At 60.4% G+C, this 57671-nt stretch carries 46 protein-coding genes, 1 other RNA gene and 1 riboswitch (2 of these 48 running past the window's edge); of the genes, 30 read left to right on the forward strand and 17 right to left on the reverse strand.

What is annotated here, in order from left to right; genetic code table 11:
- The 6 genes from CI601_RS01155 to glnA form a co-directional block, all read left to right on the forward strand.
- Positions 1–783, forward strand: partial view of a histidinol-phosphate transaminase gene (locus CI601_RS01155; protein ID WP_121914004.1) — the 3' portion only. It extends 366 nt beyond the left edge of the window; only the last 783 of its 1149 coding nucleotides appear in the window; its start codon lies beyond the left edge, outside the window; the stop codon is at positions 781–783.
- A 99-nt stretch (positions 784–882) separates the two neighbouring features.
- On the forward strand, positions 883–1485 hold the full coding sequence (hisB, locus tag CI601_RS01160; RefSeq protein ID WP_121914005.1) for an imidazoleglycerol-phosphate dehydratase HisB: 603 nt from the start codon (positions 883–885) through the stop codon (positions 1483–1485).
- Positions 1482–2234 carry a hypothetical protein gene (locus CI601_RS01165; RefSeq protein ID WP_121914006.1) on the forward strand — a complete coding sequence of 251 codons (753 nt, stop codon included), beginning with the start codon at positions 1482–1484 and terminating at the stop codon, positions 2232–2234. The genes hisB and CI601_RS01165 overlap by 4 nt, the downstream gene beginning before the upstream one ends.
- Before the next feature lie 31 nt (positions 2235–2265).
- The gene (gene hisH, locus CI601_RS01170) at positions 2266–3015 is read left to right on the forward strand and encodes an imidazole glycerol phosphate synthase subunit HisH (protein WP_121914007.1); all 750 of its coding nucleotides are present in this window, start codon (positions 2266–2268) and stop codon (positions 3013–3015) included.
- Between the two features lies 1 nt (position 3016).
- Positions 3017–3748 (forward strand): bifunctional 1-(5-phosphoribosyl)-5-((5-phosphoribosylamino)methylideneamino)imidazole-4-carboxamide isomerase/phosphoribosylanthranilate isomerase PriA, encoded by a 732-nt coding sequence (gene priA, locus CI601_RS01175; protein WP_121914008.1) that lies wholly within the window; start codon positions 3017–3019, stop codon positions 3746–3748.
- A 46-nt stretch (positions 3749–3794) separates the two neighbouring features.
- Positions 3795–5132 carry a type I glutamate--ammonia ligase gene (glnA, locus tag CI601_RS01180; protein WP_121914009.1) on the forward strand — a complete coding sequence of 446 codons (1338 nt, stop codon included), beginning with the start codon at positions 3795–3797 and terminating at the stop codon, positions 5130–5132.
- 9 nt (positions 5133–5141) lie between these two features.
- Here glnA and CI601_RS01185 read toward each other — a convergent pair whose 3' ends face one another.
- From CI601_RS01185 to CI601_RS01195, 3 genes are read right to left on the reverse strand one after another with little or no spacing between them, the layout of a single operon-like run.
- Positions 5142–6029, reverse strand: coding sequence for a hemagglutinin (locus CI601_RS01185; protein WP_183129701.1), 888 nt, complete (start codon positions 6027–6029; stop codon positions 5142–5144).
- Positions 6026–10096 (reverse strand): ATP-dependent RNA helicase HrpA, encoded by a 4071-nt coding sequence (hrpA, locus tag CI601_RS01190; RefSeq protein ID WP_121914010.1) that lies wholly within the window; start codon positions 10094–10096, stop codon positions 6026–6028. The genes CI601_RS01185 and hrpA overlap by 4 nt, the downstream gene beginning before the upstream one ends.
- Positions 10093–10755 (reverse strand): class I SAM-dependent methyltransferase, encoded by a 663-nt coding sequence (locus tag CI601_RS01195; protein WP_121914052.1) that lies wholly within the window; start codon positions 10753–10755, stop codon positions 10093–10095. Before CI601_RS01195 ends, hrpA begins: the two co-directional genes overlap by 4 nt.
- Before the next feature lie 222 nt (positions 10756–10977).
- Here CI601_RS01195 and hflX point away from each other — a divergent pair, with 222 nt between their 5' ends.
- The 3 genes from hflX to CI601_RS01210 all read left to right on the forward strand — a co-directional run bounded on the left by hflX (position 10978) and on the right by CI601_RS01210 (position 14510).
- Complete coding sequence (gene hflX / locus CI601_RS01200; protein ID WP_121914011.1) at positions 10978–12444, forward strand: GTPase HflX; 1467 nt, start codon at positions 10978–10980, stop codon at positions 12442–12444.
- 99 nt (positions 12445–12543) lie between these two features.
- Positions 12544–13506, forward strand: coding sequence for an L-lactate dehydrogenase (locus CI601_RS01205; RefSeq protein WP_024627229.1), 963 nt, complete (start codon positions 12544–12546; stop codon positions 13504–13506).
- 71 nt (positions 13507–13577) lie between these two features.
- Positions 13578–14510 (forward strand): cation diffusion facilitator family transporter, encoded by a 933-nt coding sequence (locus CI601_RS01210; protein ID WP_121914012.1) that lies wholly within the window; start codon positions 13578–13580, stop codon positions 14508–14510.
- A 3-nt stretch (positions 14511–14513) separates the two neighbouring features.
- On the opposite strand, the gene lexA is transcribed toward CI601_RS01210, so the two are convergent.
- Positions 14514–15329, reverse strand: coding sequence for a transcriptional repressor LexA (gene lexA, locus CI601_RS01215; protein WP_229133102.1), 816 nt, complete (start codon positions 15327–15329; stop codon positions 14514–14516).
- Between the two features lie 151 nt (positions 15330–15480).
- Between lexA and CI601_RS01220 the strand changes: the two genes are divergently transcribed.
- Together CI601_RS01220 and nrdR are read left to right on the forward strand one after the other, a co-directional pair.
- Positions 15481–15909, forward strand: a complete 429-nt coding sequence (locus tag CI601_RS01220; protein WP_121914013.1) for a LysM peptidoglycan-binding domain-containing protein — start codon at positions 15481–15483, stop codon at positions 15907–15909.
- Between the two features lie 158 nt (positions 15910–16067).
- Positions 16068–16550 (forward strand): transcriptional regulator NrdR, encoded by a 483-nt coding sequence (gene nrdR / locus CI601_RS01225; protein WP_024627226.1) that lies wholly within the window; start codon positions 16068–16070, stop codon positions 16548–16550.
- 146 nt (positions 16551–16696) lie between these two features.
- On the opposite strand, the gene CI601_RS01230 is transcribed toward nrdR, so the two are convergent.
- The gene (locus tag CI601_RS01230; protein WP_121914014.1) at positions 16697–18931 is read right to left on the reverse strand and encodes a UvrD-helicase domain-containing protein; all 2235 of its coding nucleotides are present in this window, start codon (positions 18929–18931) and stop codon (positions 16697–16699) included.
- Positions 18932–19208: 277 nt separating this feature from the next.
- Between CI601_RS01230 and mraZ the strand changes: the two genes are divergently transcribed.
- From mraZ to CI601_RS01290, 12 genes are all read left to right on the forward strand, one after another.
- Entirely contained in the window at positions 19209–19691 is a 483-nt protein-coding gene (gene mraZ, locus CI601_RS01235) for a division/cell wall cluster transcriptional repressor MraZ (RefSeq protein WP_121914015.1), read from the forward strand.
- 11 nt (positions 19692–19702) lie between these two features.
- A complete protein-coding gene (gene rsmH / locus CI601_RS01240; protein ID WP_183129703.1) occupies positions 19703–20794 on the forward strand; it encodes a 16S rRNA (cytosine(1402)-N(4))-methyltransferase RsmH in 1092 nt (363 codons plus the stop codon).
- Positions 20791–21282, forward strand: a complete 492-nt coding sequence (locus CI601_RS01245; RefSeq protein WP_259465271.1) for a hypothetical protein — start codon at positions 20791–20793, stop codon at positions 21280–21282. The genes rsmH and CI601_RS01245 overlap by 4 nt, the downstream gene beginning before the upstream one ends.
- Positions 21279–23060, forward strand: coding sequence for a penicillin-binding protein 2 (locus tag CI601_RS01250; protein ID WP_121914016.1), 1782 nt, complete (start codon positions 21279–21281; stop codon positions 23058–23060). Before CI601_RS01245 ends, CI601_RS01250 begins: the two co-directional genes overlap by 4 nt.
- 46 nt (positions 23061–23106) lie before the next feature.
- The gene (locus tag CI601_RS01255; protein ID WP_121914017.1) at positions 23107–23988 is read left to right on the forward strand and encodes a UDP-N-acetylmuramyl peptide synthase; all 882 of its coding nucleotides are present in this window, start codon (positions 23107–23109) and stop codon (positions 23986–23988) included.
- A 9-nt stretch (positions 23989–23997) separates the two neighbouring features.
- On the forward strand, positions 23998–25524 hold the full coding sequence (murF, locus tag CI601_RS01260) for a UDP-N-acetylmuramoyl-tripeptide--D-alanyl-D-alanine ligase (protein ID WP_121914056.1): 1527 nt from the start codon (positions 23998–24000) through the stop codon (positions 25522–25524).
- 74 nt (positions 25525–25598) lie between these two features.
- A complete protein-coding gene (mraY, locus tag CI601_RS01265; protein WP_121914018.1) occupies positions 25599–26702 on the forward strand; it encodes a phospho-N-acetylmuramoyl-pentapeptide-transferase in 1104 nt (367 codons plus the stop codon).
- 79 nt (positions 26703–26781) lie between these two features.
- Complete coding sequence (gene murD, locus CI601_RS01270) at positions 26782–28221, forward strand: UDP-N-acetylmuramoyl-L-alanine--D-glutamate ligase (RefSeq protein WP_121914019.1); 1440 nt, start codon at positions 26782–26784, stop codon at positions 28219–28221.
- Positions 28205–29428: a putative peptidoglycan glycosyltransferase FtsW gene (locus CI601_RS01275; protein ID WP_121914020.1), complete on the forward strand. Its 1224-nt coding sequence runs from the start codon at positions 28205–28207 to the stop codon at positions 29426–29428. The genes murD and CI601_RS01275 overlap by 17 nt, the downstream gene beginning before the upstream one ends.
- A gap of 70 nt (positions 29429–29498) precedes the next feature.
- Positions 29499–30731, forward strand: coding sequence for a glycosyltransferase (locus CI601_RS01280; protein ID WP_183129704.1), 1233 nt, complete (start codon positions 29499–29501; stop codon positions 30729–30731).
- Positions 30732–30860: 129 nt separating this feature from the next.
- On the forward strand, positions 30861–32429 hold the full coding sequence (gene murC, locus CI601_RS01285) for a UDP-N-acetylmuramate--L-alanine ligase (RefSeq protein ID WP_259465276.1): 1569 nt from the start codon (positions 30861–30863) through the stop codon (positions 32427–32429).
- Positions 32426–33688 (forward strand): cell division protein FtsQ/DivIB, encoded by a 1263-nt coding sequence (locus CI601_RS01290; protein ID WP_259465272.1) that lies wholly within the window; start codon positions 32426–32428, stop codon positions 33686–33688. The genes murC and CI601_RS01290 overlap by 4 nt, the downstream gene beginning before the upstream one ends.
- Here CI601_RS01290 and dtd read toward each other — a convergent pair.
- The 3 genes from dtd to CI601_RS01305 form a co-directional block, all read right to left on the reverse strand.
- A complete protein-coding gene (gene dtd / locus CI601_RS01295; RefSeq protein WP_121914023.1) occupies positions 33681–34181 on the reverse strand; it encodes a D-aminoacyl-tRNA deacylase in 501 nt (166 codons plus the stop codon). The two genes, CI601_RS01290 and dtd, sit on opposite strands and share 8 nt — an antisense overlap.
- A 394-nt stretch (positions 34182–34575) precedes the next feature.
- A complete protein-coding gene (locus CI601_RS01300) occupies positions 34576–35094 on the reverse strand; it encodes a GNAT family N-acetyltransferase (RefSeq protein WP_121914024.1) in 519 nt (172 codons plus the stop codon).
- A gap of 64 nt (positions 35095–35158) precedes the next feature.
- Positions 35159–35476: a multidrug efflux SMR transporter gene (locus tag CI601_RS01305; RefSeq protein WP_121914058.1), complete on the reverse strand. Its 318-nt coding sequence runs from the start codon at positions 35474–35476 to the stop codon at positions 35159–35161.
- Positions 35477–35484: 8 nt separating this feature from the next.
- A riboswitch (guanidine-III (ykkC-III) riboswitch) is annotated at positions 35485–35548 on the reverse strand.
- Between the two features lie 199 nt (positions 35549–35747).
- On the opposite strand from CI601_RS01305, the gene CI601_RS01310 reads away from it, so the two are divergent.
- A complete protein-coding gene (locus tag CI601_RS01310; protein ID WP_121914025.1) occupies positions 35748–37187 on the forward strand; it encodes an FtsX-like permease family protein in 1440 nt (479 codons plus the stop codon).
- 208 nt (positions 37188–37395) lie between these two features.
- On the opposite strand, the gene CI601_RS01315 is transcribed toward CI601_RS01310, so the two are convergent.
- The 5 genes from CI601_RS01315 to CI601_RS01335 all read right to left on the reverse strand — a co-directional run bounded on the left by CI601_RS01315 (position 37396) and on the right by CI601_RS01335 (position 42634).
- A complete protein-coding gene (locus tag CI601_RS01315) occupies positions 37396–38136 on the reverse strand; it encodes a triose-phosphate isomerase family protein (RefSeq protein WP_121914026.1) in 741 nt (246 codons plus the stop codon).
- Between the two features lie 179 nt (positions 38137–38315).
- A complete protein-coding gene (locus tag CI601_RS01320) occupies positions 38316–38765 on the reverse strand; it encodes an RpiB/LacA/LacB family sugar-phosphate isomerase (RefSeq protein ID WP_121914027.1) in 450 nt (149 codons plus the stop codon).
- Between the two features lie 2 nt (positions 38766–38767).
- Positions 38768–39820, reverse strand: coding sequence for a 4-hydroxythreonine-4-phosphate dehydrogenase PdxA (gene pdxA, locus CI601_RS01325; protein WP_121914028.1), 1053 nt, complete (start codon positions 39818–39820; stop codon positions 38768–38770).
- A gap of 1 nt (position 39821) precedes the next feature.
- Positions 39822–41222 (reverse strand): four-carbon acid sugar kinase family protein, encoded by a 1401-nt coding sequence (locus tag CI601_RS01330; RefSeq protein WP_121914029.1) that lies wholly within the window; start codon positions 41220–41222, stop codon positions 39822–39824.
- Between the two features lie 44 nt (positions 41223–41266).
- On the reverse strand, positions 41267–42634 hold the full coding sequence (locus tag CI601_RS01335; RefSeq protein ID WP_121914030.1) for an MFS transporter: 1368 nt from the start codon (positions 42632–42634) through the stop codon (positions 41267–41269).
- 117 nt (positions 42635–42751) lie between these two features.
- Between CI601_RS01335 and CI601_RS01340 the strand changes: the two genes are divergently transcribed.
- Positions 42752–43726, forward strand: coding sequence for a sugar-binding transcriptional regulator (locus tag CI601_RS01340; RefSeq protein WP_259465277.1), 975 nt, complete (start codon positions 42752–42754; stop codon positions 43724–43726).
- A 599-nt stretch (positions 43727–44325) separates the two neighbouring features.
- On the opposite strand, the gene CI601_RS01345 is transcribed toward CI601_RS01340, so the two are convergent.
- The 4 genes from CI601_RS01345 to CI601_RS01360 form a co-directional block, all read right to left on the reverse strand.
- Positions 44326–44829, reverse strand: coding sequence for a hypothetical protein (locus CI601_RS01345; RefSeq protein ID WP_121914032.1), 504 nt, complete (start codon positions 44827–44829; stop codon positions 44326–44328).
- Between the two features lie 657 nt (positions 44830–45486).
- Positions 45487–45885, reverse strand: a transfer-messenger RNA (tmRNA) gene (gene ssrA, locus CI601_RS01350).
- Positions 45886–46130: 245 nt separating this feature from the next.
- A complete protein-coding gene (locus tag CI601_RS01355) occupies positions 46131–47030 on the reverse strand; it encodes a carbohydrate kinase (protein WP_121914033.1) in 900 nt (299 codons plus the stop codon).
- Positions 47020–48297 carry an ROK family transcriptional regulator gene (locus CI601_RS01360; protein WP_121914034.1) on the reverse strand — a complete coding sequence of 426 codons (1278 nt, stop codon included), beginning with the start codon at positions 48295–48297 and terminating at the stop codon, positions 47020–47022. Before CI601_RS01360 ends, CI601_RS01355 begins: the two co-directional genes overlap by 11 nt.
- 277 nt (positions 48298–48574) lie before the next feature.
- Here CI601_RS01360 and CI601_RS01365 point away from each other — a divergent pair, with 277 nt between their 5' ends.
- The 5 genes from CI601_RS01365 to CI601_RS01385 form a co-directional block, all read left to right on the forward strand.
- Positions 48575–51037 carry a glycoside hydrolase family 2 TIM barrel-domain containing protein gene (locus CI601_RS01365; RefSeq protein ID WP_121914035.1) on the forward strand — a complete coding sequence of 821 codons (2463 nt, stop codon included), beginning with the start codon at positions 48575–48577 and terminating at the stop codon, positions 51035–51037.
- A 133-nt stretch (positions 51038–51170) separates the two neighbouring features.
- Complete coding sequence (xylA, locus tag CI601_RS01370; protein WP_121914036.1) at positions 51171–52514, forward strand: xylose isomerase; 1344 nt, start codon at positions 51171–51173, stop codon at positions 52512–52514.
- Between the two features lie 198 nt (positions 52515–52712).
- Positions 52713–55862 carry a glycoside hydrolase family 38 C-terminal domain-containing protein gene (locus CI601_RS01375; protein ID WP_121914037.1) on the forward strand — a complete coding sequence of 1050 codons (3150 nt, stop codon included), beginning with the start codon at positions 52713–52715 and terminating at the stop codon, positions 55860–55862.
- Positions 55863–55964: 102 nt separating this feature from the next.
- Complete coding sequence (locus tag CI601_RS01380) at positions 55965–57266, forward strand: ABC transporter substrate-binding protein (RefSeq protein ID WP_024627197.1); 1302 nt, start codon at positions 55965–55967, stop codon at positions 57264–57266.
- 2 nt (positions 57267–57268) lie between these two features.
- On the forward strand, positions 57269–57671 hold the start of the coding sequence (locus CI601_RS01385; protein ID WP_024627196.1) for a carbohydrate ABC transporter permease. It continues 569 nt past the right edge of the window; 403 of the gene's 972 nt are visible here — the first part of the coding sequence; its start codon is at positions 57269–57271; the stop codon falls past the right edge of the window.

The following is a 57671-nucleotide window of genomic DNA, read 5'->3' on the forward strand; positions in this document are numbered from 1 at the left end:
TCCATGTATCCCGAGTACGCCAGGGACACCTTCACCGACTGGGAACTGGCCCACCGGTTGCCTGATTTCAGCCTGGACATGGATACGACCATCGAACGCATCAAGGCTTTGAGGCCAGCCATGGTTCTGGTGACCAGCCCCAACAATCCCACGGGGACGCCCCTGCCCATGGATCAGCTGACCAGGCTTCTTGAGGCCTGCTCCAAGGTTCCTGTAGCAGGCGCTGATCCGTCCGCGCGGCCCATCGTGGTCGTGGATGAGGCCTACATCGAGTTCCGGGATCCGGGCACGCCCTCGGCGGTCAGTCTGATCGGGCAGTACGACCATCTGGCAGTCAGCCGGACCATGTCCAAGGCCTTCGCCTTCGCTGGCGCCAGGGTGGGCTATTTGGCCGCATCACAGGGAATAGTCGACGCGGTCCGCATCGTCCGAATGCCCTACCACCTGAGTGCCCTGACCCAGGCTGCGGCCCTGGCTGCCCTGGAGCACACGGACCTCCAGCTGGCCCGGGTGGATCAGCTTCGCCGGACCCGTCGGCGGACCGCCCAGTGGCTGGCCGGACAGAAGTTCCATGGTCAGCCCTTGACGGTGGTGCCCTCGGCGTCCAACTTCATCCTCTTCGGCATCTTCCCCGACCGGGATGCCGTCTTCGAAGCCATGAAGGATGAAGGCGTGCTGATCCGGGCCGTGGGCCCCCAGGGCTACCTGAGGGTCTGCATGGGCACGGACGCGGAGATGGAGCGATTCCGTCAAACCCTGGTCCATGTTCTCAAGCGGTTCTAGGAGGATGCAGACCAGCCGAACGGCTATGCTGGTGGTCTAGACGCCGTGCAGAAGACACAGTGCGAACTGGAGAGCGCGGCAGAAAGCGGAGGAGCAGCAATGGCAGGCAGAACAGCCACCATCACCCGCCAGACCAGTGAATCCAAGGTGAGCCTGAGTCTGGACCTGGATGGCACCGGAGTGACCGATATCGACACCTCGGTTCCTTTTTATGACCATATGATGACGGCCCTGGGCAGGCATTCCCTGATCGACCTGACCGTCAAGGCCAGCGGGGACACCCAGATCGACGTCCATCACACCGTCGAGGACGTGGCCATCGTCTTTGGCGAGGCCCTGGCCCAGGCCCTGGGTGACAAACGGGGCATCAAGCGCTTCGCCGATGCCACCGTTCCCCTGGACGAGGCCCTGGCACGAGCCGTGGTCGACATTTCCGGCAGGCCCTATGCGGTCTGCACCGGCGAGCCTGAGGGGTTCGAGTATGCCATGATCGGCGGGCACTTCACCGGCTCCCTGGTCAGGCACGTCATGGAGTCCATCGCCCTGCATGCCGGCATCTGCCTGCATCTGACCCTCTTGTCGGGCAGGGATCCGCACCACATCGCCGAGGCTGAGTTCAAGGCTCTGGCCAGGGCCCTGCGCTTCGCCGTGGAGCCGGATCCCAGGGTGAAGGGGATCCCCAGCACCAAGGGGTCGCTATGAGTGCTGATGAACACGACAAGAATGACAGCGAGGATCAGGGCTTGCCGGATTCCGGCCATCATCTGAGCGAGGAAGAGGTCGAGCGGGCCCTGGCCAGCTTTGAGGCCGAGTTCAATGAAGGCCAGAATCAGGCGGATCAGCCCGTTGAACACTCCGGATCGGGCGTGGCTGACGAGGCCGGTTTGGATTCCGGGCCCGCTGACGAATCGTCGGTGGAACCGGACGGGGCTGATGGCGTTGCGGCCGATTTCGACCAAGAATTGGAAGGTCTGATCGGCAACCGGGCCAAGGCCGCTGTCATGGTGACCCGCCTGGCTTCGGCAGAGTTGCTGGCGGCCTTCTGCCAGATATCCGATATCTCGGCCTGGTGCATCCAGGCTCGTGAGGGTGCCGTGGCCGTCCTGAGAAACCTGGACGGGGACGGACCCGAGGCAGCCATCCGCGATCTGACCACCGTCGTATCCGGGCTCAGCGCCATCCTGGCGGTCAACCGGGCCGACAAGCTCGAAGTGACCCTCTGGATCAGCGGGCAGTCGGGGCAGACGCTTGCGCCGCCCATCCTCTTTGCCGCCACCGCCGACTTCGTGGAGGACCTGATGATCGGGACCACCACGGTGGACAGGCTGCGCCAGGATGGGGCCGCCATCTTCGACTCGGGGGAGTACAACCGCGAGAAGGCCATGGGCATCATCGCCTCGCACACCAGGTTCGGGGCCGGCGGATCGACTCGCCAGGGCCGCGTCGAGTAAACGTTCAGGCAAAAGACCTGCTAGGAGGAACATGACCAGGATACAGGTGCTTGACTATGGGTTCGGCAATGTCAGATCCATGGTGCATGCCCTCTCCCAGCTGGGGGTCGATGCGCAGATCAGCGCCGACCCGCACCTGGCTATGAAGGCCGACGGCCTGGTCATTCCCGGCGTGGGAGCATACGGAGCCTGCATGGCAGGGTTGCGCGCTGTCGGCGGCGACCGGATCATCCTGGACCGTCTGGCCCAGGGCCTGCCGGTTCTGGGGGTCTGCATAGGCCTTCAGATCATGTTCCAGTTCGGGGACGAGGACGGCCGCAGCGAGCCCGGACTGGGCCTGATCCCCGGTCGGGTGACCAGGCTGGACGCTGACGTGGTGCCCCATATGGGTTGGGACCATGTCCAGGCGCCACAGGGAACACGACTGTTGGCAGGGGTCCAGGACCAGCGCTTCTACTTCGTCCACTCCTATGCCGCCATGGCGGTGCAGGGGGATGAACGGGCCGGCGTGGCGCACCCCGATCTGTCCCTACGAGTATCGGCGTTGAATGAACACAGCGACAGGCAGCCAGGGTCAACAGAGGGCGCATTATTCGGCGAACCGCTGGTTACCTGGGCCACTTATGGGCGCAGCAGGTTCGTGGCCGCCTATGAATGCGGTCCCTTGAGCGCCACCCAGTTCCATCCTGAAAAGTCCGGTCAGGCCGGGGCGCGGCTGCTGACCAATTGGGTGCGGACCCTTCCCGGGGCTTCCGGAATCCCCTCCGAGAAAGGTGAATGAGATGCTGACGCTCCTACCCGCTGTCGATGTCCGCGACGGAAAGGCGGTCCGCCTCAGGCAAGGGGTCTCCGGCTCCGAGAAGGTCTACGGCGAGCCTGCCGATGCGGCCAAGGCCTGGGTCGACCAGGGTGCCCAGTGGCTCCACCTGGTGGATCTGGATGCAGCCTTCGGCACTGGCGACAACCGCGACAAGCTGGCCGCCCTGGTCAGCCAGCTGGGAGATCGCGTCAAGGTGGAGTTGAGCGGCGGCATCCGTGACGATGCCAGCCTGGAGGCCGCCCTGGATGCAGGTGCCACCCGGGTCAACATCGGCACGGCGGCCCTGGAGGACCCGGAGTGGACCAGCCAGGTTCTGGCTCGCTACGGGCAGAGGGTCTGCGTGGGTCTGGACGTGCGCGGACACACCCTGGCCGCACGGGGCTGGACCAGACAGGGCGGAGATCTCTTCGAGGCCATGGAGCGACTGGACCGGGACGGGTGCAGCCGGTACGTGGTCACCGACGTGACCCGCGACGGGATGATGACCGGCCCCAACCTGGATCTGCTGGGACAGGTGGCTGACCGGACCCCGGCCAGGGTGACGGCATCGGGCGGCATATCCAGCCTGGATGACCTGAGCCACATCCTGGATCTGGTGGATCGGGGCGTTGACAGCGCCATTCTGGGCAAGTCCCTCTATGAGGGGGCCTTCACCCTGGGGCAGGCACTGGATCTGGTCTCGGGGCATTGTTAACGCTATAAGCAAGTCTGCGAAATATAGGAATGGGAGCATAAGCTCTATGGATAAGCAAGAGGAGTTCGCGCTGCGCACCGTCGAGGAGCGCGATGTCCGGTTCATTCGTCTCTGGTTCACCGATGTCTTGGGAACCCTGAAGTCGGTGGCCATAGCGCCCACCGAGCTGGAGGTGGCCTTCGAGGAGGGGCTGGGCTTTGACGGCTCGGCCATCGAGGGCATGACCAGGGTCTCCGAGGATGACATGATCGTCAAGCCCGACCCGTCCACCTTCCAGATCCTTCCCTGGAGGGGAGGGCCGCAGGGCACAGCCCGGATCTTCTGCGACGTGCTCACCCCGGATGGCGAGCCCAGCAGCGGGGATCCCCGGCACGTGCTCAAGCGGGCCCTGGCCAAGGCCAAGGAGAAGGGCTTCATCTTCTATACCCACCCGGAGATTGAGTTCTACCTGTTCGAGAACCAGGAGGACTGGTCCCAGACCCCGACCCCCATCGACGAGGGCGGATACTTCGACCATGTGCCCCGCAGCCCGGGGATGGATTTCCGCCGGGCCTGCGTCAATATGCTGGAGCAGATGGGCATCTCGGTGGAGTACTCCCACCACGAGGCCGGACCGGGGCAGAACGAAATCGACCTGCGCTATGCCGACGCCCTGACCACCTCCGACAACATCATGACCTTCCGGACCGTGGTCAAGGAGATCTCCCTGGAGCGGGGGATCTACGCCAGCTTCATGCCCAAGCCCTTCACCGACCAGCCGGGATCGGGCATGCACACCCATCTGAGCCTGTTCGAGGGGGACACCAATGCCTTCTACGAGGTAGGCCAGGAGTTCAACATGTCCCAGACGGCCCGGCAGTTCGCCGCCGGCATCCTGGCCCACGCGGCCGAGATCTGCGCGGTGACCGACCAGTACGTCAACTCCTACAAGCGTCTCTGGGGCGGGGCCGAGGCGCCCAGCTACGTCTGCTGGGGGCACAACAACCGGTCCGCCCTCCTGCGCATACCCCAGTACAAGCCCGGCAAGGGCAACTCGGCCAGGATGGAGTTCCGCGGGCTGGATCCGGGGGCCAACCCCTATCTGGCCTATTCGGTGCTGCTGGCCGCCGGCCTGGACGGGATCGAGCAGAAGATGACCCTGGGCGAGCCCACCAGCGATGATGTCTGGGAGCTGACCGACGCCGAGCGGCAGGCCATGGGCATCGAGCCCCTGCCTGACAGTCTGGACGCGGCGCTCAAGGTCATGGAGAAGTCGGACTTCGTGGCCCAGGTGCTTGGCGAGCAGACCTTTGAGTATTTCCTGCGCAACAAGCACCGGGAGTGGGCCGGATACAGCCGGCAGGTCACCCCCTACGAGCTGGCCTACTACCTGCCCAGGCTTTGAAACCGGGGCTCACTGGTCCGATCGGCCGAACCAGTTGTTGTAGATGATGACGAAGTTGCGGTTGCCGTAGCTGGAGCAGCGGTCGCCTTCGCCGTCGCCTGCCTGCAACGCTGCCTCGTTGGGCTGGTAGGGCGTATAGATGTAGAGCAGGGCGGTGGCGTCGTTCTCGATGTAGACCTTGCCGCTGCCGCAGGAGGCATCGGGGCTGAAGCGCACATCGTTCAGGGCTTTGGTCTGGTAGGCATACTGGTCCCGATGGGCCTGGTAGTAGCGGAATCGGTGGGCGGCCCCGTAGACCTGATTGAAGAATCCGGCATAGCGGGTGTCGCAGTCTGCATCGTCTGGGCAGGAAAGGCCCATGGCCGACTTGAGCTGGACCTGTGTGGGGGACTGGTTGGTGGCCACCAGATGCTGCTCCTTTTGCAGCATGGTCAGGAGGACCTTCTGGCTGATTCCACAGGAGCGGGCGGCACCGTCGATGATCTGAGCCGCGCTCTGCCTCTTGCCGCCCTTGTAGGCATCACATAGACCGTCACCGGGACGGTCGGGGACATCCATCTGCAGGCTGCGCAGGCAGGTGGATCCGCTGCATGAGGCCTCATGGTTGTTTAAAAAGTCCTGGACATCGTCGGCGTTCATATCGACGGTGTCATGGAAGCGGTGATTGGTGATGATTTTGCCTGGATTGAAAACGTACTCCTGGGACAGCTCCTCCTGGTGGCGGATGACGCGGCCGACCATCAGCCGGTAGGAGACGAAGCGGACAGCCAGGATGCACAGGGCGACCACCAGGACTATGGCCATCAGGGCGGCCCCCAGGGTCTGCGCGCGGCGGAGGGTCATCCGTCTGCGTTTGGTGCTGCCCCTGCGTGATCGTCCCGATGGTTTTGTGCTCATGGCTTTCCTTCCAGCACCTTCCTGATCCGTTGCAGGCTGACAGGGATGGCCGTCCCCAGCTCCTGGGCCCAGATGGAGACAAAGTACTCCTCCATCATCCAACGTCCCCTTCGCGCACGGTCCATGGCCTGGTCTCGTCCGGGACCGGCGGGCAGGGCCTGGGCCGCCTTGGCCGCCTGGTCCACCAGATCCTGGGCGGTCTGCGCCTGCCATGCCCATCGTACGTCACGGTCCTTGTCCCTGCGGGCCTTGTTCAGGCGCATCAGGTCCGCCTTCAGATATGTGCGCAGGCGGGGAAGGGCGTAGGGCGGGTCGGCGCCGATGAAGCCCTTGGCCACCAATCCGCCGGCGTGCTGGCGGATCCACTGCAGGACCGAGAGCAGGGGGAGATCGGCGGGGCCAGACACGGCCTTGTCCACCTGGGCCGAGGTCTCCAGAATGGCGACCACATCCTTGGCAACCTGATACACAGTATCCTCGTAGACCTGGCTGACGCCGGCCACAGCCTCCTGCAGGGACCGGTCGTCGGTGATGGCCTCGGTGTGGGGGATCAGGCGCTTGACAGCGGCCATCTGCAGGTCCTCGGCAAGGGCGGAGGTGTCCGGGTAGGGGGCCGAGGCCAGCATCAAGGCCTCCCGGCTCAGCCAGCGCGAGGAGATCCTTTGGGCAGGCAGGTGGAGCTTGCCCAGGGCGGCCTGCCAGATCAGCTCCTCTCGCGGTTTGGTGGTGGCGCCGGACTGGTGAAGCAGGTCGGCGCTCTTGACCACCTGGCCCTGTCGGGCGGCCTTGCTGGCCTGGGAGTCAACCCGGGACCGGGCCGACTGCCGGGCCTGTCCGGCCAGGTCGCGCTGCAGGTCGGTCAGGGACTTGGACCGGCCCAGGATCTTGGGATGGCCGTGGCGCCGTTTCTCCTCCACCTGGAAGGTGGGCCGCAGATAGTCGGGCAGTCGTTCCAGCCTGGCCTGGGTGAAGACCTCTGGGTGTAGCTGGGCTCCGACCGTATCAATGGCCGCGGCGGTGAAGGCCTGCTCGAAGTCCGGCCAGCCCTCGGCGGGGATGACTTCTGCACCGGTTTCGTTCCCGGACGCAGACTGCTGGTCAGCCGATCCGTAGGTGGCCTGCTCTGCCGAGTCAGGATCGGCGCCGGGCAGCAGGGGATAGTGGCCGTCTATCCAGGCGCGGATGGTTCGGGCGGCATCAGGGGCGGGGACGAACTGGACCCGCAGGGCCTTGGGCAGGGACTTGATGGTGGCTGTGATCAGGTCATCCAGGAGGCCGGGCACAGTCCAGCTGAACTGTCCGGGCGTCAGCTGGTTCAGGCAGTGCAGGGGGATGTGGACCGTGATGCCGTCGTCCGGCTCTCCCGGCTGATAGCGGTAGGTCAGGGGCAGATCCATGGGCCGGCCGTCGGTGCCCAGGGTGTGCCAGTGGTCGGGGTAGTCTCCGGGTCGGTAGGAGGCGGACTGGTCGTTCAGGCGCTCCACCTTGTCAGGGTCGAAGTCCAGCAGGTGGGGGTCCGCATCGTGGTGCCGCCGCCACCAAGAGCCCAGTGCGGCCAGGGAGGTGGCCTCCTGGGGAATGCGCTCCTGGTAGAAATCGTAGAGGTCCTCCTCGGTGACGGTGCCGGTCACCTGGCGGGTTCGGCTGGTTCGCTCGCCAGCCTCGCTGAGCACCTGCCGGTTGGCCTGGATGAAGCCGTCATGCGGGAAGCGCTCGCGCACGTCGCCTTCGACCAGGCCCTGGCGTATCAGCATGTCCCTGGCCTGGCCGGGGTTGATCCGGGCCCACTGGACCATCCTGTCGCGCACGATGGGCAGGCCGTAGAGCAGGACCTTGGAAGTTGCGACCGCGGCACCACGGGAAGCCGACCAGTGGGGTTCGGCGTAGGTGGTCCTGGTCAGGGACTTGGCCAGGGGTTCGGCCCAGGCCGGATCGATGGCCGCGCAGCAGCGAGCCCAGAGCCTGGAGGTCTCCACCAGCTCGGCGGCCATGATCCAGGGCGGATTGGCCTTGGAGAGCGCAGATCCGGGGAAGATGGCGAAATGCGTGCCGCGCGCCCCCTGGTAGTCGTTCTTGGCCTGCCGGCGCGCCCGCTTCATGGCCTTGGCCCGGGCCGCGCCATGCAGGCCGGCGAAATCGGAGGCCTTGGGCTCGTGGATCACCTGCATGCCCAGGCTGGAGAGCAGGCCGGCCAGCATGGAACGATGGATGCCCTGGTCGTCCCAGGAGCAGACCAGGGCGTGTGCCGCCTGCTGCTCCATAGGCAGGGCCAGCAGAGCCTGGTCCGGACCCTTGACGGGGACGGGGGAGCCTACCTTCATGTGCAGGCCTCGGCACATCTGGGCCAGCTGCCGGTAGAGGTCATGCCACTGCCGCATGCGTAGGAAGGCCATGTACTCCTGCTTGCAGGCCTTGCGCAGGGTCCCGTTGGAGGGCTCCTTGTCCTGTGGGAAGAATCGGTTCCAGATGTTCAGGGCGGTCAGGAAGTCGCTGGAGGGGTCCTCGTAGCGGGCGTGGATCCGGTCGGCCTCCTCGCGCTTCTCCTCCGGGCGCTCACGAGGGTCCTGCAGGGAGAGGAAGGCCACGACCACCAGAACGGCGGCCAGGGTGTCCGGGGTGGCGTCCTGACCGGCCTGCAGGATCATTCTGCCCAGGCGGATGTCGATGGGGATTCTGGCCAGCCGCCGTCCCAGGCTGGTCAGGCGGATGAGGCCCTGCTGGCGGGATATGGCCTGCAGCTCGGTCAGCTCCCGTAGACCGTCGCTGACTGCTCTGGTGTCGGGCGGATCGATGAAGCCGAAGTCGGTGACATCCTCGGCCGTATGGGCCACACCCACCGAGAGCATGTGCAGGATGACCGACCCCAGGGAGGTGCGCAGGATCTCTGGGTCGGTGAACTTGGGACGGGTGTCATAGTCGTCCTTGGCATACAAGCGGATGGCGATGCCGTCGGCCACACGTCCACAGCGGCCTGCACGCTGATCGGCCGAGGCCTGGGAGATGGGCTCGATAGGCAGCCGCTGGACCTTGGCCGACTTGGAATAGCGGCTGATTCTGGCCAGTCCAGGATCCACCACGTATCGGATGCCCGGCACCGTCAGGGAGGTTTCGGCCACGTTGGTGGCGATGACGATGCGCTGATGGCCGTGGCTTTCGAAGACCCGGTGTTGTTCCTTGGCGGACAGGCGGGCGAAGAGGGGGATGATCTCCAGGGCGTCAGGACGGCGCATGTCGGAGGTCCGCGGGCCGAAGTGGCGCCGCAGGGCGGTCTCGTACTCCCGGATGTCGCGCTCGCCGGCGGCGAAGACCAGGATGTCCCTGGGGCCGTCGACATGGGTGGAGTGGATGACCAGTTCGGCGCAGGCCCGGGCCACCGCCTTGGGTATGTCCGGCTCTTCCCTGTCTTGGCCCTCCTCCTCGGAGTCGAACCCAGGGACATGCCGCATCAGGGCAGGGGCCGATCCGGCAGGCTCGTAGAGGGTCTGGACCGGATAGGTGCGGCCGGAGACCTCCAGCACGGGCACCTGGGTGTGCAGGGCCTTGGCGAAGTGATCCCGGAACTTGACCGAATCGATGGTGGCCGAGGTGATGATCAGTTTCAGATCGGGCCGTTTGGGCAGCAGGGCGGTCAGATACCCCAGCAGAAAGTCGATGTTGAGGCTGCGCTCGTGGGCCTCGTCGATGATGATGGTGTCGTAGGCCCGCAGTTGCGGATCGCCCTGGATCTGCGCCAGGAGGATGCCGTCGGTGACCACTCGCAGGCGGGTGCTTCGGCTGGACTTGTCGGTGAAACGCACCTGGTAGCCGATCTGGTCGCCCAGCCTGGTGCCCGTCTCCGAGGCGATGCGCTCGGCTACGGTTCTGGCGGCGATCCTCCTGGGCTGGGTGTGCACAATCTGGTGGCCGTGGTCGCCACGGCCCATTTCCAGGAGGATCTTGGGGATCTGGGTCGTCTTGCCCGAGCCGGTCTGGCCCGAGACGATGACCACCTGGGAGGACTGCACGGCATGGACGATGTCCTCCTTGGCCGCGCTGATGGGCAGCTCGGCTGGATACTCGAACCTCATGCCCGGCCCACCTCGATGACCCGGTAGCCCTTGGCTGAGGCGTACTTTTCCGCCGTCCAGCCGGAGCCCAGGGTGTCAGCCAGCCAGGGAATCAGGGAGTCGGCACCCAGGTTGCGCTGGACCACCAGATAGGCACGGCCCTGGGGCTTCAGCCTGGGCAGGTAGGTCATCAGCAGGTCGTGCAGGGCCGCCTTGCCCACCCGGATGGGCGGATTGGACCAGATCAGGTCGAAGTGCAGATCGTCCGGCACCTGTTCCGGGGTTAGGGTGCGCACCCTGTCAAGACCCTGGGTTTGTGCGTTGCGGGCGGTAAGGTCCAGGGCTCGCAGGTTGGTGTCCACAGCGTAGACATCAGCCTTGGGCGACTGCATGGCCATGCTCAGGGCGATGGGCCCCCAGCCGCAGCCCAGATCCAGAAATTCGCCCTCGGCCGGAGGCAGGGGGACGCGTTTGAGCAGGACCGAAGTGCCCAGGTCAAGCCTTCCTGACGAGAAAACCCCGTGGGAGACCTCCACCGGGCAGGTACGGCCGGCCAGCTCCACCTGGATGGTCCGCCGCTGGTCGGGGGAGGCCGGACGGGCTACGAAGTACTGTTCGCCTCCGTCCGTCCCGGTCCTGGAGGATTGTCCCCGGCTGCTGCCATGGTCCCTGTGCGTCATGTCCATCCTGTCCGTCTTCGAATCCTGCCCGTCCCTCGGGCACTCACTGATGTCTGCTAAGAAGATGATAATAAAGACTGTGTCATGATTCCGCCTATACCGGATTCGTTCCCTAGTTCATAAACCAGTGCAGAGGTGCCTTTGACCCAAGAACAACCCACCCAAGAGCTTGGCCCAACAGTTGTCGATGCCCACCAGGACCCGCTCGCCCACAAGTCCGAGGTGCTGACCGGCAGCGAGGGGCAGGTCGGGCAGGACCAGGATCAGGAATGGCAGGAGCGCAGCCGGCGCAACGCCTTCCGCCATGTCGAGGGGCTGGGCGAGCTCCAGGACGTGACCGAGGTGGAGTACCGGAAGGTCCGTCTGGAGCGGGTGGTCCTGGTCGGCGTCTGGTCGGGTTCGCGGACCACGGTCGGTCAGGCCGAGGAGTCCCTGCGCGAGCTGGCCGCCCTGGCACGGACTGCCGGGGCTCAGGTGCTGGATGGCTTGCTCCAGCAGCGGGTCAAGCCCGATCCGGCCACCTACCTGGGTTCAGGCAAGGCGCGGGAGCTGGCGGATATCGTGGCCCGGCTGGGTGCTGACACCATCATCACCGATGACGACCTTCATCCCTCCCAGCGACGGGCCCTGGAGGATGTCACCAAGGTCAAGGTGGTCGACAGGACAGCCCTGATCCTGGACATCTTCGCTCAGCACGCCACTAGTCGTGAGGGTAAAGCCCAGGTGGAACTGGCCCAGCTGGAGTACATGTTGCCCAGGCTGCGCGGCTGGGGCGGATCCCTCTCCCGGCAGGCCGGGGGACAGGCTGCCGGGCAGGCCGGCGGCATAGGCTCTCGAGGCCCAGGTGAGACCAAGATCGAAACCGACCGGCGGGTCATTAGACGACGGATTTCCCGGTTGAAGCGTCAGATCGCCCAGATGGCCCCCTCGCGTCAGGTCAAGCGTGGATCCCGTCGGCGCTACCAGCTGCCGGCAGTGGCCGTGGTGGGGTACACCAATGCCGGCAAGTCTTCGCTGACCAACCGGTTGACCGGGTCCGAGGAACTGGTGGAGAACGCCCTCTTCGCCACCCTGGATACGGCCGTCAGGCGCACCAAGGCGGCGGACGGTCGGCTCTACGTCTACGTGGACACGGTCGGGTTCGTCCGCCGCCTGCCCACTCAGCTGGTCGAAGCCTTCAAATCCACCCTGGAGGAGGTGGGTCAGTCCGACCTGATTCTGCACGTCGTGGACGGCTCCCACCCCGATCCTTTTGGGCAGATCAGGGCTGTGGATGCCGTGCTGGCAGACATCCCCGGCGCTGAGTCCATTCCCCGTCTGCTGGTTTTCAACAAGGTTGATCTGATCGATCAGGATGCCCGGCAACGGCTCGCCAACCTTGAGCCTGATGCCTTTTTGGTCTCGGCCAGGCAGGGTCGGGGCCTTGAGTCCCTGCGCAGACGAGTGGAGGAGCTGCTGCCCGCCCCCGCCGTGCATGTCGAGGCCATCCTGCCCTACACCAGTGGCTCCCTGCTGGAACAGGTGCGGCAGTTGGGACGGGTGAATTCGTTGGAATACCGGGCCGATGGGGTTGCGCTGAGCGCTGATGTGGACGACCGGCTGGCGGCTGCCGTGCTTGATCAGGCCATCGACGAGAAGCCCTTGCAGGCTTCAACAGGTGACACGCCAGCAGCCGGGTTGGGCTCCTAAGGGGCAGGTGCACGCCAGGTCACCTATGCTGGGTAAACTACGTATGTTGTCAGCGGCAAACCCGTTTCCCGGGTTCCGATAAGAGAGGTCCATAAAACTATGGCGGAATCATCAATCAAGCCAACCAAGCTAGCGATCGTAGGAGCCGGTGCCGTGGGGTCGACCCTGGCCTTCTCGGCGGCCCAGCGCGGTGTGGCTCGGGAGATCGTCCTTGAGGATATCAACGCCCAGCGTGTTGAGGCCGAGGTCCGCGACATGCAGCACGGATCCAGCTTCTACCCCACGGTCACCATCGACGGCTCGGACGATCCGCAGATCTGCGCCGATGCCGACATGGTGGTCATCACTGCCGGAGCCAGGCAGAAGCCGGGGCAGACTCGGCTTGACCTGGCCGGCGCCACCATCAACATGATGAAGTCCATCATTCCTCAGATGGTCGAGGTGGCCCCCAATGCCATCTTCCTGCTGATTACCAACCCCGTCGACATCGTGACCAGGGTTTCCCTGGAGCTATCCGGGCTGCCGGTCAACCAGATGTTCGGTTCGGGCACCAACCTGGACTCCGCCCGCCTGCGCTACCTGATCGGCCAGCAGACCGGGGTCAACGTCAAGAACGTCCATGCCTACATTGCCGGTGAGCACGGCGACTCCGAGGTCCCCCTCTGGAGTTCGGCCACCATCGGCGGCGTGCCCATGTGCGACTGGATGGAGCTGCCCGGCCATGAGCCCCTGGACGCGGCCAAGCGCGAGGAGATCCACCAGGAGGTGAAGAACGCCGCCTACCAGATTATCGAGGGCAAGGGGGCGACCAACTTCGCCATCGCCATGTCCGGCGTGGACATCATCGAGTCCATCCTGAACGGCACTGACCGAATCCTGCCGGTCAGCTCTCTGCTGGAGGACTTCCACGGGATCTCCGACGTGTGCATGTCGGTGCCCAGCGTGCTCAACCGTGACGGGGTCAACACCCACATCAACACCCCTCTGAGCGACGGCGAGCTGGCCGCTCTGAAGCGTTCCGCCGAGACCCTCAAGGAGACGGCAAGCAAGTTCGGTTTCTGAGTATTTCTTCGAAGACTCTTGCCTTATGACCCCTGGTGACATACTTTGGTGACTGATGAATCGGGGTATGCATGAGCGCTCATGAAGGTGGTGTCCAGGGTGGTGGCGGATCCGCCCATCGTAGACAGTTGCTGATGACCCTGGCGCTGACGGGATCGGTCTTCGTGGCTGAAGTTGTCGGCGCCGTGGTCACCCGTAGCCTGGCTCTGCTGGTCGATGCCGGGCACATGATGACCGACATGGCTGTGCTGATCGCCTCCACGGTCACTGCCGTGTTGATGGAGCGTCGCCCCACGAACCGACGTACCTGGGGCTGGTCCCGTCTGGAGGTCATCACGGCGGCTGGCGGTGCTCTGGTTCTGCTAGCTGTGGGCATCTACGCCATTGTGGAGGCCGTCTTGCGACTCTGGTCACCTGGGCGGGATCAGGTCCATCAGCAGGGGCTGCTGCTCTTCTTCGGCATTTTGGGCCTGGCTGCCAATGTAGGGTCCATCCTGGTCCTGGCCTCCGGGCATAAGGACAACTTGAACATGCGTGCCGCTTTTCTCGAAGTGGTCAACGACGCATTGGGCTCGGTGGCGGTTCTGATATCAGCTGTGGTCATGATGATCACCGGTTGGGCCGGGTTCGATGCCGTGGCGGGAGCCCTGATCGCTCTGCTGATGATTCCCCGCGCAATCAAGCTCCTGGCCAGCAGCGTCTCTGTGCTTCTTGAGGAAACCCCGCCGGAGCTCGACATGGCCAAGGTCAGGAAGCACCTGGAGGGTGTGCCTGGCGTACTTGAGGTTCATGATCTGCATGCCAACAGCGTTTCCACTGGTCTGCCGCAGCTGACGGCACATGTGGTAGTGCGTCAGGGCACGACGGCTGTCGAAAACGAACGTATTCTGACCAGCATGCAACGCTGTCTGCGCGATCATTTCCCGGTCTCGGTCGAACACACGACCTTTCAGATAGAACCACAGGGCCACCGTAACAGCAGCGGCGAGCACTTGGATATGTAACCCTCAGACCTTGCGCAGAACGGTGACCACCTTGCCCATGATGACGGCGTGGGTGCCGTCAATGGGGGAGTAGGCCGGGTTGTGCGGAATCAGCCAAACGTGGCCCTCCTCGCGGCGGAAGGTCTTAACCGTGGCACCATCGTCCAGCAGGGCTGCAACAATATCTCCGTTCTCGGCCTCCTGCTGACGGCGGACGACGACAAAGTCTCCGTCGCAGATGGCGGCATCGACCATGGAATCCCCATGGACCTCAAGCATGAAGAGCTCGCCGGATCCGGTCAAACGTTCCGGCAGACGCATGACATCGTCCACATGCTGTTCGGCCAGAATGGGCTGGCCGGCGGCAATTCTGCCGACCAGGGGTACATCGCGCGACTGCATGATGGCCTCGTCGGCCTTTGTGTCAGGGAAAGGAACGATTCTGGCGGTTCCTGCGGTCGGCTCAGGATGGTTCTGGACCAGTTCTATGGCACGGCCCTTGTTAGCAGTCAGACGAATGTAACCCAGATCCTGCAAGACCTGAAGTTGGTGCTTGACAGAAGAAGTACTGCGCAGTCCCGCGTCTCTGCCGATCTCCCTGTAGGAGGGCACGAATCCGCGCTCTGACAGGTGACGCTTGATGGCTTCCAACACCCTGGCCTGGCGATCGGTGAGCTCAGGCCTGGATCCTTGATTTTGGCTCTCGAAGCTGACAGCGTTTTCTTTCGCTTCGTTTTTGGCTGAGGTCTCGGCCTTTTCCTGAGAGGTTGCGTTGTCAGTGGTAGTGGACTGGCTGGCGGAGCTCATGGTCGCAGACCCGGCAAAGGGGATGGTGCTCACTGATGGCTCCTTTCCTTGGAAACTGAACCCAGCTTAACCTGCCTGAAGTGAAAAATCAAACAAATGTTCGAATCGGTCTTGCCAAATGACGACTACGGTGCCACAATGAGAACATCTGTTCGATAGAACAAATGTTCGAAAGAGGTGTGCCATGGTTGTTCGTTCCTGCGCCAGTCCCCGCATGTCAGCGCCTTCGAACGTGCTTTCGGACTGCCGGGTCCGTATCAGTAATGTGTTCTCGTCCATCATGGCTCGTCTGCGTAGAGCTATAACAGCATGTTTGTCCGAGCAGGGTTTTGCGAGCGTCACCATACGCAGATCTGTGGTTTTCCTAGCAGTGAGCGCCCTGGCCCTGACTGGGGTCGGATTGATGGCTCGTCCGGCCAGCTCCGCTCCAGGACCACAGGAGGTCGTCACCCGTACAGTTCGTCCGGGCGATAATGTCTGGTCCTATGCGGCCTCAATCACGCCGCAAGGCGAGGACGTCACTAAAAACGTAGACCGCATCATGGAGATCAACAATATGTCCTCACCCAATCTGCGCGTTGGGGACCGAATTCTGATTCCCAGCGACGAGTGAGGCAGCGATCTTCGGTTCAGGGAACCACCAATGGGGCTTCAATAGCTTGTTGACTGGAAAAGGGTAACTAGCTGAGTTTGAGGAGTTTGTCCAGTGTTATACGCTGATAGGCCCGGTATACGTGGGTCTTGAAGTTCTTTGGCGCTATGATATTGAACATGCACTGTCCTTTCTGCCAAAATCCCGATACCAAGGTTGTGGATACGCGAATAAGCGACGACGGCCATGCCATCAGACGCCGCCGTGAGTGTCCGCAATGCTCGCGTCGGTTCACCACGGTGGAGACCTCAATCCTCCTGGTTATGAAGCGCTCAGGAAATGCCGAGCCCTTCAATCGGGACAAGGTCATTGCTGGCGTGAGGAAGGCCTGCCAAGGTAGGCCCATTGATGAAAATGACCTGAAACTCTTGGGCCAGCAGGTAGAAGAGGATCTGCGTTCGCGTGGCCTGGCACAGGTCGATTCGGAAGAGGTCGGCAGGGCTATCCTGAAGCCTCTCCGGGAGCTGGACGAGGTGGCCTATCTGCGCTTCGCCTCGGTCTATCGCAACTTCAGCAACCTGGAGGACTTCCAGCAGGCCATCGACACCTTGCGCGCCGAAGACCAGTCAGCTGAAGAGCAGTCTGCTACTGCACAGTCCTGAATTCGGCTATTCGGGCACCGGCCATTCTGACTGCAACAGGTCCACACCGCAGCAGGCCAGCAGCTTCCGTCATTGTGTGACGGGGCTGGCCTGTGACTGGAAGTGAACGCGGTGCCAGGCCTGATACTGGCCCGGCACTAGATACTTCATCCCAGGTTCAATAGTTTCTGATCCCCGGAAGTTTGGGCAATGACCAGCTCCTGGGTGGGGCGCGTCATGGCCACATAGAGGTCAGACGCTGCGCTCAGCCTGGAAGGAGCCTCATCCTGAATGGCACCAGGCTCCACGAGAATCACGGCATCGAACTCCAGGCCCTTGGTGTGGCCGGTGGTCGTGACCATGATCTGATGCTCCTGAGCCTTATCAATATGCAGGCGCGAGCTGACTTCGGCTTCCAGGGCGCTGGGAACGATGATGGCTAGGCGTCCGGTGCCGTCCTTGCCCAGATGACGTTCCGCCAGTTCGCGCACCAGGTCAGGCAGCTGATCCAACAAACTGACCCGATCCTCTGCCCTTAGGCGGCTTACCGATCCTTCCACCTCGCGCACAGCCTTGAGGGTCGAAACCTCAAGGCCCTCGGAGGCAGCAAAGGAGGAAGCCAGGTTGGATACCTGACGGGGGTTGCGATAGTCGATGGTCAGCTGCCGCAGATCCCATCCATCGGGACCGAAAAGCGCATCCATGGTGGAGGCCCAGGACCGGGTGCCACCCAGTGCGGCCGTCTGCGCCACGTCCCCGACGATGGTGAAGGATCGGGAGGGGCAGCGCCGGACCAGCATCCTCCAGTCCATGGCTGTCAGCTCCTGGGCCTCGTCGACCACGATGTGCCCGTAGACCCATTCGCGGTCGGCGGCCGCCTGTGTGGCTGCCTGGTTCTCGTCCTGGCCGTTGATGGAATCAAGCAGCATCTGCGAGGTCACGATGCCCGTTCCGATGCCATTCTGGGCCAAGGTGTCGCTGGCAAACCGTCGTTCCTCATCGCGGCGGGCCTTTTCAGCCTGGTCGCGGTCCGCCTGACGGGGGTCAGGGCCCAACAGCTCCATGGCCTCATCCAGGATGGGGATGTCGGATACGGTCAGTTCTGCGCCGTCCTGGCGGGTCAGCAGATCAATCTGTTCAGGAGTCAGCCAGGGGGCGAACCGGCGCAGACGGTCTGGCCTGGACCAGAGGTCATTGACCAGCCAGCGGGGGTTCATGGGCAGCCAGGCTAGATTGAGGGTCCGCCGCACCTGGTCGTTCAGTCTTAGCAGGGAGGTGACCCGGGCGAGTTCCTCGGCTCCAGGCTGATAGTCCACGCCTTCGGCATAGCGGGCGGTCATGGCGTTCAGGGCCGAGCGCACGAAGGTATTCCTGGCTTTGTTGTGGGGCTGGTGGCTGCGTCGGGCATCGACCAGGGCCTGTTCCAGGTCGACCGCCAGCATAGGGACGGCCACCCCATCCACCTTGACCGTGGGCAGGGAGGCAGGCACCCGCTCCCGGGAGGCGACGGCATTGGCTACGGCCTCGGCCATGCGGATGTCCCCCTTGAGCCGGGCCACGTGCGGGTCCTCCTGGCGTTCAGTGCTGATGCCGGGGATGAGGTCGCCCATGGTGCGGCTGAGCACTCCGGTCTCACCCAGGGAGGGCAGGACCTGATCAATATAGTGCAGGAAGGCGTTGCTGGGCCCGACGATCAGCACGCCTGAACTCTCCAGTCTGCGCCTATGCGTGTAGAGCAGATAAGCGGCCCGGTGCAGGGCCACGGCCGTCTTGCCGGTGCCCGGTCCGCCCTGGACCACCAGTGGACGGGTCATGGGGGAGCGGATGATCCGGTCCTGTTCAGCCTGGATGGTGGCCACGATGTCGGTCATCTGCCCGGTGCGGCGGCTGGACAGGGATGCCATGAGCGCGCCCTCGCCGGCCAGGGTGCCGCCCTGGGCCGCCTTGTCCACTTCTGGGGCCGACAGGTCCAGAACCTCATCCTCGATGCCGGTGACCTGGCGGAAGTTGAGTGTGATGTGCCTACGCATGACGATGTCGCCGTGGTCCGCCGGAGTGGCCTCGTAGAAGGGGCGTGCGGCCTCGGCACGCCAGTCGGTCAGGATGGGCTCATGGTTGCTGTCAAGCAGGCCCAGTCGTCCGATATATCGCCGACCGCCCTGGGCAGTATCCAGTCGGCCGAAGACCAGACGGTCCTCCACGGCCCGCAGCTGGGTGAGCCGGTCCTCGTACATGTTGGCGAAGGAATCCCGCTCGGTGCGCTGGGTGGGGGAACCGTGGGAGCCGGCGGCCCGAACCGCGTCCAGTCTGGTCCTGGCCTGCGCCCGCAGCTCGTCCAGACGGCCGTAGGCCCTGTCCACCGCCGTCTGCTCTTCATGCAGCTGTGAGGAATAGCTCGACATGTGCGTCCGTTCTGTGGAATGTTCAAAATCGGATGATCCAATATACCGCCCGTCCTCTACTTTTTCGGTTCAACTGACCCTCGGCCGTGCCCTCTTTGTCGGGTGGCGAAACGCCGAGGTGGACCCTTCGGCGGGGCGAATGGTTGGGTTTGGGCCTGAAGTGGTGTCAAGGTGGTGAGCAATGGGGATAAGTGGGGTAAAGTGGGGAGCACTGCGTAGGGGACGCTACCCGATGGGGCCGTCCCATGGTTACCAAAACTGGCATTGGAGGTGGGGCATGGCCGATACATACGATGCAGATGCCGCCTCGCCTTCTCTGCCGCCCATGCTTCTGGGCACCTACACCCCCAAGATGGATGCCAAGGGCCGCCTGGCTCTGCCCGCCAAGTTCCGCGCTCAGCTGGGTCAGGGCCTGGTCATGGCCCGTGGCCAGGAACGCTGCGTCAGCCTGCTGCCCACCGAGGAATTTCGGCGGATGGCCGTGCGCATCCAGCACACCTCAATGGGTGACAAATCGGCCAGGGACTACCTGCGCGTATTTCTGTCAGGCGCCGTCGACCAGGTCCCCGACAAGCAGGGGCGCATCCTGGTCCCGCCCATGCTGCGCCCCTATGCACGGCTGACCGGCCCCGTGGTGGTCATCGGTGTGGGCACCCGTGCTGAAATCTGGGATCAGGATTCCTGGACTGCCTACCTGGAGAGCAAGGAGCAGGGCTATGCCGACATTGCCGATGATGTTCTTCCGGCGGTGGATTGCTGATGGAGGCCCTGATGTCAGAACGCAATCCTCTCGACCAGGAGGCCGTGGACAGCGGCAAGGTCCACCGTCCCGTCCTGCTGGAACGCTGCCTTGCGCTGGCTCGGCCCGCCTTGGAACACCCTGGGGCCGTGGCTGTGGATTGCACGCTGGGCCTGGCTGGTCACGCCACCGCCTTCCTCAAGTCCTGCCCTGAGGCCCGTCTTATTGGCATAGACAGGGATAGCCAGGCCCTGGATCTGGCCACTGGCCGGATGCGCGACGAGGGTCTGGCCGACCGCTTCACGCCGGTTCACGCCCCCTTTGATCAGCTGGACCAGCAGCTGGATGCCCTTGGCCTAGGCCAGGTGGACCTGGTTTTCATGGATTTGGGATTGTCTTCTCTGCAGATCGACCAGCGCGACAGGGGATTCACCTACCGTCAGGACGCCCCGCTGGACATGCGCATGGACACCAGCCAGGAGCTGACGGCTGCGCAGGTCCTGGCCGAGTACGACCAGGCCCAACTGGCTGACATTTTCTCCCGCTATGGGGAGGAGCGCTATGCAGGACGCATCGCACGAGCCATCGTTGAAGCCAGGCAGGAGCAACCGCTGACCACCTCGGCCCAGCTGGACCGTCTGGTTGATAGGGCAGTGCCGCGTGGCCACCGTCCTCCTGGCAATCCGGCCAAGAGGGTCTTCCAGGCTCTGCGCATCGAGGTCAATGGAGAGTTGGATCGTTTGAGGCGCACCCTGCCCCAGGCCATCCTGCGGCTGGCCAAGGGAGGTCGTCTGGTCGTGGAGTCCTACCACTCCCTGGAGGACCGCATGGTCAAGCGTTTCATGGCGCCAGGGCTGCATGTGGACCTGCCGGCGGGCATGCCGGTGGTGCCCGATCAGGCCCGACCCTACCTGTCGGACCTGACTCATGGTGCTGTCAAGGCCGACCCTGCTGAGCGGGAACGCAACCCCAGGTCTGCTTCAGTGCGCCTGCGGGCTGTTGAGATGATCGGAGCCATCCCCGAGGAGCGTCGTCGTCGGCTTCAGGCCGAGGCCCGTGGGCAGGGCTCAGCTGGTCACCGTCGTCATGCCGGCCACGGTTCGGAATCGAGGCGCCGGTCATGACCATGCCAGCACGTTCGGTCCGTTCCAAGACATCTGCGGACAAGGGTCATCCTCGCATCCAGGAGATGCCCACCAGGCCTGAGCTCAGTCTGATCAAGGGCACAGGCAAGGCAGGCAAGGCCCGCCGTCCCGAACGAGGTCCTTTGGCTGAGGGGGCTCGGCGTCTGATCGGTTGGACGCGGACCCGCGGCAATCCCCTCTTGCGCATCATGACCTCCGTGATCTTTTTGGCCGCCTGCATGTTCGGATCCCTGATGCTGCGTACCCAGATGGTCCAGGATTCATTCGAGGCCACCAGGGTCCAGCATGAAATCAGCAATCTGACCCAGGACGTCCAGGATGATCAGAACAAGCTCGACCAACTCCAAGCCTCCCTGCCGGACAAGGCCCAGCAGTTGGGCATGCAGCCCCAGCAGGGCCTGAACTCCATCGATCTGCAGGGCTACAAGCCCCCTCAGGATGCCCAGGGCAAGGCGGGGCATCCATGAGCAGCAAGGGAACCAAACGCTCCTGGCACCTGTCTTTCTGCAAACGTTCCTTGTCTGTGGGTCTGATTCTGATCCTGGTGGCCGCCTTGGCCCTGGGTAAGCTGGCCTACATCCAGCTCTTCGACGGAAGGTCCATGGCGCAAGCCGCTGCGGCGGGCCGCACTGTGCCGCACACCATCAAGGCCCAGCGTGGCCGCATCCTGGATGTCAATGGCCGGGTGCTTGCCCAGAGCCTGGAGCGGTACAACATCATCGGCGACCCCGAGGCGGCCGCCTCCTTCATACCAGTCAACTGCACCAAGCGTACAGGCAGTGACTGCCACAGCATCAAAGGCCATCCGGTGGGCGCTGACGGTGCTGCCGGCGTGGCCCGCCTCCTGGCGCCGGCCCTGGGGATGAACGCCATGGAGCTGGGCGGCAAGCTCAGTGTCCCTGGACGGTACGTGGTTCTGGCCAAGCGGGTGACTCCCGAGGTCAAGCGCTCCATCGACAAGCTGGGGCTGCAGGGGATCATCACGGCAGAACTGAGCAGTGAGCGCACCTATCCGCATGCGGATCTGATGGGAGCCCTGATCGGGGGCATCGACGACAGCGGCAAGGGCGTGGCAGGGATCGAGCAGATGGAGAATCGGCAGCTGACCGGCACTGACGGTTACACGGTCTACCAGCAGGGAATGCTTGGTCAGGAGATCCCCGGAACCGTGACCCGTCAGCGCAATCCGGTCAACGGCAAGGATGTGACCCTGACCGTTGATCAAGACGTTCAGTGGTATGTCCGTCAAGCCCTCAAGTCAGGCTGCCAGCGCTTTCATGCCGACTGGGCTCTGGCTGTCGTCCAGGACACCCGCACCAACGAGATCCTGGCCCTGGCCGACACCGATGACTATCAGGCGGGCAGTGACCAGGCCAAGGTCAACTCCTCGCGGGCGGTGGCGGAGACCTTCGAGCCCGGCTCCATCGGCAAGACGATCTCGATCTCCGGCATGCTCCAAGAGCAGGTGCACTCCATGAGCGACCGCTTCACCGTGCCCGACCACATCACCGTGGACAACCAGCAGTACAAGGATGCCTTCGACCATCCAGCCGAGCACTGGACCCTTGCCGGCATTCTGCAGAACTCCTCCAACGTGGGCATGGTCATGGCAGGCGAACACTACCCGGACCAGAAGCGCTACGACTATCTGACCCGCTTCGGCATCGGCCAGGCTTCGGCACTAGGTCTGCCGGGGGAGTCCAAGGGCCTGCTGACTTCGCCTCAGACCTGGGATCGGCGCACCCGCAATACGGTATTGTTCGGCCAGGGCTATGCCACCAACGCCATCCAGCTGACCAACGTCATCGCCACCCTGGCCAACAAGGGGGTCCGGGCTGATCAGACCATCATCCACGGCCAGGGTGCCGTCAATGCCAACCGGGTGAGGGTAGTGGACGAAAAGGTGGCGGCTACCGTTATGAACGGCATGGAGTCGGTGGCTGAAAAGTACCAGAATACGGCCAAGGTGGAGGGCTATCGGGTGGCCTCCAAGACGGGCACTGCCGAGGTGGCCGACAGCTCTGGCGGCCTGGGCGGCATCATCAGCGACTGGGTGGGAATCCTGCCTGCTGACGACCCTCATTTTGTGGTCACCGTGGTGCTGAAGAATCCCCACAGCAGCGATGGCGTTTTCGGCAGCATCACCGCCGGTCCCATCTTCGCCCAGATCGGTGAATTCCTTATGCAGAAATACCAGGTCCCCACGTCCCCGCCCAGAACCGATGCTATCCCGGTAACATGGTGATACCGGCAGGCATCATGGCGTTCCCGGACGAAGGAGAGATTGCAGCATGAGTGCGCTGAGTGAATCAATCTCCCGACGATTGACCCTGGGTCAGCTCAAGGGGCGCTACGGGCTGACCTTGGTCCCTGATTTCGCTGAACCAGTTACAGTGACTTCACTGGTGGACGACCTGCCCTCAGTGCGGCCCGGCAGCCTTTACGTGCCTGCAGACCGGCAGGTGGACCAGGGCATGATTGAGGAAGCTGAGCTTCGCGGCGCCTATGCGGCCCTGTTGCCGACCTCGGCCCGTCAAGAGGTGGGCCGAGCCCGCATACCCCTGCTCTTCGGCACCATGCATGCCTGGCAGATGGGCCAGTTGCTGGCCAACGCCGCCGGTGACCCTTCAGGGGCCTTGGCTGTCTTCGCTTTGGTCGGTTCCCAGGTGCAGGACCAGGTGGACCTCTTGGCTGACTTCCTGCATGTGCTGGGCAATCCTGTCGGCATTCTCAGCGCCAAGGGCTCATACTCGCTGGACCGGCGACTGGACTTGGAATATCCCCTGAGCATGTTCGATGTGCAGCGCAGTCTGTCCATTGCCCTGGAGGATGGGGCGGCCGCCGTGGTCATCTCCGTGGACGACCAGACCCTGGCCAGGGACGCTCTGCAGGCAGTGGACCTGGATGTGGTGGCCCTGGGCGCCCAGGAGGGCTCCACCCGCGATATGCGGCACGTACGGCTGATTTCCAGGGCTCGTCGATACGGGTTCAACCTGGGCGGGCATACCATCGTGGCCAAGCGCAACGAGGAATCCGATGGGCTGGCCCGCCAGTCCCTGCCCGCCGATGCGAATAGTGACGATCTGTCCCTGTGCATCGCCATGACCATGGCCGCCGGCGTCAAACGCAACAACATCAGGAGCGCCCTGCGCGTCTCCCGCGAGATGTCCTGAGAGGTGAGGATGAGTCAGTCTGTAAGGGCCGGGTCCATGCCCATGACCCTGGATGAGGTCGTCGAATATGTGCACGGTCGGCTGGTTGAAGTCGGTTCTGGTCGTAAACCTGACCGGCGGTCCGTGCGCATGCGTGTGGTGACCGACTCCCGGCAGGCGGGGGCCGATGGCCTCTTCGTAGCCATCAAGGGCGAGCATGTGGATGGCCATGACTATGTTCCCGGCCTGGGGGCCAAGGGCTGCCGCGCGGCCCTGGTCGATCATCTCGTTCCGGGCGCTGACTTGCCGCAGATTCTCGTGGACGATACGGTTGCTGCCCTGGGGCTGCTTGCCCGGGCCAATATGGACCGTCGGCGTGCAGCGGCAGAACCCTTTACTGTGATCGGTATCACCGGATCCGTCGGCAAGACCACCACCAAGGATCTGCTGTCCTCTCTGCTGGCACTCCTTGGCCCGGTGGTGGCCCCTGTCGGGTCTTTCAACAACGAGATCGGCCTTCCTCTGACCGCCTTGGAAGTGGGGCCTGACACCCGGTATCTGGTGGCCGAGATGGGCGCTAACCATGTGGGTGAGATCGCCCGGCTGACCAAAATGGTTCCGCCGGACATGGCTCTGGTCCTCAAGGTGGGAGTGGCCCACCTGGGAGAATTTGGCTCCGTGGAGCGCATCGCCCAGGCCAAGAGTGAGATCGTGCAAGGCCTGGTGCCGGGCGGGACCGCCGTACTCAATGCCGACGATTCTCGGGTGGCTGCCATGGCTGATCTGGCCTCTGGGTCTGTTCTGCGATTTGGCATGGCTGCTGATGATGGCGGGCAGGACCGCGACCTGGATGGCTCGGCTCGCTACCTGGACAGCGACAGTCTGGACAGGCCGGCCTTCGAACTGCGTCTGCGTGGCCAGCAACCAGTGCGGCTGCGTCTGGGCATTCCGGGACGGCACAATGTCATGAACGCTTTGGCCGCCGCCACGGTAGCCCACGCCCTGGGTATGGACGCAGAACGCATCGCCGATGAGCTGGGTCGGCAGCGGCAAATAAGCCCGCATCGGATGGCTTTGTCTTCGGTCCGGTTGCCGGATGCCTCCTTCACCCTGATCGACGATTCCTTCAACGCCAATCCCGATTCCGTGCGGGCTGGTCTGGACGCCTTGGCCACATGGAGGGGATCCGATGGCCCGCTCTATCGGATAGCCGTCCTGGGGGTCATGCTTGAGCTGGGCGATCGAGGGGAGCAGCTGCACCAGGAGATCGGCGCCTACTGCCGTCGGTTGGGCGTCGATGCATTGGTCGCGGTGGGCTGCAGGGATCAGCAGATGGACAGGTTGGTTCATGCCCTTGTCCGTGGTGCTGGCGGCCTATCTGATCCCAGCGAGGAACGGTCTGGGGCCATGTGCGTCCTCTTCGCCCAGGATGCTGACCAGGCCGATCAGATGGTCCGCCGCCTATGCGACAAGCATTCGGATCGGCAAAATCTTGTCCTGCTCAAGGGCTCGCACATGTCCGGCCTGTCCGGTCTGGCCGACCGCTGGCAGGGCTGAGCCATGAGTGCGCTGGTATACCCGCAGCGGGTTCGAACGTTCAAGGACAGAATTCAAGAGTTGGAGTACACACTGTGATTGCCCTCATCATCGGAATCCTGGTCGCCCTGGTGGTGACGCTGGCAGGGACCCCCCTGCTGATACGGCTGGTCCACCGATTGCATTACGGCCAGTACATCCGCCAGGACGGGCCCAAGTCCCATCTGGTCAAGCGTGGCACCCCGACTATGGGCGGGTTGGTCATCAACCTGGCCATCCTGCTGGGCTGGGCAGCCTCGGCGCTCTACCGCTACCTGTCCCGGGGGGAGTCCGTGTCCCTGTCGGCCATGCTGGTTCTGTTCGCCATGCTCTCCATGGGCTTCCTGGGCTTTATCGACGACTTTGCCAAGGTGCGTAAGAAGCAGAATCTGGGCCTGTCGGTCAGGGCCAAGTTCATCGGTCAGTTCATTCTGGCCACCATATACGCGGTGCTGGCCCTGAAGCTGCCCACCAAAAACGGCTATCCCAGCGCTCAGGCAGGCATATCCTTCGTTGAGCACCCTATTATCGACTTTCGAATGGCGGGCAGTGTCCTGTCCGTGGTGCTGTTCATTATCTGGGTCAATCTGCTGATGACGGCCTGGAGCAATGCGGTCAACCTGACCGATGGCCTGGACGGTCTGGCCTCGGGTTCCTCCATGATCGCCTTCGTGGGCTATACGGTCATTGCAATCTGGGAGAGCTACCACTTGAAGGGTGGCGGCCATCCCGGGCATGCCTACGCGGTCTCCGACCCCCTGGACCTGGCCATCATCGCCTGCTGCGCCGCCGTGGCCTGCTTCGGCTTCCTCTGGTACAACACCAATCCGGCCTCCATCTTCATGGGGGACACCGGATCCCTGGCCCTGGGAGGACTCTTTGCAGCCCTGTCCATCGCCACCCATACCGAGCTTCTGGCGGTCATCCTGGGCGGGCTCTTCGTGGGAGAGGCCGCCTCCGATGTCATCCAGGTGGGTTACTTCAAGCTCACCCACAAGCGGGTCTTCAAGATGGCACCCATCCACCACCACTTCGAGCTGATGGGTTGGCAGGAGTCCAAGGTTGTTGTCCGGTTCTGGATGGTGGACCTGATCTTCGTCCTGCTGGCCCTGGTCTGCTTCTATGCAGACTGGGTGGTCCGCTCTGGGTTGCCCATCTGAGTGCGTCCATTCACGGTACCGGACTTCGGCAGCCGGTATCATGCCAAGCAGATGCCGGAGCTAGCGGAATGAGGTGTTCATGGATATGGACTTGAGCCAGAAGCGTGTACTGGTCGCCGGGCTGGGCATTTCCGGACGGAGCGTGGCCGCAGCCCTGCGAGGCCGGGCGGCCAGGGTGATCACTGTGGACCAGCGCGCCCCGCAGGCCGATCTTCATGACTTCGACCAGGTGGACTGGAGCCAGGTGGACCTGGTCATGGCCTCGCCCGTCTTCAATCCGCGCACCCCATTTATCCTTGAGGCGCAGCGTCGGGGCATCCCTGTGGTCAGCGAGGTGGAGATGGCTTGGATGCTGCGGGTGCCCGCAGCCCGGACCGGCCGGCCAGCCCCCTGGATCGGAATCACCGGCACCAATGGCAAGACCTCCACCACCAGGATGGTCGCCGCCATGATGCAGGCCAGTGGGTTCACGACCCCTGCGGTGGGCAACATCGGCAAGGCCGTCTCCACAGCCGTTCTGGACCCCGACAATGACATGCTCTGTGTGGAGCTGAGCTCCTTCCAGCTGCACTTCACTTTCTCGCCGGCCCTGGAGTGCGCGGCCATCACCAATCTGGCCGACGACCACTTGGACTGGCACGGGGGCTTTGAGGCTTATGCGGCCGACAAGGCGCGCATCTACCGGGGCGTGCGCAAGGCCTTGGTCTATAACGCTGACGACTCCCGGGTCTCTGAACTGGCCAGGCAGGCGCAGCCAGCCCCAGGCTGCCGACGTGTGGGGTTCACCCTGGGTCGGCCCGAGCCTGGGCAGTTGGGCGTAGAGGACGGCTGGGTCATAGACCGCAGCGGATTGACCGGTCATGACTTTGAGGAGGGTGTCAGGCTGGTTCGGGTGGCCGATCTGACGGATCTGTGCGAGCCTGACGGCACGGTCTACCCCCATCTGTTGGCTGATGCCCTCTGTGCCCTGGCCTTGGCACTGGGAGCTGGGGCCAAGGTCGCCGCGGCCATCGAGGCCATGCGTACTTTCACACCCGGCGACCATAGGATCAGCACCGTGGCGACCCTGGGACAGGGTTCGCAGGCCATCCGTTTTGTAGACGACTCCAAGGCCACCAACGCCCATGCCGCCGAGGCCTCCCTGGCCAGCTACCATGACGGCCAGGTGGTCTGGCTGGCCGGCGGGTTGGCCAAGGGCGCCCACTTTGACGATCTGGTCCGGTCCCGCAGGTCCAAGCTGGCTGCAGCCGTGATCATCGGCCGGGATCAGCAGCCCATGGCCCAGGCCATCAAGGACCAGGCGCCCGATCTGCCAGTTACCCTGATCGACCCTGGTGCCGGCGATCAGGTTATGGCCAGGGCCGTCCGTGCAGCCGGCTCCTATGCAAAGCCCGGCCAGGTGGTTCTGCTGGCCCCCGCCTGCGCCTCCATGGATCAGTTCGCCTCCTATGCCGACCGGGGTGACCAGTTTGCCCAGCAGGCTGAACAGTGGGTCCACGAGCATGAAGCGCGACACTGATCCGCACAAGGCTCCCTCCCGGGGGTCTGGCGGCAAGGGGGACTACCGGGGCTGGCGGGCCATCCTCAACCCGCTCTGGTGCTACTACGGCTTTTTGGCCACGGTCGTCGCCACCACGGTTTTCGGCCTGATGATGGTCTTTTCCTCCTCGGCTGTTGATCTGGTGGCCCAGGGCAGCTCTCCCTGGAGCCAGGTTATTCGTCAGAGCATATACGCCGTGGTGGGGCTGTTGCTGGCCCTTTTGGCCGTGAGGATCAGCATCGACCGCTACCGGAGCTGGAGTACCGGGTTTCTGATTGTCAGCCAGGGTGTTCAGCTGCTGACGCGTACTCCGCTGGGGCGGTCCGCCAACGGCAATGAGGGATGGATCTCGGTGGGGGGCATCTCCATGCAGCCGGCCGAGCTGCTCAAACTGGCCCTGTGCCTGTGGCTGCCCCAGGCCCTGATCGAAGCCCAACGGCAGGCTGGCAAGGATTCCGACCTGAAGAGCCTGGCCAAGGCCTATGCCAAGCCGGCCGCCGGTTTTATCGTCAGTTTCCTGCTGATCATGCTGGGCAAGGATCTGGGAACGGCCATGATCATCGTCATCATCGGCTTCGTGGCCTTCCTGGTCTCGGGCTTCCCCCTGCGCTGGCTGCTCAGCCTGGCAGTCCTGGGGATGGCGGCGGTCATCGGCTTCTCGGTCTATGGCAACAGCAACAGGACCCAGCGAATCATGGCCGCCTATGGCAAGTGCTCGGCGGATGACATTCAGGGTGTCTGCTACCAGTCCATCCACGGACTGTATGCCATGGCCTCGGGGGGGCTGACCGGGGTCGGGCTGGGCAACTCCAGGGAGAAGTGGAACTACCTGCCCGAGGCGCACAATGACTTCATCTTCGCTGTCATCGGCGAAGAGCTGGGCTTTGTAGGGGCGGCCATGCTTATTCTGGTCTTCGTGGTCATGGGCTGGTGCATGCTGAGGATCGCCCTGACCACCAGGAACCGGTATGCGGGCATGGTGCTGATCTGCCTGGATGTATGGCTGGTGGGTCAAGCCCTGGTCAACATCTGCGTGGTTCTGGGCCTGTTGCCGGTCATCGGCCTGCCCCTGCCCTTCGTGTCGGCTGGAGGGACCGCCCTGATCTCCTGCCTGGCTTCGGCCGGGGTGGCCCTGCAGATGATTCGGACTCAGCCGGACGTGAAGGCGGCCACGGACGGGTCATGAGATATGGAATGGATATGGCGGAAAGGAAGCGGATTCAGGGATGACGACAGCGACGAGGACCGAGAACGGGATGCCTGGGGACGACCAGGAGCATGCCGGTAAGGGCGCTGGTCCCCATCTGGTGCTGGCCGGTGGTGGGACAGCAGGGCACGTCAACCCCCTGCTCAGCGTGGCTGCGGCCATTCGGGAACGCTGCCCCCAGGCGGCTGTCAGCGTGATCGGTACTGCTGTCGGGCTGGAGCACGACCTGGTGCCGGCCGCCGGACTTCCCCTGGACCTGATTGAGAAGGTGCCCTTCCCCCGTCGCCCCGGCAAGGCCGCCCTGGGCTTTCCCCGGCGTTGGCGGCATGAGGTGCAGCGGGTCCGAGAATATCTGCAGGAACGGTCGGCCGACCTGGTGGTCGGCTTTGGCGGCTATGCCTCGGCGCCGGCCTACAGGGCTGCGCGGAACCTGGGTCTGCCCATCGTCGTCCACGAGCAGAACGCCCGGGCAGGCATGGCCAACAAGCTGGGCGCTCGCTGGGCTGATTTCGTAGGTACAGCCTATGAGGATACCGGCATCCGAGCCCGGGCCGGAGTGCCTGTGCGCCGCGTGGGTCTTCCCCTGCGGCCAGCTATCGCCCGACTGGCCAAGCAGATGGAGGCTGATCCCTCGGGCGCTCGCCGGGAGTCGGCGCAGTCCTTGGGTCTGGATCCCGATAGGCCCATCCTGCTGGTCACCGGGGGATCCCTGGGTGCGCTCAGCCTGAACAAGGCGGTGGCTGGCGCGGCCCGGCAACTATTGGAGCGAACCCAGGTCATCCATCTGACGGGCCGCGGCAAGGCCGACCAAGTCAGAGAGCAGGTGGCGGCTGATCTGGGCGATGCGGTCATCAACGATTTGGACCCGGCCCACCAGGGCCGGGGGGACTACCACATGGCCGAATACTTGGAGCGGATCGATCTGTCCTTCGCCTGCGCAGATCTGGTGGTTTGCAGGGCTGGCGCCGGCTCTGTCAGCGAGCTGGCCGCCCTGGGGGTGCCCGCCGTCTACGTGCCCCTGCCCATCGGCAACGGCGAGCAGCGATTCAACGCCCAGCCAGTCGTTCAGGCCGGGGGAGGGCTCATGGTCGATGATGCGGCGCTGGACGCCAAATGGGTGGCCCAGCACGTCCCTGCTCTTATGGCTGATAAGGATAGGCTGGCTGACATGCGCCGCCGGGCCTGGGGATACGGGATTCGCGACGCTGCACAGGTGATGGCTGAGCAGATCCTGACCATGGCCGACCAACACCTTGCCCGCAAGGACTCTGGGAGGGCCTAATCGGGCATAATAGAGGCAGGCGACGGGCGACCGTCCTGAACTGTTGGAGGAGATGCAACTACTGTGCCCAAGCATGAATTGAATACTGTGCCCGGTCGGCAGGACGGCGGCGACCGGTCCCTGCCGGTTCTGGACCCCTGCCTGCCTGCCTTGGTCCAGGCCGGAGTGCGCGACCCCAAGGATCTGGGGCCCACCCACTTCATCGGCATCGGCGGGGCCGGGATGAGCGTGCTGGCCGAGATGCTTCACCAGGAGGGGGCGCAGGTCTCGGGCTCCGACCGCGCCGACGGGGATAAAACCCGCCGTCTGCGTCAGCTGGGAATACCGGTCACCATCGGTCAGGACGCCAGCAACGTGGCCGGGGCCCGCACAGTGGTTTGGTCCAGTGCCATCAAGCCCGACAATCCTGAGATTCTGGCTGCTCGTGACGCGGGCGCCCGGCTGGTTCATCGCAGCGACATTCTGGCCCTGCTCATGGACTCCAGGATTTCGGTCACCGTGGCCGGTGCCCATGGCAAGACCACTACCAGTGCGCTCTTGGCCCACCTGCTGACCAAGGGCGGTCAAGGTGATCTGGCCGATCCCAGCTACGCCATCGGGGGTAGCCTTCAGAGCGACCAGGGACCTATGGACGGAGGGCATGTGGGAGCCGGACGGGTCCTGGTGGCCGAGGCGGACGAGTCCGACGGCAGCTTTGGCAAGTACACTCCCGACGTCGCCATCATCACCAACGTGGAGCCCGACCATCTGGACCACTACGGCACGGCCGATGCCTTCCACCAGGCCTTTGTGGAACATGCCCGGCATGCCCGCCGCTTCTTGGTGGTCTGTGGGGACGATCAGGGCGCCCTGGAGGTGCTGCGGCGGCTGCATGGGGACTGCCAGGCCAAGATCATCGTCTATGCCTCGGATCCTCAGCTGAATACTGACTCCCTGCCCGGGGTTCTGGGCCTGATCCGCATCGAATCCGAGTCTGAAAGCAGTGGCAGCGGTCGTGAGCATTGCCGTCTGGCCCTCCCCGCGCAGGTGCTCCAGGCCGCAGGGTTGGAGGCCGGCAAGCCGCTCGATCTGCAGGTGGACTTGGCGATTCCCGGCATCCACAACGCCCGCAATGCCGCCGCGGCAATCATCGCCGCCATCCTGTTGGGAATGGATCCCGATACGGCCGCCGCTTCTGCCACCGACTTCCGTGGGGCTTCTCGCCGCTTTGAGGTCCGCGGAATCCAGCATGGGGTCACCGTAGTGGACGATTACGCCCATCATCCTACGGAGATTGCCGCCCTGTTGACCGCCGCCCGACGGCGTTATCCGGGGCGGACCATCAGGGTGCTCTTCCAGCCCCACCTGTATTCGCGCACGGCCATCTTCGCCGACCGGTTCGCAGATGCTTTATCTTTGGCGGACGACGTGACCGTCACCGACATCTTCCCTGCCCGCGAGCTGGCCAGCGATTTTCCGGGCGTGGATGCCGGGACCATTCCCGCGGCTGCCCGCAAGGCATCCAACCAGGAGTCTCGGGATTCCGGGAAGAGGTCGACCGAAGCTGTCTTCCGGGCCTGCCCAGACATGCATCAGGCAGCTCTGGATCTGGCCGAGCGGGCGGAGTCTGGGGATGTGATCCTGACTGTGGGCGCCGGCGATGTCACCGCCATGGGGCCGGTCATTCTTGACAGGCTGGCTGAACGGGACGAGCAGTGAAAACCAGCAAGGGTCGCAGCGCCTCAGGTGGAGCCTCTTCCAGGACCAGGGCCGTCCGGGCTGCCAAGGCCGCACGGACAGCCCGGTCTGGGCGCACCAAGTCTTCGAAAGAGGAACCGAGGACCGGTAGAACCTCCAGATCAGGCAGGTCGACCGTTTCCGATGCTGCTGAACTGGCAGGTCACCGGTCCAAGGCTGAAAAAACAGGCGGCCGGGGCAGGCGCCTTAAGCGGTCCAAGCGCCTCAAGGGTCGTCCGAATCGTGCCAAGAATGCAGGAGGAACCCGGACACGTAGCCCAAGGTCGGCCTCTTCATCCTCCCGCTCGCTGGTCAAAGGCAGCAGTGCCTCCGCTTCCAAGTCTGTGGCATCCAAGTCTGCGGAATCTCGTTCGACGAGTTCGGCCGGCGGATTCGTCGATGCCCGGACCATACCGCCGGACCGACCCGTCTCTGGCAGGATAGGCACCGACCAGGAGGATCAGGGGCTGGGGATCTTTGTTCGGCCCAAGGTTCTGGACTTTCAGGCCCGGGTGCGCGAGAAGAAGAAGGTCAGCCGCAGGCTGGTTCTGATCCGGACAGCTGTCGTTCTCCTGGTCATGGCTCTTATTGCAGGACTGTCATGGTTGCTCTTCCTCTCGCCGGTTTTCCGCCTGCAGACTGACAAGATCGGTGTCAGCGGCGGCAATGCCTGGGTGTCCAATGATCGAGTGGCCTCAATCGTGGCCAATCAAGGGGATCGCTCGCTGCTGCTGATTTCAACCAATGGCGTCGAGGAGGAGATCAGCGGTATGGCCGGGGTGACCGATGCCAAGGTCCGCAAGAGTTTTCCGCACGGTCTGGAAGTGACCTTCGATGCCCAGGAGCCCACCGCGGTCTTCAAGGATGCGCAGGACAAACTGACGGCCGTCGACAGACAAGGTAGGGTGCTCAATACTGTGTCCAAGCCGGTGAAGGGAGTGCCGGTCATCCAGGTGTCCACCGTCAATCGTGCCCAGCAGGATCAGGCGGTCAGGCAGACCCTGCGGATACTGTCAACCATGCCCGAGGCCATGCGTCATTCGGTGACCAAGGTGACTGCTGAAACCCAGGACTCCATCACCACCGAGCTGGACCAGGGCAAACATGTCATCATCTGGGGCGACGGCTCCGATCTGAAGCTCAAACAGGCCGTGGTTGACAAGATTATCAACGATCCGTCCAAGATCGGCGACAAGCATCAGTTGGATGTATCGGCGCCTCTGCGACCCATCGTCAAATAGACACTGTAGAAGCTGCCGGCTTCATTAGTTTGTCGGTGTCCAGCAGGATGGTCACAGGGCCGTCGTTGACCAGATCCACCCGCATGTGGGCGCCGAATTGTCCGACGGCAACTGGCACACCGGTCGCGGCCAGTGCCCGGTTCAGATCCTGCCAGACCTTTTGGGCATGCTGGGGTTCTCCCGCAGCCATGAAACTGGGGCGATTGCCATGACGCAGATCCGCATAGAGGGTGAACTGGGAAATGGAGAGAATGGAGCCGCCGCAGTCCAGGACCGACCGGTTCATCCGACCCTCCTCGTCGGCGAAGATGCGCATCCGGGTCAGCTTGCGGACAGCATAGTTGACCTGGTCAGCTCCGTCGCCATCCTGGACGGCCACCAGCAGCAAGAGTCCCTTGCCGATACTTTGGGGTTGAAAATCAGGATCCGGCTGCCCTTGCTCGTCGACCACATCGACCCGGGCATGGCTGACCCGTTGTATGACGATTCTCATGCTTTCAGTCTAAAGACTTCAGGCGTTGTTGTAGTGTCGCAGTGTACAGCTGGACCGGTACCTGGTGAGAGTCAGACTAGAGAACCGTTCGAAGACTGGCATGAAGGACACCCACTTCAATGTAGTCGTAGCAGGGCTGGTTCCTGTCAACGGTCCAGTCGATGGCTGTCCCCTCAACTCTTACGATGCCTAGCTTCAGGTCGAAGTCCGCGGTGCCTGTGTTGCCAAGGCAATATGACGGGCTGCCTCGTCGGCGCAATCCTGATCGGTGTGCATGGAGGATGTCATGAGGAATTACCTACTTACTTCGCTGACGGGCGGATTCTGGTCAGTCATGGTTTCCCTTGGATCGTCTCAGATCCGTTGGCGTCGCTGGATTATACAGACGTATTCGTCAACTGACTGCTGCGGTCATGATCCAGTCGGTCTGTAGATCCTCGCCCAAGGTGAAGGTGTGCTCCCCGGTTCGTTTGAAGCCCATGGCTTGGTAGAAACGTTGGGCGGGCTCATTGTGCTCCCATACACCCAGCCAGATTTTGTTCAAATTCTGAGTCCTGGCACGTTTGAAGGCTCGATTGATCAACAGGGTGCCCAATCCGCGGTGCTTGAAATCCGATAGGACGTATAGCCGCTCGATCTCCATGGATGTGTCGCCGAACTGCTCTGTTTGGGCCTTCCCGGTGTTGAGCTGCATGTAGGCTGCGGGCGTGCCATCCACGCTGGCCAGAAGAAAAACGGATTCAGGTTCGGACAGTTGTGACTTGACCAGTTCGGGGGAGAAGGAGTGCCGGAGGTAGTCTTCCATGTTCTCTTGGCTATTGTCGGCGGCGAAGGTGTCGCGGAAAGTGGTTATGCCCAAGGAACGTATCAGTCCGGCTTCATCTGATGTGCATTGCCGTATTGTTGTGGTCATGATGGTGATTCCTTTCCTCGTTGATTCTGCTGCTTGGATATATCTGCTTTGATAGGCACTGTTTTCAGTTGACGATCTTGAGTCCGACCACGCAGGCGACCAAACCGATGATGAGCAGAATGCGGGCGAGTGAAATAGGCTCCGAGCCCGTAGCCATGGCGTATAGGACAGTCGAGGCAGCTCCGATGCCGACCCAGACCGCGTAGGCCGTGCTGGTAGGGATGTTGCGCATGGCAAAGGCTAGACCCATCATGCTGAGAATCAATCCCACAATAAAAACGATGTCAGGGACGATTTTGGTAAAGCCTTGTGACTTGCCCAGGGCGGTGGCCCAGACCGATTCACAGACGCCAGCGAGTATAAGTATGATCCACGAGGACATGGCTCCCTTCCGGCAAGTCTTGTCGCTGTCCGGGTACTTGACCATCGTCCGGGAACCTGAGTCAGATTCTGAATATCAGAATAGCACGAGGCAGCACCCTGATAGTTGAATAGCAAGGGAGCGGTCGACGGTCCATTGCGAGAGGGAATCAGGGTTGATTCAGGGTCGTTTCAGGGGTTTGCCGGATGTTGTCTTTCGCGTCGGTCGGCTATTCATGTAATAGAGGAATGTAGTCGAGTGTACGCACGAGGACGTGGCAGGTGAATGAAACATGACTTGGGCCTTACGTGATTTGAAAGCCAATAGTGGCATCTGGGCTGGCGTCTTTATCGTTCTTGTGGTCACCCAAACCCTGCTCTGTGCCATGAGCGTGAGCATGGGTGTCAACAGCTATTACCAAGGTTTGTCGGCCAAAACCAGGGATCCTGCCAAGAGCCTGGCTTCGGTCCTGAGTCTGGTCTTTCTCACGGTCGTTGTGCTCGGCTGTCTGGTGATCAAACAGACCCTGCAGGCATCGATTCGCCAACGTCGGCAGGGGCTGGCCCTTCTTTCGCTGCTGGGCGCTACGCCTAAGCAGATCCTGGTGTTCACGCTTTTGCAGGTGATGATTCTGGCTCTGCCAGCCTCCCTTGTTGCTGTGGCTCTTTCACCTGCGCTGGCTGGAAGGATCCTCGATTGGTATTCCACCGGGATGCGAATACCGGTACATTTCGCTTTTACCTGGCACGGTTTTCCCAGGTCTGCCTTGATTGGGCTTGCCGTGGGTTTAGCCACAGCTTTCTTGGCGACCAGCCGGACATTGCGGGATTTGGGGAAGATGACACCCGTCCGGGTGGTGCGCCGTGCTGAGGAGAGCGAATCGGTTGAACGGCCGAGACATGGACGCGGTCTTGTATCCCTTTTTCTTGGGTCGGCCTTGCTGCTATTGCCATTGCCTGTCTTTGCCTATCTTTCGCACAGCGGCTCCGGGTCCTTAGAGCCTAAGCAGGTCCAGGCGGTCATAAGTACCGTTGGAAGTGGACCGCTGTTTGCTATTCTCTTGCTGCTGATTGCCTTGGCACGTTCTGGGGGGCCAGTTATAAGCAGGGTCACTCAACTCTGGACTGCTCTGGTCCCCTCGTCATCTGCTGTCTGGCGGATAGCGCGTTCACAGGCTGCGGTCAGGAGTCGAGATACGACATTCGGCTCAACAGTTATAGCTCTGACTGCCTGTATGTTTCTGGTTGGCGGTCTGTTGGCTGCCGGAGGCACCAGTACCATCGCTATGAATAAGGTGCCAGGAATAGAGAACGTCACATCGGGTGGAACTTTGGAGTTGCTCTATGGTTTTTGGGCAGCGCTGCTGGTCGCCCTGGTCGGCGTGATCGCGGGGTTCGCCATCGCCGCTCGGGATCGTGACCTCGATTTGGCGCTCCTGTCAATTGCAGGCGCAAACCCGCAGCAGCTGACTGCTATATCCATATTGGACGGCACCATCGTGATGACCACAGGCATTATCATCGCTGCGGGCGGCACCGGACTGGTCGGGCTGAGCACAGCTATGGTCTACTGGCCACTAGTCCACAGTCTGTCCATGGTCTTTCCCTGGCAGTTCCTCCTTATATGTGGGTTGCCGATCATCGTCGTCGGCTCGCTGGCGACCATGTTGACGGCGCGGCCTGCTTTGCGGCGCTCGCCCATAGCCATTCTGCAAGGGGCCGTAGGCGAATGATTCACACCAAGCATATGGAGTAGGTCTATAAAGATCGCTCTAGAGGTTTGGTTATGGACTGTTGATTGTCGCAAATGCATTAGGGAAGTTTCAGACCTCTTTGCCTGTCAAGCTGTTCTGTTCCCCTTCCTTGCGCAAAAATAGAAAGCTCTGTGGGTTTGAATGTAGTAAGTGGGCCCGAATGATCATTCATGCTCCGATAACAGAATCAGGAAGCCTCCAGCATGCGGGCCTCTTGCACAACTGAAATGAAAGCTTCGGGTTCGTGCGCAAATCGGCCTAAGAACAACCCGTCGACAGCTGGCCATAATTCAGTCAGAAGCCCGGGTCCTGCCGAACCTCCATAAATGATGGATATTTTATCGTCGTACTGTCGGAAATGTTCAGAAATAGCAGTACATACCTCGCGCACATACTCTGTTGAGGCGGGATGCTGGGCTCCTATCGCCCATATCGGTTCATATGCCACCCATAGCGGGCCTGGTTTATGACCATCTACAGCGTTATTGATCTCTTCGATACACACTTGCGATGCTTTTCCTGCATCCATGCGTTCTGGTTCGCCCACACACAACAGTGGCGTCAGACCGTTGCGCCAAGCAGCGGCCACCTTACCTGAGATAAGGGCATCGTCCTCGTGATAATATCTGCGACGTTCAATGTGCCCGATTTCTACAATCGAAGCACCCAGAGCAGCCAAATCTGAGCCAGATACTTCTCCGGTGTACGCTCCTCTGTCGTCGGGGCAGACATCTTGGGCTCCGAGTCGCACCCCTGCCGGTTTCAGCAACGATGCCGCTGAAGCAATCGTGAGAAAATCAGGAAGCACGGCCATAACGACAGAATCAGCGTCATGGATGGGCTTCAGTAGTTGACTCAGACGCCGACAATAGTCTAGCGTCCTTTTTCGGGGGAAATACATCTTGGTGCTTAAGGCAACGATTGCCATGACTTCTACTTCCGCATGATCGAATTATTTAGTATCTACTGTCAATTTGTTTGCAGTCATAGCTCCTTGGCAGAAGCAACGTCACTATTCCTGCAACGTCTCATCGCACAGGCGCGCAGAGACATTTTTGAGCTGTCTACCGCGCGCCTGAACGCATCTATTCACTTAGGCCAGCCGTCTTAGCAGGTTCCTAGCGTCCCACGTTCGTATTCGTTAATTCGGTCGACCTTAGGAGCGCTGCGCGAATTGGGGTCAAAGGTATGACTCAGGTACTCGTCCATAAACATCTTGGCCGACTCCACTCCAACTACTTGGGCTCCCATTGAGATCAGATTCGCATTATTGCTGAGCACTGCTCGTTGAGCCTGATAGATATCGGTCACGCATGCACAATAAGCGCCGGGGACCTTGTTTGCAGCGATGGACACACCTATACCGGTTCCGCACAGCAGAATTCCACGGTCCTCTTCACCGGCGGCAACCGACTTTGCGACCGCTATGGCGGTGTTGGCATAAATAGGATCCCCAGAGGGGAAGTCGACCACTTCATGACCGAGCCGCTCAGCCTCTTTTATCAAGGCCTGCTTGAGCTCAGTGGCATTGGGATCACAACCGAAAGCCAGCTTCATATCTACTCCTCTTTCCCTGCATTCTGTTCCTGCGAGCGCTTGTAATCCATGCCCATCTTGGCGTACACTGCAGCGACCCGAGTCGCCTCAATCATGCTGCGCCCCTGAGCGGTCCCTTTCCCGGCAATATCGAAGGCAGTGCCATGATCTACAGAACTACGCATAAAGGGCAGCCCCAGCGTTATCGTCACTGCATGCTCGAAGTCCAAAGTTTTGCAGGCGATATGGCCTTGATCGTGGTACATCGAGAGAATGCAGTCATTGTGTCCGTCTAGGTTCAGCGCGAAAATGGCATCAGCCGAAAGAGGACCTTCTGCGCAGATTCCAAGCTTTTGTGCATCTTCGACAGCTGGGCGGATATCGGTGATTTCTTCGGTGCCGAACATACCGCCTTCGCCCACGTGGGGATTCAAGGCAGCGACGCCGATGGTCGGGTGCTTAAAACCGAGTTTCTTGAATTCTGTGTCGATATTCTTGAGAAACTCTAGAATGCGATCATGGTTCGCCAGATCGCAAGCCTTGCGTAAGGAAACATGACGGCTGACGAAAAAGACACGCAGCTTATGGACGTTGAACATGGTCAAGGCATAAGGCGAATGCGTGAGCTCCTGATAGATCTCGGTATGCCCAATATAAGGAACGTCCGCCATTTTCAGCGCGGCCTTATTGATTGCTGCAGTGGAGACTGCATCGATCTTGCCGGCCATTCCTAGGTCGATGGACTTGGTGATGTATGAGTAAGCGCGAAGAGCCGCATCACGCTGAGGGTAGCCATATTCGATCTTTGCGTCATTTGCTACATCGGTCTGTAACAGATCGACTGTGCCATAGCGGTAATATGCTTCGCTGGGATCATTAATCATATGGATCTTCAGAGCATCTACATTGCATACTTTCATAGCCTGCTCAAAGCTGTCGCGATGCCCGATGACGAATGGTTTGCATATGTCGTAAATCATCGCGGATCTCATCGTCTGGACTACAGTTTCAGGTCCGATTCCAGCTGGATCGCCAAGGGTTATGGCCATGACTGGCTTTTGCAATTCTTCGCTCATATCAAATAGTTGCTTTCTCTGATTGGTTTATTTGGACATGCTGTTCATCGAAAAGGCGGTTGACGACCTGAAGGGAGGTCTCTTCTACGCCGGTCAATCCTCCTTTGCATATGACTGGCGTGCCCGAGAAGGGTCCGCCGACAATAACTGATTGATCTACTTGAGGAATGAGGTAGTCGACCATGTGCAGCCCCTGCGCCTCGATGGCCTTGCAGAAACGCACCGTGGTGTCGCCGCCCGTCAGATAAAAGCCGGCGCAACGTTCGGGAGTAACTATATTGGCCACCGTGCGGGCGACTTCACTGAATTTTTCCGTTATCAGATTCGAGGCTTCTTCGGCAGGAAGGCCGCTGATCTTGGTCAATTCGTCAGGTTTGGCAGGGAGCTTGTCTTCTAAGGCGTTGTCAACAGCCAGAAGTACCACCCTCGGCTGATGGGAGCTTGACGACAGTATTTGTCTGGCTTGCTCTTTGACCCGCTGCATTTCCTCGCTGCATACTGAAGGCTTATTCGAAATCAGTTTCATGGGATCGACTGAAAGAACCGCTGTGCCGGGTTCCGCAGCCAAACGCATCATCTGCATACGAGTGGTCTTCGTGGCGCTGCCGGCACAGGTAAGCACGATGCCCTTGTCGAATTTGCTAGCCTTGGTACGTACTGATCGATCAGGGCGAGGACTTGGATGAATGGAGCTGTGCTTCATAGCCAATGCCAGTGTGAACGGGCCCGGATCCACGGCAACCACTTTCCATCCCAAATCGACGACGGCCTCTGCGATCCACTGAATCTCCTGCAATGTAGCGGCATCAATCACAAAGACCCTGCAGCCTCTCGCCTGTTGCAGCAGAAGTTGAGCTGCTATGGTATGGGCGCCGAGCACTACATCGTCGACCGGGACATAAGCCACCTTTTGTTTCATCTGAGACTGCACCAGATTGCGCACGTCGGAAAGCACCACAGGTGTGCGCACATCATGTGCGACGTCGGTCATTGCCAGGGGAATCGAGTCAATCAGCAGATATCCGCCGATCATGACTTTTTTCGATTGAGGCATCGCCGGCACCACCAGAGCGACATAGTCGTCATCTAGGGCCGACAGCATTCCTTCTACTTCAGCACCTATGTTGCCGCGCATGGTGGTGTCGATGCGTTTGGAAAACTGTGTGGCGCCGAGTGAAAGTAAACTCTGTGTGGCTTCACGAACCGCTTTGTATGCTTCCTCTGGCTTCATGGCACGAGAATCAGTGCTGGTGATAATCACGTCTTCATCCGGGCTTACGATATCCGCCATGGTTCGTGCGTCGTAGCACAATGTCGGCTCTATTCCTTCTCGTGCCAGCAGTGCTCCTACGGTAGTTCCACCAGTGACGTCGTCGGCCACAATGCCAAGTTCGGTCATCATTACTCCTTTACTGCTTCAAAGCTGTACTGATGGGATGAAAAAACTCATTCGGCAGCTGCTTCCACTTTGACGGCCTCGTCCTTTCTTGGTTCAACGGCAGGTTTGAACTCGGTTAATGTGAGAAGAATGAAGAAAGCGAGGACCAATATCAGTACGAAATAGCTGAAGGCCACCGTGTAATTGTGCGTGGCATCGAGCAGCGCACCGACGATCAGCGGAGCGAAGAACCCACCGAGATTGCCGCCGCTGTTGATGATGGAAATGGCAAATGGATAGGTTGAATCGGTTGTTATATTCATTGCAAAGGATGTAAAGCCGGACCAACCGATGTTGAGGAAGAAACCGGCAAGAATCAGTACGATTGCTAATAGTGCGGTGCTGTTGGGCGTAATCAGCAGAATTGCCATCATTACTGCTGTCATCAGTGCCGTAATCAGCATCGCAGGCTTCCTGCGTCCTCGGAAAATACGATCTGAGACAAAGCCGCCAAGAATAGCACCGATCAGACCTCCGATGTACGGAGTGGACGACATCCAGCCCATGGAAATGGTTCCATAGCCTCGCGCGCTCTTCAGATAGTCAGGAATCCAGGTAATCATCCCATAGAGCACGTTGTTCATGCAGAAGTAGGCAAGCGTAACGCCCCAGATGTTCCACGACTTGAGCACTTCGCCGTTACGACGGAGACGACGGCCCTGGCGCAGTCTGATGACCTTATCGATCCAGCCCATATTGCCGAAATCGACCGCTGTGGCCTTGCCTCCGTTCTTGTCGCCTTCGATATACTCAAGCTCAGCCTTGTTGACGTGCCTGCTCTCCCTGGGGTGAGAACGGACGACCAGATAAAATACCAAGGCCATGATGAATCCGGGGACCGAGAACCAAATAAATACGGATCTCCAGCCAAATGCCTGTGCCAGGAACACGGAAACTATTGGGACAAGAATCGGGGCCACCATGGTAGAGCCGATGTAGACACCTGTCGCGATGCCCTTTTCTTTCAAAGGGAACCATGAGTTGATTGTCGATGTCATGCCTACGGGTGTGGGTCCTTCAATCAGTCCTAGGAACAGACGCAGGACCAGCAGCGCCAACGCTCCACCCACATGGCCCATGAGGAATGTGACGATCGAAAAACCTAGGATCGCCACGGAAACGATCTTCCTAGTGCCAAACTTACCCATGACCAAGCCGGCAGGAATTTGCGAAACAGCATATCCCAGGAAGAAGAGGCTGGATACTGCTCCTGCCTCAAAGTTTGAAATCTGGAATTCGCTTCTCATCATTGGCAGAACGGCGCCGATATTGGAGCGATCTGCCATGCAAATAACGTAGCCTACGAAGATTGTCGAAAGGACAACCCAGCGATAACCGCTACGGTGCGGTTGTGCCGCTTTCTGTGTAGATGCCATATATGCTTCCTTGCAATATGAGTTCGGTTGAAACATGAAAATTTATATCAATTGTTCTTGTGATTTGAAACCTGATCCTGTATTTTTGAGAAAAGAAGTCAAAGTACTGTGGCGAAGATGATACAAATGACGAACAAAGCTGATAATGAAATGTCTCATGACCGACTTGCCGATGTGGCGGAATTGTATTGGATCCAAGGGCTAAAGATAGAACGAGTGGCACGGGAGTTGGGTATTTCACGCTCAACGGTTTCCAGACTCATTGCAAGGGCCAGAAAGGAGCATGTCATTGAATTCGTTGTTCATAGAACAAAGAATTCAGCACTTGAGTTGGAGAACCGACTCATCCAGAAATACCATGTCCGAGTAGTCGTTGCCGATACCAGTGACAATGCGGACAACACATTGAAAAGAATGGCTGTAGGAAAATGCGCAGCTATCTGGCTCAATACCCTTGTTCATTCCAACACCACAATCGGGGTTGCCTGGGGCCGCACCATAGAGGCTATGTCCTTGCAATTGCAACAGCGTCATTTGCCCGGCATGCGAATACTTCAGCTGCACGGGTTCGGCAACTCGCAGACCTTCGGAGAGAACTATGCCACCCAGATTCTTTCGCGGTTTCACAAGAACTTTGATGCGTCAGTGCGGCTTCTTCCGCTTCCTGCTATTTTCGACTCTGAAAATACCCGGAATCTCATGTATCAGGAATCGAGCATACGTAAGATTCTTGAATTGCGGAAACACATGAATATGATGGTTACCTCTGTCGGCACACCGAACGGATCTGACCCGAGCCCGTTGTTTACGCCAGGACTGTTGAGCAGTAAAGACATCAAGGTCCTGCATGAGCAAAAGGTGATCGGTAATCTTGCATCCACTTTTTACCGGGCTGATGGCAGTACCAGTGACATCGACCTGAACAGCAGATCGACCGGATTGAACCGCACCGAGCTGATGAGTGTGGCAACGAGGTTGTTTCTTGTAGCCAGCCCCAGTAAAGCCCAAGCTCTGCATGTCGCGCTCAGGTCCGGATTTGTAACACATCTGGTGGTTGACCGTCAAACAGCTGCTGCCCTGCTTGAGCTATGAAATATGCTGGATGAAGAATTCACAATCATGTGCGACATCAACCGTTGATTATTATACTTGTAAATGTGAAGCACGCAGCCGTCAGCGTAGGGTGTCTGTCTATCCAGAATTCCCAGAAATAAAAAAGATTTAACCGCGTCATGGAAGAAATGTAAACCTGAGTGGCTCGCGTTCTGGCATGTATTTTCGTATAGAGATAAAACTTGTGACAGTCCGGAGTATGGCCTATGAATAGGTAGTCATTCGTGTTCTAGTGTTGAATTTTTGGTCTACTATCTAAAAAACTTGTATGTATAATTGTCGCTGCGGGTAAGTCTAGGACTAGTGGAGACGTTATAGCTATTATGATAGAGCTTTCTTATTTGTATTCGTGTTAATAGAATCCTCTTTAAAGTAAATGGTTTCTTTTTTCTTGTTGCTGATTGTCTGATGGCGCCATTTGGCTGAATGCCTAAACAGTTACTTGCGAACACACTGACTTCTGCATAGATAAGGCACTGTGGGCTGTATCGCTTTTCGTATTGGTAAAACTGGTATTTTTAAGCAGGCTGGACTCATCATGTCTTAGCCGATAAATATCTGTCAATGTCACCGTTCAATCAGAATCCGAGTTCTTTCTTTTTCGCTAAGAATTCTGCAAGCGAGATTTGTCCAGCCTCGAAAGCCTTATTCAATGCCGTCATGTCATATACATCACCCTTGGATATGTGTCGCTGCGACATCGATTCGGGTTTGTGAAGGTTGGATGTCGGCCTTTTTTGCTTAGCTGCAGCAGTTTTTCGCGCAGAGTCATTAATAGCAGTTGCAAATCTCATCGCGTTAGATATGTGCTTACGATTAGCAAGGGCTACCCATGCGAAGTCTGGGCCTTCAACAGTTAAATATTTCTCTCCTCCGCTTTTCTTTTTGAAAGCAAATGCTAACAGACCGACTGCAAGCATCCTGGTTAACGTTACCCGTGATTCCAATGCTGAGCCATCCTCCACACTCGCGTGGACACCGTCGAGTTTATGTTGTTCGTCTCCGCAAGCTATAAGGTCATCATAAAGTCGAATTATTGTTCCGTCGTCCCCGATGAACTTCTTGGGCTCCAGACTTGTCACAGCTGTGCCTCCTATTCCTTGAAAGCTGTAAGGTTGCCGATCTATGTCCTGGAATCGCTACATTCTGATATAATTACAACTAACTCAATCCATCATAAACGATCAAACTTATCGACGAGAGTCTCAGCGGTTTCGTAGATCGGAAGATTAATCATGGAATATCTCATAGAGATCCTGTAGCGTACTCTTTGAGTTGGCTTATAAAAACAACTAGGATTGGCGCGGCTGATATATCGAAGCTCTTGGCAGGGGAGACACGGTTTTTAATCTAAGATCACGATGAGCTCCTGATTCGAATTAAAGTTATGTAGATTATGATGCAGGAACCTTTTTAGGCAATGGCTATAACTGTTTTGCTTTACGTTGAAATTATTCATCAATCCGTTCTGCTGATTTCTGTGCCATTTTGCTTATTTGAATTCCAGGCCCAAGTAATGCAGCTATCTCTAGAGTGGATCACCTCTTCAGCAAACTCCTATGGATTTGAAAACCCAGTTCTTATTAGATTGGGTAAGTTTCAGGTGGGTCGTGAGTGGTAGTAATCCAAAAATACCAACCGAGTAGATGTGATGGACCACATAATGTTGAAATAAGGCTCTTGGAACCGTAAAAGCGGTATGAAAAGGGCCAGCCAAGTTGCCTCGGCCGGCCCTTGTTTTGTGGAGCTGCGGGGAATTGAACCCCGGTCCGGTGACCGCACCCTCAGTCTTCTACGTGCGTAGTCTGCTGGCCTTTGTGGCTATCTGTCTGCCCCCACCTATGTCGCAGACAACTGGTGGCGGGCATAGCCGCAGAAAAAGTCCCCGAACCGCCCTGTGGCGCGGCAGTTCAAGCAAGTCTTCTTAATGACGCTCAGCATCCCCCCGAAGGCGAAGGGGAGTGAACGGAGCAGCTGCTCACTGGTTAATCCTGGCGCGAAGCTCAGGCAGCGAGAGCGAACTCAGTGCGGTTAGATTTAGCACTTGTTGTTTGCGGGAGGACATTAACGAGCGGACCCCCGCGTTCTCGGCACGCTTCCCTGCGACGAACAGGTCACCGTCGAAACCGATCAGCCCCAATCTTGAATTATCAAGCTCTGCTGGTGCCATTGCGGACCAGCCACGTCAGTATACAACAGATGGACGCTGCGGATATTCCCGCTTCTCCCTCGGCATTGACTTGAATCCCGGTCAAGCCGCAGAGCCCAGTAGACAGGGGTTCGTCGGCAGGTGGTAAATGCTTGCTTCCATAGATAAAAATTGTGGTCCTGTCCAGCCGACAGCTCGACCGGGCGGGACCAAATCACGTTTAAAAGCGAGGGATCACTGACCCTGCTGACCCAGATAGTCGGGGATGTGCTCGGGATATTCGGGCCAGGCGCCCTGCTGGGTGCAGACGAAGGCGGCGGTGTTGATGGCAGCCCGGTGGGCCTGGGTCAGGGAGGCGCCAAGCAGGCGGTTAATGGCGAAGGTTCCGGAGAAGGCATCGCCGGCCCCGACCGTGTCGGCTACGGTGATCTCAGGCGTGGGCAGGTGTGAGGACTGGCCGTCTGCCAGGTAGATTGTGCTGTAGTCGCTGCCGGCGGTCAGCACGATGGTGTCCAGGTGCCACTGGTCCATGAACCAGCGGCAGAGCTCGTCGTCAGTGGCTCCGGGAACGTGGAACATGTCGCGCAGGGTGACCAGTTCCTCGTCGTTGAGCTTGAAGACGGTTGCCATATCCAGCAGCTCCTGGATCAGATCCTTGCTGTAGAAGGTGCCACGCAGGTTGATGTCGAAGAAGCGCATGGCATGGCTCTTGGTGTGACGCAGGACTTGCAGGCAGGTCTCGCGGGACTGGCTGTTGCGCATGCTCAGCGTGCCATAGCAGACGGCATCAGCCTTGCTGGCCAGTCCGGCCAGGTTATCCGTGTACTCCAGATGATCCCAGGCCACATCCGGTTTGAAGACGTACTGGGGGATGCCCTCGGTCAGCTGGACCTCGACGGTGCTGGTGGGGTGGTCGTTGTGTTGCAGCACGGCATCGACGCCGGCCTGGTGAACAGCCTCCTCAAGCTCCCGGCCCAGGTCGTCGCGTCCAACGGCGCTGATGGCATAGCCTTCCGCTCCGTTCTTGGCTGCATGGTAGCTGAAGTTGACCGGTGCGCCACCGGCCCGCTTGCCTGTAGGCAGGACATCCCAGAGGATCTCGCCGATGCTGAGGACCATGGGTTTACTGGTCATGGTGTTCCTTTCCTGATGACGGGTGATGCGCCCGCCTTGTGCTTGTTGATTTCACAGCTGTACGGCCCATGCTGGCCGGGTGCTCCAAAAATTGGTTGGCCGCCACTGCCGCAGCGCCGGTCAGTGTGGCATCGATCGGAAGGTGGGAAAGCAGGATCTGTGTGTGCTCGCGCAGGCCGGGCAGGGCGCGCTGGGAGACTATGGACCGAACCCTTTCCAGAAGGCGGGTACCGGCGGCGGACACCATGTCTCCGATGACAATCTGGGCGGGGTTGTAGGCATTGACAATGGTCACGCAGCCATAGCCTACGTAGTCGGCTATCTGATCCACCAGAGCCTGAGCGGCCTGTTGACCGGATCGGGCCTGGTCGAACAGGCCCGCGCAGGCCTTGGCGTGGGTCATGACCTCGACTCCAGGGAAGTGATCCCGCATATCCGGCTGACACATGCGGCGGTGGATGGCTACAGCCGAGCAGTAGCATTCCAGGCAGCCACGGTTGCCGCACTCGCAGGGCAGACCATTCAGATCGATGCTGACGTGGCCGATCTCGGTGGCCGCTCCCTGGCTGCCGTCCACCAGGGCGCCCCTGTCGATGACACCCAGCCCTACGCCTTCGCCCACGAGAAAGTAGGCCATGCTGGATGCACTCACGCGGGGGTCAAATAGGCTCTGGGCCAGTGCCCCGGCCCGAGCGTCCTGCTCGATGAAGGTGGGTACGCGGAAGGCCTGACCGAATTCGTGGATAAAGTCCACGCTACGCCAGCCGGGCATGCTGGTGACCAGGGCGATGCGTCCGCTCTCGCGCAGATAAGGGCCCGGCACGGCCATGCCCACAGCCACGATGGCGGGGTTCGCCTCAAGTCGTCTTGCCACTCGGGTTCGGACATCGGCTACGGCCTTAGGGATGTCATCGGGGTTGACGGGTGGCAGCTCCTCCGAGTCCAGCAGGCGACCGCTGATGTCGAACAGTCCGATGCTGACCAGGCTGCGGGCGAACTTGACTCCGATGACCTGGTAGCGGTCAGCGTTCAGGGCCAGACCGATGGATCGACGGCCGCCCTCTGAGTCCATGCTGCCGGTCTCGCTGATCAGGCCCAGATCCATCAGGCGGGCCACCAGCTTGCCTACGGCTGCCGGTGTCAGATCAAGGTCCCGGGCCATCTGGGCTCGCGAGCTGATACCTTGCTGGTGCAGATACTGGACGATGCGTGACTGGTTGAGCTCGGAGAGGGCCTTTGGCGTGCTGGCGTAGGTGCTGCTGCGCATATCGACCTCCTCCTTGAGTGGTTCCGTCACGCGATCCTCGCGCACTTTATGAACAGCGTTTATATATTAACACTGTTTATTATTCTTGCGCAAACTGTTCAAGGTGCCGAGAAGGGGATTGCCATCTGCATCCGTCGAACTTGTCTGCTCAAGGGGCGGGGTTTCGGCTGGTAGCCAAGGTCGAACTATCCAGGCGGGAGTAGTCTGGTCTTCTATCCATCGATGTTGATTAGGTCGGCTATGCACTTGAGATCATAAACGATGGCGGAGGAGTTGTATGCAGGCAACGGATTGGAACCAGGGTTGGCGCTATCGACATTTACAGGAGTCAGAAGAACCCTGGAAGCCCGTTGAGCTGCCTCACGATGCCATGCTGGCAGAACCCAGAAGGGCCGATGCTCCGACCGAGGCTAACAGTGGATGGTTCGTCGGACGCGATTACGAATACCGCAAGCAGGTACGTGCCGACGGTCTTAGGCAGCACGATTCGATGATTCTGGAATTCGAGGGCGTGTACCAACACAGCGAGGTCTGGCTGGATGACCAACGCCTGAGCTTTCACCCTTATGGATACACGGGGTTCTTTGTCGATCTGAGTGGGAAAATCCGACCGGGGGAACCGGGCGTGGTCCGTGTTGTCGCCCGCAACGCCCAGCAACCCAATTCGCGTTGGTATTCCGGAGCAGGCATCTACCGGCCAGTCACGCTCTGGAGTGCTGGCCCGCAGTATCTGTACCCGGACGGCATCAGAGTCTCTACGCTTGGGGTCAACCCCTGCGCCATCCGGGTCTCATTGCGGGCATCGTCAGGAGGGACTGCGCAGGTTCGCATTATGTGCAACAACAAGGATGAATCTGGGCCCTTGGCTGAGGTTGTAGTCCCTGTGGATTCCGAGGGCAGAGCCCAGGTCGATATCGACCTACCTGGCGCCCAACCATGGAGCCCGGAAAGCCCGACACTATATGAATGCCAGGTGCTCTTCGACTCCTCATCGGGCTGTCATGACCAGGCTCAGGCGACATTCGGCATACGAACGGTGGCCTGGGGGGATCAGGGGCTGCTCATCAACGGCGTTCGCAGGATTCTCAAGGGTGCCTGCGTCCACCATGACAACGGGATCCTTGGCGCTTGCGCCTGGCCCGAGGCCGAGGAGCGGAAGGTGAAATTACTGAAACGTAATGGCTACAACGCCATTCGCAGCGCCCACAACCCTTGTTCGAAAAGTCTTCTGGCAGCTTGCGACCGTCTGGGTATGCTGGTCCTGGACGAATATGCCGACCAGTGGTACATCCACAAGACCATCCACGACTATGCGGAATACCTCCCGAAATGGTGGCGCAGGGACCTGGCTGATATGGTTGCCAAGGATTTCAACCATCCGTCGGTCATCATGTACTCCATCGGCAACGAGGTCAGCGAAACCGCCCAGTCCAAGGGGGTAGAGCTGACCAGGCGCATGGTTGACTTCCTCCACGGTCAGGATGCGAGCCGACCGGTTACCTGCGGGGTCAACATCTTCTTCAACTTCCTGAGTTCGATCGGGCTCGGGGTATATTCGAGCAAGAAAGCGGCCAAGCAGGTGGCGCACGATGGGTCAAAGAAGAGCGTGTCACTTTCGATTGAGTGCCATGGATCTGTAGGGAGCCGATTCTTCAATGAGATGGCCGGAATCATGGGAGCGGACTTCATGAAGAGAGGTGCCACCCTGCCATCCTGCGATCGCCTGACCCGCGATGCCTTCGCACTTATGGACGTGGCCGGATACAACTATGGGATCAAACGATACCTTCAAGACCTCCGCAGATACCCCCATCGGCTCATCCTGGGGACGGAGACCTTCTGCAGCGACGCTGACGAGTTCATGCGTCTGGCCTCCCATTGCCCGCGCCTGATCGGAGACTTCGTCTGGGCAGGTATGGATTATCTGGGCGAAGTCGGCGTGGGCGCTTGGGAGTATCGACAGGAAGCTCCACGGTTCAGCGGGCTGGGCTGGCTGACCGCTGGTTCCGGCCGTCTGGATCTGACAGGTAGGCCGCTGGGCGAGGCCTTGTACATGCGGGTGGCGTTAGGGGGCGAGACCGGACCCTATCTGGCTGTCCGCCCCGTCAATCATTCGGGGGAGAGGCATTCTCCCAGCGCCTGGAAGATGACAGATGCCCTTGACTCATGGTCGTGGGACGGCTGCGAGGGCAGAACAGCCCAGGTTGAGGTCTATGCCCGCGCTCATGAGGTTGTGTTGATGCTGAATGGTCGTTGCCTTGGCCGCTCGCGTTGGCGGGGTAGCACTCGATTCCGTTTCTCCTGCCCTTATGAACACGGCCTGCTGGAGGCGTTGGCCTACGACAGCTCGGGCAGGCTGATTGGACGGAGTCGGTTGCGGTCAGCCGCTCCCCAGACCATGGTCAAGCTGGAGGCCGATCGGAGTACCGTTCGCCCGGGAGGGTTGTGCTTTGTGAGGGCAAGATATACCGACCAGCAGGACATTGACAAACCCATGACATCAGGAGATTTGACTGCTCAGGTAGAGGGTGGCCGACTGCTGGCCTTTGGGTGTGCCGCCCCATACAATCCCGAAGGATTTTTGACCGGGCATACGCGCACCTATTACGGACAAGCCTTGGCAGTGGTGCAGGCGGATCGGTCAGCAGGTTCAGACGGCTCGGACGTACCCAAGCAGCTTGAACTCAAGGTTTCCGACGGTCATCGCAAGGCTGCTTTGTGCCTTCCAATCCGCAGGTGATGTGATCGCCATCTATATAATTCAACGAATTGACAAAATCGATCCGTCCCTCTACTCTTATTGTTCAGGAGGCAGGAACTGGTTTCCTCCCCTGTGAAGACTGTAAAGGCAGTGCATTAGGCAAAGGAGCATTATGGGTCTGTGGGACGTTGACAAGATCGAATACGTAGGTCGCCAGGGTGTCAAGGAGGGCCTGGGCTTCCGTTACTACGACAAGAACAAGGTGGTGGCCGGCAAGCCCATGAAGGACTGGCTGCGCTTCGCTGTGGCCTGGTGGCACACCTTCAACCAGGGTCTGGTGGATCCCTTCGGCGATCCCACCGCGCAGAGGCCCTACTACCGCTACACCGATCCCATGGATCAGGCGCTGGCCAAGGTGGATTACGCCTTCGAGCTCTTCACCAAGCTAGGGGTCGAGTTCTTCTGCTTCCATGACCGTGACCTGGCTCCCGAAGGCGACACCCTACGCGAGACCGACGCCAATCTTGACAAGGTGGTTGACCGCATCGAGGCCGCCATGAAGGACACGGGCGTCAAGTTGCTCTGGAACACCTCGTCGCTCTTCACCAACCCCCGTTTCGAGGCCGGCGCCGGCACCTCGCCCTTCGCTGACATCTATGCATACTCGGCGGGCCAGCTCAAGCACAGCTTGGAGATCGGCAAGCGTCTGGGTGCCGAGAACTACGTCTTCTGGGGCGGCCGCGAGGGTTACGAATCCCTCTGGAACACCCGGATGAAGGAGGAGCAGGACCATATGGCCGCCCTCTTCCACATGTGCGTGGACTACGCCAAGGAGATCGGTTTCGACGCGCAGTTCCTGATCGAGCCCAAGCCCAAGGAGCCCACCCTCCACCAGTACGACTACGACGCGGCCACCACCATCAACTTCCTGCGCACCTATGACTTGCAGGATAACTTCAAGCTCAACATCGAGGGCAACCACGCCAACCTGGCCATGCATACCTATCAGCATGAGGTCCGCGTGGCCCGCGAGGCTGGCTTCCTGGGATCCCTGGATGCCAACCAGGGCGACAAGCTGATCGGCTGGGACATGGACGAGTTCCCCTCGGATCTCTACGATGCCACCGCCGTCATGTGGGAGGTGCTGGCCAATGGAAGCATCGGGCCCCGCGGAGGCCTGAACTTCGACGCCAAGCCGCGCCGCTCCTCCTTCCTGCCTGAGGATCTGTTCAGGACCCACATCGTGGGCATGGACACCTACGCCGCCGGTCTGCTGGTCGCGGCCAAGATGCACGAGGACGGCTACATCGAGCAGCTGCAGCAGGAGCGCTACTCCTCCTTCGAATCCGGCATCGGTTCGACGGTAAAGGACGGCACGGCCACACTGGCCTCCCTGGAGGAGTACAGCCTCGACAAGCCGCAGGCCGAACTGATTGCCGCCGACAAGTCCGACCATCTCGAGGTCGTCAAGGCCACCATCAACAACTACATCGTCGAGGCTCTGGCGCAGGCCTGAGTTGTAGACGACTGTCGTCTCCTAGCTCCGCGAGTGAAAGCTCGCGGGGCTTTTTTATGTGCTGACTAAGGCAGACATGTTTGCCAGGTATGACACGCCAATTTTATCTGAGCCCTATCGCCTGGACCGGAGAGGAGTATAATCGAACTAAACCGCTTTAGTAGAGATGCGAAGCGGACCTACGAGGAGGTTGTGAGGATGCAGCTGAAGATAGAACGCGTGCTTGACAAGTGCGACCGTGTCATGCGTCAACGCGTGCTACCGAAGATTGAGCGGCCTGTGGGCCAGGTCCAAGTCCGCTCTTTCGTCATTTCCGGGGAACCGATACCGTCATCGGAGTTCTTCGGAAAATTACAGAGCAAGAGCGTGGACTTCCAGCCTCTCTCCCTAGGGGACACTTGGGGCACGACCTGGGGGACCACCTGGATGGAGGTGACCGGCCGCATCGATGCCGACTGGGCCGCCAAGGCACCGATTGAGCTGGTGGTCGATCTGGGTTGGCATCCTGATGCGCCCGGTGGCCATTTTGAAGCCCAGGCCTATAGGAGCGATGGATCGATCATCAAGGCTGTCAATCCCCGCAACCGTTGGATTCCGCTCGACGGGACCGATCTGGATGGGAATCAGACCCGTGACGAGGTCTCGGTTATCAATCCTGATGGAACCTTTACCATCTACCTGGAAGCTGCCTGCAATCCACTCCTGCTCGGTACCCCCGCATTCGTGGAGACACAGCTGGGGGAGGGAACCACCGGTCGCGCCGATGAGCCCAATGTCCTCAAGCAAATGGACGTCTGCCATTTTGACCATGAGGCATGGAACTACTACATGGATCTTGAGGTCACGGCCCAGCTGATCCGCGAATGCGACCAGAGCCAGCCACGGTACTGGCGTCTGGGCAAGGCCCTGCAGCGTTCGCTGAATATCTATGACGAGCGTGACCTGACCACACTGGGGCCGGCTCGACAGGCCCTGGCTGGTGTGCTGGCGGTGCCGGCGACCCCCAGTGCCCTGGATCATGCGGCAGTGGGTCATTCCCATATTGACTCTGCCTGGCTCTGGCCCAAGCGGGAGACCAGACGCAAGGTGGCGCGGACTGTTTCGAACATGCTCGCCCTGATGGAGCGCGATCCTCAATTCATCTATGCCATGAGCTCGCCCCAGCAGTATGCATGGCTGGAGGAGGATCATCCCGATCTCTTCGCCCGCGTCAAGCAGCGCATCCAAGAAGGCAGGTTCATCCCCGTCGGGGGGATGTGGGTTGAGTCTGACGGCATGCTGCCCTCAGGGGAGTCGCTGACCCGTCAGTTCACCTATGGAAAGCGGTACTACCGGGAGCATCTGGGGGTGGATACAACCGTGGTCTGGGAACCGGACAGCTTCGGCTACACGGGCCAGTTCCCGCAGATTGCCCGCCGTGCAGGAATGACATCCTTCCTTTCGCAGAAAATCTCCTGGAATGATACGACCAAATTCCCGCATCATACCTTCGACTGGCAGGGCATTGACGGCACGGCCATCTTCACGCATTTCCCTCCCATGGATACCTATGCCTCAAGCATGACGGCCCGCGAGCTCAACCACTCCGAAGAAAACTACCAGGACAAGGACATCTCGACCAGGGCCTTGGTGCTGTTCGGCTATGGCGATGGCGGTGGCGGCACCACCAGGGAGATGCTGGGACGCTATGAGCGCCTGCATGACGTGGAGGGATCGGCCAAGGTACGGTATCAGGCTCCTGCAGACTTCTTCCGCGAGTCCGAGGAAGAGATCCGCGCGGAGGCCGGTTCCGAAATGCCCGTCTGGAAGGGCGAGCTCTATCTGGAGCTGCACCGCAAGACCCTGACCTCCCAGCAGGATATGAAGCGAGGCTGCCGTCAAGAGGAGGCCATGCTGCGCACGGTCGAATACCTGTGCGCCTATGCCGGATTGCTCGATGACTCGTACACCTACCCCCGTCAGGAGCTGGACCAAATCTGGCGCACGTTGCTGCTCAACCAGTTCCATGACATTCTTCCAGGGTCCGCCATCTCCTGGGTTCATAGGCTGGCCAGGGAGGACTATCGCAGGGATATCGCCCGTCTGGAGCAGATCGGCGACGAGGCTGCCCGCGTTATAGCCTCCGCCCAGCCGCAAGCACCCATGGTGTCTGATGCCAGGCTGGTGCCCATGGATGGCAGGGGCCAAACGGCTTGGGAGCCCGTTGGACCAGTACAGGCCCAGGAAGGCCCCGAGGGTATCAAGCCTGTCCAAGTCAGCCAAGAAGACGACGGATTCGTCATGGACAACGGACTTATCCGTGCCGTCGTCGGCTCGGATGGCGAGGTTCATTCCATTCTTGACAGGACCTCCGGTAGGGACCTGGTCCCGCAAGGCTCCTCGGTCGGCGGATACGAGCTCTTCAAGGACGAGCCCTACATGTGGGATGCCTGGGATCTGGAGCGTGATGCCCTGCTGACCGCTTCTCCGGTCGATGACCCAGTCACCGTTGAGGCCTTGGATTCCGGTGTTCGGGTATCGCGCCGGCATGGCGAAACCACAATCGTCACCACGATTGGGCTGACTCCCGGCGGCAGGCAGTTGGACTTCACTGCTGATGTGGACTGGCATCAGGACGAGCAGCTGCTCAAGGTGGACATCCCCGTCGCCGTTCAGGCCAGGTACGCGCAATTCGAGTGCCAGTATGGCTTCATCGATAGGCCCATCCAGAAGAACAACGCCGCTGAAGAGGCCCAGTTCGAGAGCTGCACGCACCGATTCGTCAGAATCAGCGACGACGACCTTGCTGTTGGAGTGGTCAACGCTTCGACATACGGCGGTGACACCACACCGATCCACTACGACGAGAAGGCTGGCAAAGAGGCAGGCACCTTGGTCAGACTGACCCTGCTATCCGCCCCGGTCTTTCCCGATCCGCATACCGACAGAGGCAAGCACAGCTTTGCCTGGTCCATCGTCCCTGGGGACACCCAGGCCGACATCCTGCAAGCAGCCTACGCCCTCAACGCTCCGGTCTTCCATCATGGATTGCCTGCCGTTGAGCCGCTGGCTGGAGTCGAGGATATTCAGGGCACCACCGTCATCGACTGGATCAAGACGGCTGATGACGACAGCGGCGATGTGATTGTCAGGGTCTATAACCCGGATTCTTCGCCCTCCAAAGCCAGGCTGCACACAGGGTCCGTCCTGCAGGGGGCGACCGTGAAGGAGACCAACTCTCTGGAGGACGGTCCTGTGCCCGAGGGCGTGCGGCCAGGCCTGTGCTCCGAGCAGGGGTCGCCAGCCGACGGGGCCTTGTTGGATCTGGTTCCCTTCCAATTCACCACCTTGAGACTCTCCAGGCGCTGAATCGCCTGACCATGGGTGTCTGTCCGGCCGGTTCGTTCGTCTATTTGGATCGACCGGAAGCTCCACAAAGAAGTGAGTAGTAAAAATAGAAAGGAAGCTCCGATGAGAGCACTGAAGAAGGTAGCAGTACTGATCTGCGCGACTGCCATGGCGGGTTCGCTGGCGGCGTGCGGTGGAAGCAACAGCAGTTCAGGCGGGTCTAAAGACGGCAAGCCGTCAGGAGAGATCTCCTTCCAGACCTGGAACCTGAAGAACGACAAGTACACGCCGTACTTCAAAAACCTTATTTCGGCCTACGAGAAGTCGCATCCCGGCACCACCATCAAGTGGATCGACCAGCCCTCGGACAACTATGAGCAGAAGCTTTCCGCCGACGCAGCAGCCAATTCCCTGCCCGACATCATCGATGCCGGTCCCTCCCTGATGTACGGTCTGGCCAAGGCCGGGGCCCTGATGAACATCAGCAAGGAAGCTCCCAAGGCCCAAAACAACTATTACAAGAACGCCTGGGATGCGGTGACCTTCAAGGGCAAGGACATCGAGGAGGGTGCCTACGGCTTCCCCTGGTACGTCAACGATGGACCCACCTATTACAACACCGAGCTCATGCAGAAGTGCGGGCTGGATCCCAATAAGCTGCCGGTGACCTGGGATGACTACTTCTCCCAGGCGGACACCATGGTCAAGAGCGGCTGCGGGGCCTACATGTCCACCATGCTGGGTGGTGCTGTCGATGACTATGCGTCGGCTGGCATCCCCATTATGAACAAGGACCACACCAAGTACATCTTCAATTCCCCCAAGGCCGTCAAGCACCTGCAGCGCTTCGTTGACCTGTTCAACAAGAAGGGAATTCCGCCGGAGGCCCTGAGCGCACAGTGGTCTCAGCAGGGCGAGTTCTTCCAGAAGGGCTCCATCGTGGCCATGGGTGGCAGCGCCTACTCGGCGGCGGACTTCAAGCAGAACTCTCCTGACCTCTACAAGCATCTGGCCGTGGGTACCAAGATCAGCGATGAGGGCAAGTCCGCCAGCCTGGCCTATGAGATGCTGGCCGTCAACGCCCAGACCAAGAACAAGACGCTCGCCCTGGACTTCGTCCAATATGTGACCAATGCCAAGAACCAGCTGGCATTCGCCAAGAAGTCCAACACCTTCCCCTCCAGCAAGGGCGGTCTTGATGATCCCTACTACGCCAACATCGACACCAGTGATGTTCAAGGCAAGGCGCTGAAGGTCACTCTGAACTCCGTAAAGACCGGGTACTCAAGCCGTCCTGCCGAGTTCACCGATGCCAATGGCAAGGATTACCTGCAGCAGCAGGCCGCTCTGGCTCTGCAAGGCAAGCAGACCGCTAAGGAGTCCTTGGACAAGGCCGTCAAGTACGCCAACGAGAAGCTGCAGTAACTATGAGCCGCGTTGACTCTTCCGCCGTCCGGCCGAAGGCTTCTGCCCTCGGCCGGCCCGGCGGGTCTCAAGCCGGGGGGCAAGGCGGCAAGGGGACCCATTGGACCACGACCCTGGCCCCCTACCTGTTCGTCTTCCCGGCCTTTGCCATCGTCTTCATATTCGTCATCGTTGCCGCGCTGAATACCTGTCGGCTGGCCTTTACCGATTCCACGCTGCTGCGACCGGGCAAGTTCATCGGCATCCAGAACTTCGTAGCGATCGTGCATGACGACTATTTCTGGACCGCGCTGCTCAACTCCACCCTGTACGTGGTCTGCGTGGTCCCCTTTATGGTGATTCTTCCATTGATTCTGGCCAACCTGGTCAAGGGGAACTCCAGGATCATGGGGTTCTTCAGAACCT

It is taken from the genome of Bifidobacterium sp. wkB344 (assembly GCF_003688305.1).
Lineage (GTDB): Bacteria > Actinomycetota > Actinomycetes > Actinomycetales > Bifidobacteriaceae > Bombiscardovia > Bombiscardovia mizhiensis.

Bases quoted from the DNA above. Each gene is read 5' to 3' on its own strand.
- CI601_RS01230 (WP_121914014.1), bottom strand. From the start codon at position 18,931: ATGTCGAGCTATTCCTCACAGCTGCATGAAGAGCAGACGGCGGTGGAC.
- murF (WP_121914056.1), top strand. From the start codon at position 23,998: ATGAGTCAGTCTGTAAGGGCCGGGTCCATGCCCATGACCCTGGATGAG.
- CI601_RS01340 (WP_259465277.1), top strand. From the start codon at position 42,752: ATGATACAAATGACGAACAAAGCTGATAATGAAATGTCTCATGACCGA.
- CI601_RS01195 (WP_121914052.1), bottom strand. From the start codon at position 10,755: ATGACGCACAGGGACCATGGCAGCAGCCGGGGACAATCCTCCAGGACC.
- CI601_RS01280 (WP_183129704.1), top strand. From the start codon at position 29,499: ATGCCTGGGGACGACCAGGAGCATGCCGGTAAGGGCGCTGGTCCCCAT.
- hisB (WP_121914005.1), top strand. From the start codon at position 883: ATGGCAGGCAGAACAGCCACCATCACCCGCCAGACCAGTGAATCCAAG.
- CI601_RS01360 (WP_121914034.1), bottom strand. From the start codon at position 48,297: ATGCGCAGCAGCACCTACGCCAGCACGCCAAAGGCCCTCTCCGAGCTC.
- xylA (WP_121914036.1), top strand. From the start codon at position 51,171: ATGGGTCTGTGGGACGTTGACAAGATCGAATACGTAGGTCGCCAGGGT.
- priA (WP_121914008.1), top strand. From the start codon at position 3,017: ATGCTGACGCTCCTACCCGCTGTCGATGTCCGCGACGGAAAGGCGGTC.
- CI601_RS01380 (WP_024627197.1), top strand. From the start codon at position 55,965: ATGAGAGCACTGAAGAAGGTAGCAGTACTGATCTGCGCGACTGCCATG.
- CI601_RS01305 (WP_121914058.1), bottom strand. From the start codon at position 35,476: ATGTCCTCGTGGATCATACTTATACTCGCTGGCGTCTGTGAATCGGTC.
- hrpA (WP_121914010.1), bottom strand. From the start codon at position 10,096: ATGAGGTTCGAGTATCCAGCCGAGCTGCCCATCAGCGCGGCCAAGGAG.
- hisH (WP_121914007.1), top strand. From the start codon at position 2,266: ATGACCAGGATACAGGTGCTTGACTATGGGTTCGGCAATGTCAGATCC.
- CI601_RS01250 (WP_121914016.1), top strand. From the start codon at position 21,279: ATGAGCAGCAAGGGAACCAAACGCTCCTGGCACCTGTCTTTCTGCAAA.
- CI601_RS01210 (WP_121914012.1), top strand. From the start codon at position 13,578: ATGAGCGCTCATGAAGGTGGTGTCCAGGGTGGTGGCGGATCCGCCCAT.
- CI601_RS01245 (WP_259465271.1), top strand. From the start codon at position 20,791: ATGACCATGCCAGCACGTTCGGTCCGTTCCAAGACATCTGCGGACAAG.
- CI601_RS01165 (WP_121914006.1), top strand. From the start codon at position 1,482: ATGAGTGCTGATGAACACGACAAGAATGACAGCGAGGATCAGGGCTTG.
- mraZ (WP_121914015.1), top strand. From the start codon at position 19,209: ATGGCCGATACATACGATGCAGATGCCGCCTCGCCTTCTCTGCCGCCC.
- CI601_RS01335 (WP_121914030.1), bottom strand. From the start codon at position 42,634: ATGGCATCTACACAGAAAGCGGCACAACCGCACCGTAGCGGTTATCGC.
- CI601_RS01220 (WP_121914013.1), top strand. From the start codon at position 15,481: ATGGTTGTTCGTTCCTGCGCCAGTCCCCGCATGTCAGCGCCTTCGAAC.
- nrdR (WP_024627226.1), top strand. From the start codon at position 16,068: ATGCACTGTCCTTTCTGCCAAAATCCCGATACCAAGGTTGTGGATACG.
- CI601_RS01300 (WP_121914024.1), bottom strand. From the start codon at position 35,094: ATGACCACAACAATACGGCAATGCACATCAGATGAAGCCGGACTGATA.
- murD (WP_121914019.1), top strand. From the start codon at position 26,782: ATGGATATGGACTTGAGCCAGAAGCGTGTACTGGTCGCCGGGCTGGGC.
- CI601_RS01310 (WP_121914025.1), top strand. From the start codon at position 35,748: ATGACTTGGGCCTTACGTGATTTGAAAGCCAATAGTGGCATCTGGGCT.
- dtd (WP_121914023.1), bottom strand. From the start codon at position 34,181: ATGAGAATCGTCATACAACGGGTCAGCCATGCCCGGGTCGATGTGGTC.
- CI601_RS01255 (WP_121914017.1), top strand. From the start codon at position 23,107: ATGAGTGCGCTGAGTGAATCAATCTCCCGACGATTGACCCTGGGTCAG.
- CI601_RS01320 (WP_121914027.1), bottom strand. From the start codon at position 38,765: ATGAAGCTGGCTTTCGGTTGTGATCCCAATGCCACTGAGCTCAAGCAG.
- CI601_RS01275 (WP_121914020.1), top strand. From the start codon at position 28,205: ATGAAGCGCGACACTGATCCGCACAAGGCTCCCTCCCGGGGGTCTGGC.
- CI601_RS01375 (WP_121914037.1), top strand. From the start codon at position 52,713: ATGCAGCTGAAGATAGAACGCGTGCTTGACAAGTGCGACCGTGTCATG.
- glnA (WP_121914009.1), top strand. From the start codon at position 3,795: ATGGATAAGCAAGAGGAGTTCGCGCTGCGCACCGTCGAGGAGCGCGAT.
- pdxA (WP_121914028.1), bottom strand. From the start codon at position 39,820: ATGAGCGAAGAATTGCAAAAGCCAGTCATGGCCATAACCCTTGGCGAT.
- CI601_RS01185 (WP_183129701.1), bottom strand. From the start codon at position 6,029: ATGAGCACAAAACCATCGGGACGATCACGCAGGGGCAGCACCAAACGC.
- CI601_RS01355 (WP_121914033.1), bottom strand. From the start codon at position 47,030: ATGACCAGTAAACCCATGGTCCTCAGCATCGGCGAGATCCTCTGGGAT.
- CI601_RS01315 (WP_121914026.1), bottom strand. From the start codon at position 38,136: ATGGCAATCGTTGCCTTAAGCACCAAGATGTATTTCCCCCGAAAAAGG.
- CI601_RS01330 (WP_121914029.1), bottom strand. From the start codon at position 41,222: ATGATGACCGAACTTGGCATTGTGGCCGACGACGTCACTGGTGGAACT.
- rsmH (WP_183129703.1), top strand. From the start codon at position 19,703: ATGTCAGAACGCAATCCTCTCGACCAGGAGGCCGTGGACAGCGGCAAG.
- CI601_RS01365 (WP_121914035.1), top strand. From the start codon at position 48,575: ATGCAGGCAACGGATTGGAACCAGGGTTGGCGCTATCGACATTTACAG.
- CI601_RS01205 (WP_024627229.1), top strand. From the start codon at position 12,544: ATGGCGGAATCATCAATCAAGCCAACCAAGCTAGCGATCGTAGGAGCC.